We start from the raw sequence: 56,179 nt of genomic DNA on the forward strand, positions 1-56,179 counted from the left end.
TTTCCATGTGGGCGCTTAGTTCTGCGCGACCTTGTGTTCCTGCTGCTTCAACAGCTTCTGCGCATGGGCTATTTCCAGTGCCTCCATGGCATTGATCGGTTTGATCGCCACGGCTTTCCTCAGGTGCTCCAGCGCCTTGGCTTCCTCGTCCTCGCCGTACACGTATTCCAGGGCGTTGGCATATTCGTAGTGGCCAATGGGCAGGTCGCTGGTGGCCTTGAAGGAGCGCGCGAAGTACTGCTCCATCTTGTCCGGGCTGACCCCATAGGTCATCTTGCCCACCAGCTTGCCGACCTTGCGGATCACGCCGGCTTCGTAGCCACCGTAGAGGGCAAGGGCGAAGGGCTGCTGCGGCTGTTTGGCGAGCAGGGCGTCCAGCTCCTCGGGGATCTGGCTGGTGTAGCCGCGCTTGAGCACCACTGGTACCGGTAGCTCCTCGCCCAGGCGGGCCTTGGCGTAAGCACGGCCGAACTGGGCGACCACGTCGGCCTTGACCAGTTCGCCGGCCTCGTCGGTGTAGCGGATCACTTCTTCGAGCAGGCGGTGTTTCTCGGCCTGGTCCGGTACCAGGAACATGGCGTAGACCACCTGGGCGAACATTGCCGGCACCTGGCCGCCGACACCCAGTTCCAGGCCCTGTTTCCTGGCTTCGGCAAAGTCTCCACGGAACATTAGCCGCCAGACATCCTGCAGCCTGGCGGCATAGGCTTCGGCTTCTTCAGGCTTGCCGGTGAAGCCAGTGTTGCCGGTCACGGTCAGTTCGAGGGCCTTGGGGTACCGGGTGGCCATGGTCACCACCCAGTCGGCGTCAGGATAGGGGTAGTTCGCTCCGAAACCACGCGTCAGGCGCGGCCACGCTTCGCGTAGCTTGTCGCCGGAGTAGTCGTAGGCGGCCTTGTCGTAAGGGAAGGGCTTCCAGTTGTCGTCCGCGGCAGCGGTGAGGCTGCAGGCGACCAGAAGGGCAAGCAGGTAGTGGCGCATGGCAGTGGACCTTTTCTTGTTGTTGTCCTTCCGCGCGGGGGATGGCGCGGGCTCGGGGCGTCCCGTTCGGGCATGCGCCGATCATAGGTCGCCATAGCCGCCGGCCAACCCATCCTTGGGATGGCGCCGCAACTAACGTGAAAACGTCGCGAGCGAAGGCCAGGCAAGGCGGAAACAGCCGAAGAGGCGCAGTTTACGAGCTGTAAATGAGCACTCTGAGGCTGTTTCCAACACAGCATGGCCGAGCGCAGCAGTTCTCACTCGCCTTTCTGCTGGTACTGGCGCCGGTACTGGTTCGGTGAGAGCTGGGTGTGCTGTCGAAACAGTCGGGCGAAGAAACTGGCGTCGTCGTAGCCCACTTCGTAACTGATGGTCTTGATGCTCTTGCGGGTGGCGGAGAGCAGCCCTTTGGCCGTTTCAATGCGTAACCGCTGCAGGTAGTGCAGGGGCTTGTCGCCGGTGGCGGCCTGGAAGCGCCGCATGAAGTTGCGGATGCTCATGCCGTGGTCGCGGGCCACGTCTTCGAAGCGGAATTTGTCGGCGAAGTGTTCTTCCAGCCATTGCTGGATCTGCAGGATGGTCATGTCCTGATGGAGCTTCTGCCCGCCGAAGCCTATGCGACCGGGCGTGTAGCTGCGTTGCACCTCATAGAGGATGTCGCGGGCCACCGCCTGGGCGATGCCTGCACCGCAGAAGCGCTCGATCAGGTAGATGTAGAGGTCGCAGGCCGAGGTTACGCCGCCCGCGCAATAGAGGTTGTCGGCGTCCGAAAGGTGTTTGTCCTGGTTCAGCAGCACGTTGGGGAAGCGCTCGGCGAATTCGCGGAAGAAGCGCCAGTAGGTGGTTGCTTCCTTGCCGTCCAGCAGGCCTGCCTGGGCAATCCAGAACACTCCGGTGGCCTCGCCGCAGATGACGCTGCCTGCGGCGTGGCGTACCCGTAGCCATTCGCAGACCTGTGGATAACGGGCGAGCAGGGCATCGAAGTCGCCCCAGAAGGCGGGGATGATGATGATTTCCGCAGCGTCCAGCGGACCGTCGACAGGGACGCGTACTTCGCTGAAGCTGCCGACTGGCCGTCCGTCCGGGCTGACCAGGTGTGTTTCGAATGCGGGGGTGAGGCCCTGGCCCTGCAGCTTGCCGAAGCGCAGGCTGGCCATATGGAAAAAGTCCTTGGCTTGCATCAAGGTGGAGGCGAAGACACCGTCGATGGCCAGGATGCTGACCTGTCGAAGGCTGGGGGAGTGCGGATTGCTCATGGAGTTGTTCTTATTAGGGGAAAGCGGTCATTCTGCGGCTGGATCGTCTTATTTTTTGTCCTAAGTGTCTAGTATGGCGAGGTGGTGGACTGGCCTAGAGTCGGTGGCCTCTGAACCCTGCCCGAACACAGTGCCACTCCAAGGTGATGCCATGATTCCGAGAACCCTGTTCAGCTCCGATCACGAACTCTTCCGCGACAGCGTACGCAAGTTCCTCGAGCAGGAAGCCGTGCCTTACCACCACCAATGGGAGAAGGACGGCCACATCGACCGCGCCCTGTGGAACAAGGCGGGTGAGGCCGGGATGCTGTGTTCGCACGTTCCGGAAGAATATGGCGGCATGGGGGCTGACTTCCTGTACAGCGCGGTGGTGATCGAAGAAATCGGCCGTCTGGGCCTGACTGGCATCGGTTTCTCCCTGCATTCCGACATCGTCGCGCCCTACATCCTTCATTACGGTTCCGAAGCGCAGAAGCAGAAGTACCTGCCCAAACTGGTCAGCGGTGAACTGGTGACCGCCATTGCCATGACCGAGCCCGGCGCCGGCTCTGACCTGCAGGGCGTGAAGACCACCGCTGTACTGGATGGCGACGACTACGTCATCAACGGTTCCAAGACCTTCATCACCAACGGTTTCCTGGCGGATCTGGTGATTGTGGTGGCGAAAACCGACCCGAAGGCCGGCGCCAAAGGCACTAGCCTGTTCCTGGTCGAAGCGAGCACACCGGGCTTCGCCAAGGGCAAGCGCCTGGAGAAAGTGGGCATGAAGGCCCAGGACACCTCCGAGCTGTTCTTCCAGGATGTGCGTGTGCCCAAGGCGAACCTGTTGGGGCAGGCGGGAATGGGCTTCGCCTATCTGATGCAGGAGCTGCCTCAGGAACGCCTGACGGTGGGTATCGGCGCCCTGGCTTCGGCCGAGGCGGCGCTGAGCTGGACGCTGGACTACACCCGTGAACGCAAGGCGTTCGGGAAGTCCGTGGCCGAGTTCCAGAACACGCGCTTCAAGCTGGCCGAGATGGCCACGGAGATCCAGATCGGTCGCGTATTCGTCGATCGGTGCCTGGAGCTGCACCTCAATGGCAAGCTCGATGTGCCGACCGCGGCGATGCTCAAGTACTGGGGCACGGATCTGCAGTGCAAGGTGCTGGACGAATGCGTCCAGCTGCACGGCGGTTACGGATTCATGTGGGAATACGCGGTTGCGCGGGCCTGGGCGGATGCCCGGGTGCAGCGAATCTACGCAGGGACCAACGAGATCATGAAGGAAATCATTGCCCGCTCGCTGGTTTGATATCGCGATGAATGCAGGAAGCCCGGCAAGTCAGGTCGTGTGAAAACGCCCTGATGTGAGGCCAAAGCAACGCCCCGACTGGTTCGGGGCGTTGCCGTTTCAGGGGTAAAGGAAAGCGCAACGCGGGCTCAGTCCATCAACTCGATCAACCGACCAGCACCGAGTACCTGAATGGCTCGTTTCAGGTTATAGGCTTGCACTGCCAAGGCCATTTCCGTGCTGGCACCGTGCAACTGGCGCAGCAGGAAGCGGCCATTGCCCAGGATCCACTGCTTCAGGTTGCCGAAGGGGTGTTCGACGATGGCTCGGCGCCTGACCATCATCTCCGGCCGCACCTGCATCCGCTGCTGCATGCGCGCCAAAGCCGCTTCATGAGCATGGCGGGTAAGGTACCGGCGCTTGGCTTTCGTGCACTGCGGCTGCAACGGGCAGGCGCTGCAATCGGTTCGGGCCGCGTAAATGCGCTGCGTACCGCTCACCTGCTTGAGCGGCAGCCACTGGCCCGCCGGGCACTGGTACCGGTCGCTTGCCGCGTCGCAGGTAAAGGCCTCGCGGTCAAACAGCGGCGTGTCGCCGCCCTGGTTGTTGACGCCCCGATTCGGCGGCACAAACGCAGTGATGCCCGCGTCGTCACGCGCCTGGAAGGCCGCGCCATTGTCCTTGTGAAAATCGGCGATGGCCTTGAAGTCCGGCGCCAACCGGCCCAACAGCCACATGACCTCGACATTGCGCTGGCACTCGGCCTCCAGCCGCCGCGAGGAGCGAATGCGCTGAAAGTAGCCGTACAGGTAGAGCTTGAGCAGGTCCGCCGGGTCGTAGGGCGGACGACCGGTCTTCTGCGGTTGCGCCTTGCTGAAGCCCAAGGCCTGCAAATCCAATCGGGCCACATAGGCCTCGATCACCCGCACCAGATGGTCCTCGGGAACCAGTTCGTCCAGCGTCGGTGGAAACAGGCTGCTCTGCTGGCGCCCCTCGCCCTGGATGTAGCCCATAAACGACAATGCCCGTATCGATCAATACGGGCATTGTCTTCATCTCGACAGCGGACTGCTAGGTTTTCACACAGTCTGAAGTGCCGGGCTTCCGCGCTTTCAAGGTGCCGGGTTCGGCTGGTCCTTGTGGATGGCGGCGATCGCGTCCAGCACGCCCTCCGAGAGTTTCAGCTCCGTGCTGCGCAGATTCGATTCGAGCTGCTCCATCGACGTGGCGCCGATGATGTTGCTGGTCACGAAGGGTTGCGCGGTGACGAACGCCAGCGCCATTTGTGCCGGATCCAGGCCGTGCTCGCGGGCCAGTTGCACATAGCGCGAGCAGGCCGAGCGGGATTGCGGATTGGTGTAGCGGGTGAAGCGGCTGAACAGGGTGATCCGCGCATGGGCCGGGTGTGCGCCATTCTCGTACTTGCCGGAAAGCATGCCAAAGGCCATCGGCGAGTAGGCCAGCAGACCGCATTGCTCGCGCATTGCCACTTCTGCCAGGCCCACCTCAAAGCTGCGGTTGAGCAGGTTGTAGGGGTTCTGGATGGAGACGGCGCGCGGCAGGCCGAGCTGATCGGCGAGCTGGAGGAATTTCATGGTGCCCCAGGGCGTTTCGTTGGACAGGCCGATGTGGCGGATCTTGCCCCCCTTGACCTGCTCGCCGAGCACTTCGAGGGTTTCCTGAAGCGGCGTGAAATCTTCTTCCTTGTGCTGATAACCGAGCTGGCCGAAGAAATTGGTGCTGCGCTCGGGCCAGTGCAGTTGGTAGAGGTCGATCCAGTCGGTCTGAAGGCGTTTGAGGCTGGCATCCAGCGCGGTGGTGATGTGCTGGCGATTGTGTTTGAGGTTGCCGCCGCGGATATGGCTGATGCCATTCCCCGGGCCGGCCACCTTACTCGCCAGGACCCAGTCGGCACGGTCGCGATGCTTGGCGAACCAGTTGCCTATGATGGTTTCGGTGGCGCTGTAGGTTTCCGCGCGGGGCGGTACCGGGTACATCTCCGCCGTGTCCATGAAATTGATGCCGTAGCCTTTGGCGCGTTCGATCTGGGCGAAGGCTTCCGACTCGGTGTTCTGCTCGCCCCAGGTCATGGTGCCCAGGCAAAGGCTGCTGACTTTGAGGTCGGTGCGGCCAAGTTGGCGGTATTCCATCGCTGCCTCCTGCGTTTTTGTAAAGGATGCATGAAATCAGGTTGAATTTTTTCCTGCAATCGGCATAATTCCGCGGCTTTCTTTGTGGGGATGCCTAGCCTGCAGAGAAGGAAGGCGGGGATGCCTAGCCTGCCGAACAACCCTTGCCGTAGCGGACGCGCTGACCCGAGCCCCCGATAGCGTCTGTTTCCGGCTGTCTCTGACCTTGTCAGGGCGAGCACTATTCAGTAAGATCCGCCGTCTAATTTTCAGGGCGGCCCCTGAGGCTATAGCGAATGAAGACTTTTACTGCAAAACCGGAAACTGTTAAGCGCGACTGGTACGTCGTCGACGCTGCAGGTCAGACCCTGGGTCGTCTGGCCACCGAAATTGCCAGCCGTCTGCGTGGCAAGCACAAGCCGGAATACACTCCGCACGTTGATACCGGTGACTACATCGTCGTCATCAATGCCGAGCAGGTTCGTGTGACCGGTGCCAAGACCACCGACAAGATGTACTACTCTCACTCCGGCTTCCCGGGTGGCATCAAGGAGATCAACTTCGAGAAGCTGATCGCCAAGGCCCCTGAGCGCGTGATCGAGACCGCGGTTAAAGGCATGCTGCCGAAAAACCCGCTGGGCCGCGACATGTATCGCAAGCTGAAGGTGTACAAGGGTGCTGTTCACCCGCACACCGCTCAGCAGCCCCAAGAACTGAAGATTTAACGGGATAAGTTGATTATGTCGGCTACTCAAAACTACGGCACCGGCCGTCGTAAGACTGCTACCGCTCGCGTCTTCCTGCGCCCGGGCACTGGCAAGATCTCCATCAACAACCGCAGCCTGGATACTTTCTTCGGCCGCGAAACCGCTCGCATGGTCGTGCGTCAGCCGCTGGAGCTGACCGAGACTGTCGAGAAGTTCGATATCTACGTCACCGTCGTTGGCGGTGGTGTAAGCGGTCAGGCGGGCGCGATCCGCCACGGCATCACCCGCGCTCTGATCGAATACGACGAGACTCTGCGCAGCTCGCTGCGTAAGGCCGGCTACGTGACTCGCGATGCTCGCGAAGTTGAACGTAAGAAGGTCGGTCTGCGTAAAGCGCGTAAGCGTCCGCAGTACTCCAAGCGTTAACTCAACGCTTGCAAAAAACGCCCAGTTTCTTCGGAGCTGGGCGTTTTTTTATGCGCAGAAAGATATGCCCTGCGACAGCTTGTCGCAGTCGCGAATCCCCCGCCAATCAAGGCTTGTGGCCTATTTGTATCCGGCTATTACCTTGTCAGGAAAGGGGGTTTTCTTTACCATTTGGCGAATTTTTTGCGCGGCTCGATTTTTTACTTAGTAGAGGCCTGAACAACAGGCCACAGAAGCTGATGGGAGACGACTGAATGAGCAATGACGGCGTGAATGCAGGCCGGCGTCGCTTCCTCGTAGCGGCCACGTCCGTGGTCGGTGCGGCGGGAGCGGTGGGGGCTGCGGTCCCGTTCGTGGGGTCATGGCTGCCCAGTGCCAAGGCCAAGGCCGCGGGTGCACCGGTCAAGGTGAATATAAGCAAGGTCGAGGCAGGCCAGCAGATCATCGCCGAATGGCGCGGTCAGCCGGTGTTCATCGTGCGTCGTACCGAGGAGATCCTCGCCGGCCTCGGCAAGATCAGCGATCGCATGGCAGACCCGGAGTCCAAGGTTTCGGTACAGCCGACCTACGTCGATCCGGTCAGTCGCTCGATCAAGCCGGAAATCCTGGTACTGGTCGGCATCTGCACCCACCTGGGCTGCTCGCCGTCCTTCCGTCCGGAAGTTGCCCCGGCTGACCTGGGCGCCGAGTGGACCGGTGGTTACTTCTGCCCCTGCCACGGCTCCCGTTACGACCTCGCCGGTCGTGTCTACAAGGCGCAACCCGCGCCTCTGAACCTGCCGGTGCCGCCGTATTCGTACGAGTCGGATGACGTCATCGTCGTCGGTGTGGACCAGGAGAAGGCCTGATGAGCAAATTCATGGAATGGGTCGATGCGCGCTTCCCTGCGACCAAGATGTGGGAAGACCATCTGAGCAAGTACTACGCCCCGAAGAACTTCAACTTCTTCTACTTCTTCGGTTCGCTGGCACTGCTGGTACTGGTCAATCAGATCCTCACCGGTATCTGGCTGACCATGAGCTTCACTCCGTCTGCCGAAGAAGCCTTCGCGTCCGTTGAGTACATCATGCGCGACGTGGAGTACGGCTGGATCATCCGCTACCTGCACTCCACGGGTGCTTCGGCGTTCTTCGTCGTGGTCTATCTGCACATGTTCCGCGGCCTGCTTTACGGCTCCTACCAGAAGCCGCGCGAGCTGGTGTGGATCTTCGGCATGCTGATCTACCTCGCCCTGATGGCCGAGGCCTTCATGGGCTACCTGCTGCCCTGGGGCCAGATGTCCTACTGGGGTGCCCAGGTGATCATCTCGCTGTTCGGCGCGATTCCGGTGGTCGGCGAAGACCTGACCCAGTGGATCCGCGGTGACTACCTGATCTCCGGTATCACCCTGAACCGCTTCTTCGCCCTGCACGTGATCGCCCTGCCGATCGTCCTGCTTGGCCTGGTCGTGCTACACATCCTGGCGCTGCACGAGGTGGGTTCAAACAACCCGGACGGCGTGGACATCAAGAAGAAGAAGGACGAGAACGGCATTCCGCTGGATGGCATTGCCTTCCACCCCTACTACTCCGTGAAAGACATCGTCGGCGTAGTCGTGTTCCTCTTCGTGTTCTGCTTCGTAGTGTTCTTCTTCCCGGAAATGGGTGGGTACTTCCTCGAGAAGCCGAACTTTGAACAGGCCAACCCGTTCAAGACCCCTGAACACATCGCACCGGTTTGGTACTTCACTCCGTTCTACGCGATTCTCCGCGCAGTACCGGACAAGCTCCTCGGCGTAATCGCCATGGGTGCTGCCATTGCCGTGCTGTTCGTGCTGCCGTGGCTGGACCGTAGCCCGGTGAAGTCCATGCGCTACAAGGGCTGGCTGAGCAAGATCTGGCTGCTGGTGTTCTGCATCTCCTTCATCATCCTGGGCGTGCTGGGCGTTCTGGCTCCGACTCCGGGTCGTACGCTGCTGTCCCAGGTCTGCACCACCCTGTACTTCGCGTACTTCATCCTGATGCCGTTCTACACAAGGATGGAAAAAACCAAACCGGTACCGGAAAGGGTGACAGGCTGATGAAAAAGCTATTTGCTGCATTTGTTATCGCTGCACTGCCGGCTCTTTCCTTCGCGGCTGGCGGTAGTGGAGTACATCTGGACAAGGTCGACATCGACCTGACCGACAAGGCTGCCATGCAGGATGGCGCGCGTACCTTCGCGAACTACTGCATGGGCTGCCACAGCGCCAAGTTCCAGCGCTACGAGCGCGTAGGCAAGGACCTGGGCATTCCTGAAGAGCTGATGCTGGAAAACCTGGTCCTCACTGGCGCCAAGATCGGCGATCACATGAAGATCGGCATGCAGCCCAGCGACGCCAAGGTGTGGTTCGGTGCTGCTCCGCCGGACCTGACCCTTGTCGCTCGTGTGCGTGGCACCGACTGGCTGTACAGCTACCTGCGTGCGTTCTATGAAGATCCTGCGCGTCCGTGGGGCGTGAACAACAAGGTCTTCCCGAACGTCGGTATGCCGAACGTCCTGGTCAGCCTGCAGGGCCGTCAGGTTATTGGCTGCAAGCAGGTTCAAGTGGTGGAGGGCGGCAAGAAGCAGTTCGACCCGCTGACCGGCGCTCCGCTGACCCACGAGGCTTGCGATCAGCTGACCGTGCTGCCGAAGACTGGCAAACTGACCGAAGCTGAGTTCGACGAGAAGGTCCAGAACCTGGTGACCTTCCTCGCCTACTCGGCTAACCCGGTCAAGTTGGAAAGCCAGCGCATCGGGACCTACGTCCTGCTGTATCTGGCCTTCTTCTTCGTGTTCGCCTACTTGCTCAAGCGCGAGTACTGGAAGGACGTGCACTGATAGACTGCAGCACCGCTGTATAAGCGCGCGCCCCTATTGGGCGCGCGCGTCTTTCTGCCCCTGAATAATCCCAAGCGAGGAGGGCGCAATGGCCGTCACCAATAGGCTGGCCTGTTACTCCGACCCTGCCGATCACTACTCCCATCGCGTGCGCATCGTGCTCGCCGAGAAGGGGATCGCTGCCGAGATCATCAATGTCGAGCCGGGCCGTTGCCCGCCCAAGCTGGCCGAGGTCAATCCTTACGGCAGTGTGCCGACACTGGTTGATCGTGACTTGGTGCTTTATGAGTCGACTGTGGTGATGGAGTACCTGGAAGAGCGCTATCCGCACCCACCGCTCTTGCCGGTTTATCCGGTGGCGCGCGCCAATAGTCGTCTGCTGATTCATCGGGTGCAGCGCGATTGGTGCAGCCTGGTGGATCGCATTCTCGATCCGCGCAGCAAGGATGCCGACAAGGCTCAGGCTCGCAAGGAGTTGCGTGAGAGTCTCACGGGGGTATCCCCTTTGTTTGCGGACAAACCCTACTTTCTGAGCGAAGATCTCAGCCTGGTGGACTGCTGCCTGCTGCCGATTCTCTGGCGCCTTCCGGTGCTAGGTATCGAGCTGCCTCGGCCGGCCAAGCCGCTACTGGACTATATGGAGCGAGCGTTTGCGCGCGATGCATTCCAGTCCAGTCTGTCCGCCGTCGAGCGCGATATGCGTTGAGGAGACCAAGATGAATTCCAGCCGTCCCTATCTGGTTCGCGCGCTCTACGAGTGGATCGTCGACAACAACTGCACCCCGCACCTGCTGGTAAATGCCGAACACGCCGATGTTCGGGTGCCGGCCGGGTACGCCAATGATGGCCAGATCGTGCTCAATGTTTCGCCCAGTGCCGTGCGCCACCTGCACATGGACAACGAGGCAGTGAGTTTCGAAGGGCGTTTCGGTGGGGTCGCCCACACTCTCTATATCCCTTCGGCTGCGGTCATGGCTATCTACGCCCGAGAGAACGGCCAGGGAATGGTCTTTGATCTTGAGCCGCCGTTGCCGGGTGATGATCCCGAGCCGGAGGATGACGGTCCTTCTGGTGGCGAACCGCCGAGTTCGGGAGGAGAGCCCTCGCGACCCGCTGGGCGGCCCAGCCTGAAAGTGGTGAAGTAATGAAAAAGGCGATCCTCGGATCGCCTTTTTTGTGCCTGTCGCCAGGGTCAGTTGGTGTATTCGAAGAGACGAACGATCTTCTGTACGCCCGATACGCCCTGCACGATGCTGGTGGCCAGTTGAGCTTCCTGGCGAGTTACCAGGCCCAGCAGATAGACGATGCCATTCTCAGTGATAACCTTGATCTGCGAGCTGGGAACCTTGCTGTCCGCCAGTAGCTGAGTCGTGATCTTGGTGGTGATCGTGCTGTCGTTCATGCGTGCCAGGGTGGTGGATGGCGGTAGTACCTGCAGTTCGTTGTGGACGCGGCGTACGCCCTGGGCTGTCTGGGCAGCCTGGCCGGCCAATTCCTTGAGGTCTGCGCGTGGCGTCTGGCCAGCGAGCAGCACTACGCCGTTGTAGCTGGCGACCACGACGTGCGAGTTGGTCTTCAGGTCGGGGCTGGCGGCTTCGACCTTGGCGCGTACCTTGGACGGCGTGGACTGGTCGTCGATGGTCTTGCCGACAGTGCGGCCGCCGCAGCCTGCCAGTGCAAGGCAGAGGGCGAGGCCGGCGAGGATCAGGGGGGAACGGGTCATTCTTCACTCCCAAACAATTGACGGTCGATCAGGTCGCAGAGGCAATGGATGCTCAGCAGGTGGACTTCCTGGATGCGCGCGGTGATCTTGGAGGGGACGCGAATCTCAACATCCTCCGGAAGCAGCAGCGACGCCATGCCGCCACCGTCTCGACCGGTCAGGGCGACGACTACCATCTCGCGGTCGTGGGCGGCCTGGATTGCCTGGATCACGTTGGCCGAGTTGCCGCTGGTGGAGATGGCCAGCAACACGTCGCCCGGCTGGCCAAGTGCGCGGATCTGCTTGGAAAAGACTTCGTTGTAGCTGTAGTCGTTAGCGATGGAGGTGATGGTCGAGCTGTCGGTGGTCAGTGCGATCGCCGGCAGGCTCGGGCGCTCGCGTTCGAAGCGGTTGAGCAGTTCTGAGGAGAAGTGCTGGGCGTCGCCGGCCGAGCCGCCGTTGCCGCAGGACAGGATCTTGCCCTCATTGAGCAGCGCGTGGACCATCACCATGCTGCCGTGCTCGATGTGCGGGGCCAGCAGTTCCATGGCCTGCAGCTTGGTGTCGATGCTGGCCTGGAAGAGTTGGCGGATACGGGGTTGCATGTCCATCGGGTAAGACCTTCAGTGGGGCGACCGATCAGGTGTCGAAGGCATTCTTCAGCCAGGTCAGTCGCGGGGGTGAATCGCCGTCCATTGCATCGACGGCAATCACATCAAATCGACAAGGGTATCTTGCCCAGCGGGATTCCTGCTGAAGGAACTGCTGGGCGGCGTATGCCAGTTTTTCTCGCTTGCGGGCGTCGACGCTCTCGAGTGCGCCGCCCCAGCCGGCATGACGTCGGTAGCGGACTTCGGCGAATACTACTGTATCGCCGTCGAGCATGACCAGATCGAGCTCGCCGCGTCGGCACAGCCAGTTCTGGGACAACAAACGCAGCCCGTTTGCTTCGAGGTGAGCGCGGGCAAGGGCTTCCGCCGCTTGTCCGCGTGCTCGTCTGTCACTCAAGAGTCGCTGTCTTTCAGGCGCTGGACCTGGCCGTTGCGGAACTCCGCCCAGGGCAGCTGACGCTCGACACGGCGCGCCGGGTTGAGGCTAAGGCGGCCGGAGAGACCATCTACCTGGGTTTCCGGCAGTGCCTTGAGTTGTGCCAGGCGCGGCGCAAGGCGGTAGGCGTCGGCGCCCATGGCGTAGAGGCGGCCCAGGCTGCCACCGGCCTGCGGCCACTGGCTGCCGACCTGTTGACGCAGCGGGTCGTCGCTGTTCAGCAGCCAGGGCGTTTCGCAGAAACGGATGCCGTTGAGGTCCTGGTACTGGGCCGGATCGTTACTCGCGGAGTACAGGTGGGAGGTGGCGTATACCGGCACGTCACCGGCGTACTGGAAGGCCAGGGTCGGCTTGATCTGCTGGGCCTGCTGCGGCGTGGCAGCGAGGAAGATGAAGTCGACATCCTGGCGGCGGGCGGGCTGAGCTGCCACGGCGACGCCCAGAGTGCTCTGCAGGCGCTTGGCGCGAGCTTCGCTCTGGCGGAGCTGGAAGAGGTCGGCGATTTGCTGCGCCAAGGCGACTGGCTGGTCCACGTGCTCGGCGGCAATCAGGCGGCCACCTTCGGCTTGCCAGCTCTGCTGGAATGCGCGCAGTACGCGATCCCCCCATTCTCCGCGGGGCACCAGGGCAACGGCGCTGCGCATGCCATCGGCCCAGGCGCGGCGTGCCGCTTCACGGGCCTCGTCCTCGGCGGCAAGGCCGAACTGGAAGAGCTGGGCTGGAGATTCCTGGCCGGAGTCGCTGTAGTTCAGGGCGAGGGTCGTAATGGGCAGTTGCTCGCGAGCGCTAAGCTGCTTGACCAGCGGTTTCTCGAGCGGGCCGACCACCAGTTGCACGCCATCCGCCTGGGCCTGGCGGTAGAAGTCGTCGATGGAGGTCAGCTTGGAACTGTCGTAGATATCGATGCTCGGTTGCGCCTGGCCGGACTGCTTGGCCTGGTAGTGGGCGGCGAGGAAGCCATCGCGCAGCGCTCGGGAGACGGACGCCAGTTGGCCTTCCTGCGGCAGCAGCAGGGCGATCCTGGTCAGCGGCTGGCCGGCAATTTCCTTCAGTTTGGTCAGGGGCTGCGGCAGTTGCTTGGCGGCCGGGTGGTCAGGGTTCTGTGCGCGCCAGTTATCGATGGCGGCCTGCTGTTGCTCCAGCGTGGAGGATGTCTTGGTCAATCGAGCCAGCTCCAGCCAGCCGGCCAGGTCCTTGTCGCCGCCACCTTGCAACTGATCCAGCGGCATGCCGGAAACCAGCGCCCAGATGGCTTCGTGATTGTTGTTGGCGGCTTCGCCGCTCAGCAGTGGGGCGATGAAGGCGCGCTCGCGGGCTGCGGCGAGCGTCTGGCCGTCTGCTTCCAGGGCGCGGGCGCGTACCAGTTGCGTGCGCACCTGCTGATCCACCGGCAGTTCGGCGAGGCGCTCCAGGCTTGGGTTGCTCAAGGATTTGAGGGCGCTCTTGGGCTGGTTGCGGGCCATGGCCAGTTCGGCGGCCAGGGTGCCGGCGAAGACCTGTTGAGCGGGTTTCAGCGTCTCAAACGGGATCTGCTCGAGGATGCGTGCCGAACGGCCGATATCCTGTTGCTTGTAGGCGAGGTCGGCTGCGGACAGGCGCAGCAGGGTGGCCTCTTCCGGCTTGGCTTCGCTGGCTTGTTGCAGCAGCTGCTCGATGCTGGCCTGGGGCGTGCGGGGCAGTTCGCCAAGGCTGGACGAAGGCGAGCTGGCGCAGGCAGCCAGCAGGCCGGCGAGGCAGAGGGCGGAGAACGGACGCAGGCAAGCGATCATTTATCGGTCCCGATACTCGTGAAAGAAAGGCGCGATTGTACCCAAGCCCCGGTTGGGGCGCGATGTCGGGTCGGTGAATCGGGATACAATGCGCGCTTTCAGTATTTTCCGAGGTGCCTTGTGACTCTTTCCACCGCCAGCGGCAGCGCTCCCGGCACGCTTTATGTGGTCGCAACACCTATCGGCAACCTGGATGACATCAGTGTCAGGGCGCTTCGGGTGCTGAAGCACGTTGCCCTGATCGCCGCGGAGGACACGCGGCACTCTGTGCGCCTGTTGCAGCATTTCGGCATCGAAACACCGCTTGCAGCCTGTCATGAACACAATGAGCGCGATCAGGGCGGGCGCTTCCTCTCGCGGCTGCAGGCGGGGGATGACGTGGCGCTGATTTCCGATGCCGGCACGCCGCTGATTTCCGATCCGGGATATCACCTCGTTCGTCAGGCGCGTGCCGCTGGTATTGCGGTCGTGCCGGTGCCGGGCGCCTGTGCATTGATTGCAGCGCTGTCGGCTGCGGGATTGCCGTCGGACCGTTTTATCTTCGAGGGCTTCCTGCCGGCCAAGGCTACTGCTCGTCGGGGACGCCTGGACGACATAAAGGAAGAGCCCCGCACACTCATCTTCTATGAGGCGCCACACCGATTGCTGGAGTCTCTCGAGGATATGCGCGGCGTTTTTGGCGGTGATCGGGCGGCAGTGCTGGCGCGCGAGTTGACCAAAACGTTCGAGACCCTCAAGGGGGCGCCTCTGGATGAGTTGTGTGGATGGGTGGCGGCTGACGCCAACCAGCAGCGAGGTGAGTGTGTGGTGCTGGTGGGAGGTTGGCAGGCGCCGGAAGGCGAGGGTGCCCTGAGTGCGGACGCCTTGCGAGTGCTCGATCTGCTTCTGGGCGAAATGCCACTCAAGCGTGCTGCTGCGCTGGCGGCAGAGATCACGGGAGTGCGCAAGAACCTGCTCTATCAGGCGGCGCTCGAGCGCCAGGGTGATTCCTGAGCTTGTTCTTGAGGGCGCCTGCCGTTAACCTTGTCGGCGGAGAGTCGATCGGACAGTCGCTGTCTCATATCGTTCGTCGGTATGGGAGGGAGGAAAGTCCGGGCTCCATAGGGCGGAGTGCCAGGTAACGCCTGGGAGGCGCAAGCCTACGGAAAGTGCCACAGAAAATAACCGCCTAAGCGCGCAAGCGCCGGTAAGGGTGAAAAGGTGCGGTAAGAGCGCACCGCGCGACTGGTAACAGTTCGTGGCTAGGCAAACCCCACTCGGAGCAAGACCAAATAGGAATCCATGGCGTGGCCCGCGTCGGATTCGGGTAGGTTGCTAAAGGCTGTCAGTGATGGCAGCCGTAGATGAATGACTGTCCTCGACAGAACCCGGCTTACAGATCGACTCTCTGCTTCTTCTCTTCCTTCCGCTTTAGCACTTCTGTGCTCTCTTCCCTTCGTCGAAATACCGAAAAGATCTTACTCTTAACAATTCACTTTAAGTTCGAAGTCCAGCTTCCTGTAAGTGTTGGATTTTGCTCCTTCTTTGCCCCCGGAAATCCGTCCAAAACCCTCCTAAACCCTCGCTAAATTGCCGTCCTGTAAGGAATTTTCCGCTTTTGCGCGCCTTGACGGTGGGGCTGGCGCATTTCTATAGTGTGCGGAAGTGGAGCGAAGTGGGTGGAAGTGGGATAAAGCGGCACGGAAAGCCAATCAAAGGGGAGCGCAGCCTTGTTTCGCGGAGCTAACGCCATCAGTCTCGACGCCAAGGGGCGACTCGCGATGCCAAGTCGGTATCGTGATGAGCTCGTTTCGCGTTGCGGTGGGCAGCTCATTGTGACAATCGACGCCGTCGACCCCTGTTTGACTGTCTACCCCCTGCCAGAATGGGAACTCATCGAAGCGAAGCTGCGTGAGCTGCCCTCCCTGCGCGAGGAAACTCGCCGCCTGCAACGTCTGCTGATCGGCAACGCCGTGGACCTCGAACTGGATAGCGCCGGTCGTTTTCTGGTTCCGCCGCGTCTGCGCGAACATGCCCGGCTGGATAAGCGGGCCATGCTGGTCGGCCAACTGAACAAATTTCAACTGTGGGATGAGGATGCCTGGAACGCGATTTCCGAGGCAGACCTCATGGCAATCAAACAACCTGGCGGTTTGCCGGATGAACTACGTGACCTGATCCTGTGAGCGCAACCAGCAGCTTCCGCCATATCACCGTACTGCTCGAAGAGGCTGTGGAGGGACTCGCCCTGCGCGCGGACGGCTGCTACCTGGACGGAACATTCGGGCGAGGCGGGCATAGCCGGCTCGTCCTGGAGCGGCTCGGGCCCGATGGCCGCTTGCTGGGGTTCGACAAAGACCCGCAAGCGATTGCGACGGGGCAAGCTCTGGCGGCCGATGACGGCCGCTTTGTCATTGTGCAACGCAGCTTTGCAGAGCTGGGCGAAGAAGTGCGCGCGCGCGGTCTGGAGGGCAAGGTGGACGGCGTGTTGCTCGACCTTGGCGTCTCGTCGCCTCAGCTGGACGACCCCGAGCGCGGCTTCAGTTTTCTCAATGACGGCCCGCTGGATATGCGCATGAACCCTGATCGTGGCCAGAGCGCCGCGCAGTGGATCGCCAGCGCCAGCGAGGAAGAAATCGCTAGGGTCTTCAAGGATTACGGCGAAGAGCGCTTCGCCAAGCGCATGGCGCGTGCCGTCGTGCAGCGCCGCACAGAAAAGCCCTTCGAGCGCACCGCCGATCTGGCTGCCGTGTTGACTGTTGCAAACCCGGCCTGGGAGAAGGGGAAGAATCCCGCGACCCGCGCTTTCCAGGGCATCCGCATCCACGTCAACAACGAGCTGGGGGACCTGGAGCAGGGGCTCGACGCTGCGCTTGATTCCCTGGCCGTTGGCGGCCGCCTGGTGGTGATCAGCTTCCACTCCCTGGAAGACCGCATCGTCAAGCAGTTCATGCGCAAGCACGCCAAGGGCGAGGCCGACAAGCTGCCGCGCGACCTTCCGGTGCGCCAGGCCGTCTTCGAGCCACGCCTGAAGTTGCTTGGCAAGCCACAGTACGCGTCGGACGCGGAGCTCAAGGCCAACCCGCGTTCGCGCAGTGCCGTCATGCGCGTGGCGGAGAAGGTGCGATGAGTCGCCTCTACGCCAAACCCCTTCCCGGCGGCAGCCTGCTGATGCTGTTGCTGTTCGCCGCTGTATTGTTGTCGGCCATCGCGGTGTCCTATAGCGCGCACTGGAACCGCAAGCTGCTCAATGAGCTCTACGCGGAACTCAGCGTACGCGACAAGGCTCAGGCCGAGTGGGGTCGCCTGGTGCTCGAGCAAAGCACCTGGACCGCTCACAACCGCATCGAGTCGCTGGCGAGCGAACAGCTCCGGATGCGTATCCCCGATCCGACTGAAATACGGATGGTGGCGCCATGATGAAGCTCGAAGGCGCTCTCTTCCCCTGGCGCTTCCGGGTTGTACTGGGTTTGCTTGCCATCATGGTCGGCGCCATTTCCTGGCGAATCGTCGACCTGCATGTGATCGACCGTGACTTCCTCAAGGCCCATGGCGATGCGCGCAGCGTGCGCCATATCCCGATCCCGGCTCACCGCGGCCTGATCACCGACCGCAATGGCGAGCCCCTGGCCGTCAGTACCCCGGTGACCACGCTCTGGGCCAACCCCAAGGATCTGATGGGCCTGCGCGACCAGTGGGCTCGAATCGCCCAGGTGCTGGGGCAGGATCCGAAGGTCTTCGCCCAGCGAATCGAGCAGAACGCCAATCGCGAGTTCATGTACCTGGTGCGCGGCCTGACCCCGGAACAGGGGCAGGCGATCCTCGCCAACAAGCTGCCGGGTGTGTATGGCATCGAGGAGTTCCGTCGTTTCTACCCGGCCGGCGAAGTGACCGCCCATATGGTGGGCTTCACCGATGTCGATGACCGTGGTCGTGAGGGCGTCGAGCTCTCCTTTGATGAGTGGCTGGCCGGTGTGCCCGGCAAGCGTCAGGTGCTCAAGGATCGCCGCGGCCGTCTGATCAAGGATGTACAAGTCGCCCGCAACGCCAAGCCGGGCAAGACACTCGCACTGTCCGTCGACCTGCGCCTGCAATACCTGGCCCACCGGGAGCTGCGCAATGCCCTGGTGGAAAACGGAGCCAAGGCTGGCAGCCTGGTGATCGTGGACGTGAAAACTGGCGAAGTGCTGGCCATGGCCAACCAGCCCACCTACAACCCGAACAACCGCCGCAGCCTGCAACCGGCAGCCATGCGCAACCGGGCGATGATCGACGTGTTCGAGCCCGGCTCTACGGTCAAACCGTTCTCCATGAGCGCTGCGCTGGAAAGTGGACGCTGGAAACCTACCGATACGGTGGATGTCTATCCCGGCACCCTGCAGATCGGCCGCTATACCATTCGTGACGTTTCGCGCGCCACCGGTGCTCTGGACCTCACCGGCATCCTGATCAAGTCGAGCAACGTCGGCATCAGTAAGATCGCCTTCGACATCGGCGCGGAGTCCATCTATCGAGTGATGCAGCAGGTGGGCCTGGGGCAGGACACCGGCCTCGGTTTCCCCGGCGAGCGCGTCGGCAATTTGCCCAACCACCGCAAGTGGCCCAAGGCCGAGACCGCGACCCTGGCCTACGGCTATGGACTTTCGGTGACGGCCATCCAGCTGGCCCACGCCTATTCGGTCATCGCCAACAACGGCAAGAGCGTTCCGCTGTCCCTGACCCGTACCGACAGTCAGGTCGATGGCGTGCAGGTGATCGACGAGCAGGTCGCCAAGACCCTCCAGGGCATGCTCCAGCAAGTCGTCGAGGCGCCGGGCGGTGTGTTCCGTGCCCAGGTGCCGGGTTACCACGTGTCCGGCAAGAGTGGTACGGCACGTAAGGCGAGTGTAGGAACCAAGGGGTACACCCAGAACGCCTATCGCTCGCTGTTTGCAGGCTTCGCCCCGTCCACCAACCCGAGAATCGCGATGGTGGTAGTGATCGACGAACCCAGCAAGGCGGGTTATTTCGGCGGCCTGGTTTCGGCCCCGGTCTTTGGCAAGGTCATGGCCGGTGCGCTGCGACTGATGAACGTCGTGCCGGACAACCTGCCCACCGAGGAACAACAGACCGCGAACGCGGCCAACGGCAAAGGAGGGCGGATCTGATGCCCATGCCACTGAACCAGCTACTGCCCCAGGCGCAAGGCGCCACCTTGATTCGTGAACTGACCCTGGACAGTCGCAAGGTGCGTCCGGGCGACTTGTTCCTGGCCGTGCCCGGTGCCCAGCACGACGGCCGTGCACACATCGCTGACGCCGTCTCTCGTGGCGCCGTCGCTGTGGCTTATGAGTCGACCAATGCCCAGGTGACTGAAGTCGTGGGTGCCGAACTGATCCCGATCAAGGGGTTGGCCGGCCAACTGTCGGCAATTGCGGGCCGTTTCTACGGTGAGCCGAGTCGCGCGCTGCGCCTGGTGGGGGTCACCGGTACCAATGGCAAGACCAGTGTCAGCCAGCTGCTGGCTCAGGCGCTTGACCAGTTGGGCGAGCGTTGCGGGATTGTCGGCACCCTGGGGACCGGCTTCTGTGGCGAGTTGGAAAGCGGTCGCCATACCACGCCTGATCCCCTGGCCGTGCAGGCCACCCTGGCGAATCTGAAGCAGGCTGGTGCCCGCGCCGTAGCCATGGAAGTGTCCTCCCACGGCCTTGAGCAGGGCCGTGTTGCCGCGCTGGATTTCGATGTTGCGGTGTTTACCAATCTGTCTCGCGACCACCTGGACTTCCACGGTTCCATGGAGGCCTACGCAGTGGCCAAGGCCAAGCTGTTCAGCTGGCCCAACCTGCGCGCGCGGGTGATCAATCTCGATGACGAGCTCGGTCGCCAACTGGCTGCTGAGCAGCGCGAGTCCCGCCTTTTCAGTTACAGCCTGGAAGACGCCGACGCATTCCTTTACTGCCGTGAAGCCCGGTTCGATGATCACGGAGTACGTGCCCAACTGGTCACTCCGCAAGGCGAAGGCCTGCTGCGTAGCCCGCTGCTGGGCCGATTCAACCTGAGCAACCTGTTGGCCGTGGTCGGTGCGCTGCTGGCCATGGACTATCCGCTGGATGAAGTGCTGCATGTCCTGCCGTCGCTGCAAGGCCCGGTCGGCCGCATGCAGCGCCTGGGCGGCGGCGAGAAGCCCCTGGTGGTGGTGGACTATGCCCACACGCCGGACGCGCTGGAGAAAGTCCTGCAGGCATTGCGTCCCCATGTCACCGGTCGCCTCCTCTGCCTGTTCGGCTGTGGTGGTGACCGGGATCGCGGCAAGCGTCCGCTGATGGCCGCGGTTGCCGAGCGCCTGGCGGATCGCGTCCTGGTAACCGATGACAACCCGCGCAGTGAAGACCCGGCGCAGATCTTCGCCGATATCCGTACGGGTTTCGACGTGGCGGACAACGCGGAGTTCGTCGCGGGCCGCGGCCTGGCCATCGCCCAACTGATCAGTTCCGCTGCTGCTGCTGATGTAGTGCTGCTGGCTGGCAAAGGCCATGAGGATTACCAGGAAATCGCTGGCGAGCGCCATCCCTTCTCGGATCTGGATGAAGCGGCCAAGGCGCTGGATGCCTGGGAGGTGCCCCATGCTTAAGCCGTTCCGCCTGTCCGAACTCCTCGGGCCGCTGCAGGCCGAGCTGGTGGGAGCCGACGTCAGCTTCACCGGCGTCTCCAGTGACAGCCGCAAGATTGAGGTCGGGCAACTGTTCGTTGCCCTCGTCGGCCCGCGTTTCGATGGTCATGACTACCTGGCCGATGTGGCTGCGAAGGGCGCAGTGGCCGCTCTGGTGCAGCGCAAAGTCGCCAATGCCCCGATTCCGCAGTTGCTGGTGGGCGACACCCGCGAAGGCCTCGGCCGTCTGGGGGCCTACAATCGTGACGGTTTCACCGGCCGGGTAGCGGCAGTCACCGGGTCCAGCGGCAAGACCACGGTCAAGGAAATGCTTGCCAGCATCCTGCGCACCCAGGGCAGTGTCCTGGCTACCCGTGGCAACCTGAACAACGACCTCGGTGTCCCGCTGACTCTGCTGGAGCTGGGGGCCGAACACGACAGCGCGGTGATCGAGCTGGGCGCCTCGCGCGTTGGCGAGATTCTTTACACCGTTGGCCTTACCCGGCCCCAGGTCGCCATCGTCAACAACGCCGGGACTGCCCACGTGGGCGAGTTCGGCGGTCCGGAAAAGATCGTCGAAGCCAAGGGTGAAATTCTCGAAGGCCTGACCGCTGATGGTGTGGCCGTGCTGAATCGGGACGATCGCGCCTACTCCACCTGGTACACCCGTGCCGCTGGCCGCAAGGTGCTGAGCTTTGCCGTGGCGGATACCGGCGCAGACCTGCGTGCCGAGAACTTGACCCGCGATGCCCGTGGTTGCATGGCTTTCCACCTCCTCGGTGTTGCCGGCGAAGCGGACATTCAGCTCAACCTGTTGGGGGCGCACAACGTCGCCAATGCCCTGGCCGCCGCCGCCGCCGCGCATGCCCTGGGCGTGCCGCTGGTCGGGATCAAGACCGGTCTGGAGAACCTGCAGCCTGTCAAAGGCCGCGCCGTAGCGCAGCTCGCCACCAGCGGCATGCGCGTGATCGACGACAGCTACAACGCCAACCCCGCGTCGATGCTCGCCGCCGTTGATATACTCGCCGGCTTTTCCGGTCGCACCATCCTGGTGCTCGGGGATATGGGCGAACTTGGCGAATGGGCCGAGCAAGGCCACCGCGATGTCGGTGAATACGCGCGCGGAAAAGTCAGTGCGCTGTATGCCGTCGGTCCGCTGATGGCCTATGCAGTCACTGCCTTCGGTGACCAGGGTCGCCACTTCGCTGATCAGGCCAGCCTGCTTCAGGCACTGACCAGCGAGCAGGACAAAAACACCACAATTCTGATCAAAGGCTCCCGCAGCGCGGCGATGGACAAAATCGTCGCGGCGTTCTGCGGGACGGGGGAGGCTCACTAATCATGCTGCTGCTGCTCGCTGAGTACCTGCAACAGTTCTATAAAGGGTTCGGCGTATTCCAGTACCTGACCCTGCGCGGGATTCTCGGCGTCCTGACAGCGCTGTCGCTGTCGCTCTGGCTGGGGCCCTGGATGATCCGCACCCTGCAGATCCGCCAGATTGGCCAGGCTGTGCGTAACGATGGCCCGCAATCGCACCTGTCGAAATCCGGTACGCCGACCATGGGTGGCGCGCTGATCCTGACCGCCATCGCTATCAGCACCCTGCTCTGGGCCGACCTGTCCAACCGCTATGTCTGGGTTGTGCTGGCCGTGACGCTCGCCTTCGGCGCAATCGGCTGGGTGGATGACTACCGCAAGGTGATCGAGAAGAACTCCCGCGGCCTGCCGAGCCGCTGGAAGTACTTCTGGCAGTCTGTATTCGGCGTCGCCGCTGCGATCTTCCTTTATATGACTGCCAGCACACCGGCCGAGACCACCCTGATCCTGCCGCTGGTGAAGAACATCGAGATCCCGCTGGGTATCGGCTTCGTGGTGCTGACCTACTTCGTGATCGTCGGCTCCAGCAATGCGGTGAACCTGACCGATGGTCTTGACGGCCTGGCCATCATGCCCACCGTCATGGTCGGCGGTGCTCTGGGGATCTTCTGCTACCTGTCGGGCAACATCAAATTCGCCGAGTACCTGCTGATTCCCTATGTGCCGGGCTCGGGCGAACTGATTGTGTTCTGCGCGGCGCTGGTCGGCGCGGGGCTTGGTTTCCTCTGGTTCAACACTTACCCGGCCCAGGTATTCATGGGCGACGTTGGCGCGCTGGCCCTGGGCGCGGCGCTGGGCACCATCGCCGTGATCGTGCGCCAGGAAGTGGTGCTGTTCATCATGGGCGGCGTGTTCGTCATGGAAACCCTTTCGGTGATGATCCAGGTCGCCTCCTTCAAGCTGACCGGTCGTCGTGTGTTCCGCATGGCCCCTATCCACCACCATTTTGAGCTGAAAGGCTGGCCCGAACCCCGGGTCATCGTACGGTTCTGGATCATCACTGTGATTTTGGTGCTGATCGGTCTGGCCACCCTGAAACTGAGGTAATCGAGCGTGACGTTGATCGCTTCCGACCAGTTCCGCATCGTTGTCGGCCTCGGCAAGAGCGGCATGTCCCTGGTGCGCTTCCTGGCGCTTCAGGGCGTTCCGTTTGCCGTGGCTGATACCCGCGCGAACCCGCCGGAGCTGGCGTCGCTTCAGAGCCAGTACCCGCAGGTTGAAGTACGCTGCGGTGAACTGGATCCGGACTTCCTCAGTCGCGCGAGCGAGCTTTACGTGAGCCCGGGCCTGGCCCTGGCGACTCCCGCCTTGCAGGAAGCAGCGCGGCGTGGTGTGAAGCTGTCCGGGGATATCGAACTCTTCACCCGCCATGCCAAGGCCCCGATCGTGGCCATTACCGGCTCCAACGCCAAGAGCACCGTCACCACCCTGGTTGGTGACATGGCCAGGGCGGCCGGCAAGCGAGTTGCCGTGGGTGGAAACATCGGTACGCCGGCGCTCGATCTGCTGGCCGACGATATCGAGCTCTACGTGCTTGAACTCTCCAGCTTCCAGCTGGAGACCACTGATCGGCTGAACGCTGAAGTAGCCACCGTGCTCAATGTCAGCGAAGACCACATGGACCGCTATGCCGACATGCAGGCCTATCACCTCGCCAAGCACCGCATTTTCCGCGGCGCGCGTCAGGTGGTGGTCAATCGTGGCGATGCCCTGTCGCGTCCTTTGGTGGCTGACCAGCTGCCGTGCTGGCCCTTCGGCCTGAACAAGCCGGATTTCAAGTCCTTCGGTCTGATCGAAGAGGGCGGCGAGAAGTACCTCGCGTACCAGTTCGACACGCTGATGCCGGTGCGCGACCTGAAGATCCGGGGCGCGCACAACCAGGCCAATGCCCTGGCGGCGCTTGCCCTGGGGCATGCGGTTGGGCTGCCACTCGAACCCATGCTGGACACCCTGCGGACCTTTGCCGGCCTGGACCATCGTTGCCAGTGGGTGCGCGAGTTGCGAGGCGTGTCCTACTACAACGATTCCAAGGCCACCAACGTTGGCGCGGCCCTGGCAGCCATCGAAGGCTTGGGTGCCGATATCGAAGGCAAGTTGGTGCTGATCGCCGGTGGCGACGGCAAGGGCGCTGATTTCTCCGGCCTCAAGGTTCCGGTAGTTCGCTTCTGCCGCGCCGTTGTGCTGCTCGGTCGCGATGCCGAGCTGATCGCCGGTGTCCTGGGCGATGACGTGCCGCTGGTGCGGGTCAATACCCTGGACGAAGCGGTTCAGCGTTGCGCCGAACTGGCTGAACCAGGAGATGCCGTGCTGCTGTCGCCAGCCTGCGCCAGCCTGGATATGTTCAAGAACTTCGAAGAACGCGGGCGTCTTTTCGCCCAGGCTGCGGAGGGGCTCGCCTGATGCTGGCCCGTCTGCTCGCCGCCCCGTCGCCGCTGCGCAGTCGCCGCGGCATCGACATCGACTTCCCACTGCTGGCCGGGTGCCTGTCGCTGCTCGGCCTTGGCCTGGTGATGATCACGTCGGCCTCGTCGGAAGTGGCTGCTGCGCAGGCCGGCAACCCGCTGTATCACATGATTCGCCATCTGATTTACCTCTCCATCGGGCTGGTGGCTGGTCTGCTGACCCTGCAAGTGCCGATGGCGTTCTGGCAACGCCACGGTGCGCGCTTGATGCTGGCGGCTTTCATTCTGCTGATCCTGGTGCTGCTGCCTGGCATCGGTCGTGAGGTCAACGGCGCCAAGCGCTGGATCGGTTTCGGCCTGTTCAACCTGCAGCCGTCCGAGTTGGCAAAGCTGTTCACCGTGATGTTCATCGCTGGCTACCTGGTGCGTCGCCAGGATGAAGTGCGCGAGAAACTCACTGGCTTCATCAAGCCGATGCTGGTACTGGGCCCCATTGCCGTACTGCTGCTGGCCGAGCCGGACTTCGGTGCCACCGTGGTTCTGGTGGGTTCCTGCATTGCCATGCTGTTCCTCGGCGGTATCAACCTGGTGCGTTTCATTCCCCTGGCCGGGGCGGTTCTGGCCGCGGGCGTGCTGGTCATGACCAGCCAGAGCTACCGGATGCAGCGCCTGACCAACTTCATCGACCCCTGGGCTGACCAGTACGGCGCCGGCTATCAGTTGAGCCAGGCGCTGATCGCGTTCGGTCGCGGCGAGTGGTTCGGTGTAGGCCTGGGCAACAGCATCCAGAAGCAGTTCTACCTGCCGGAAGCCCATACCGACTTCGTCTTCGCCGTACTGGCCGAGGAACTGGGCATGGTTGGCGCTCTGGCCACTGTCGGGCTGTTCGTCTTCGTCAGCGTCCGGGCGCTCTATATCGGCCTGTGGGCCGAGAAGGCGCGCCAGTACTTCTCCGCCTATGTGGCTTACGGCTTGGCATTCCTCTGGATCGGTCAGGTTCTGATCAACATCGGTGTGAATGTCGGCCTGCTGCCGACCAAGGGGCTGACCCTTCCTTTCCTCAGCTACGGTGGCAGCTCCCTGGTGATCTGCTGCGTCAGCCTGGCACTGCTGCTGCGCATCGAATGGGAGCGGCGTACCCAGCTGGGCGACGAGGAAGTCGAGTTCGTCGAAAGCGATTTCTTCGACGAGGAGGTGCGCCCATGAGCGGCAACGTACTGATCATGGCCGGCGGCACCGGCGGCCACGTATTCCCCGCACTGGCGTGTGCCCGAGAGTTCCAGGCACGTGGTTTCAACGTGCATTGGCTGGGCACTCCGAAAGGCATCGAGAACGAATTGGTGCCCCAGGCCGGCCTGCCGCTGCACCTTATCCAGGTCAGTGGTCTGCGCGGCAAAGGGCTCAAATCCCTGCTCAAGGCGCCGTTCGAATTGCTCAAGTCGCTGTTCCAGGCGCGCCGCGTCGTGCGTGAGCTCAAGCCGGTCTGCGTGCTGGGCATGGGCGGTTATGTTACCGGCCCGGGTGGTCTGGCTGCGCGGCTGTCTGGCGTGCCCTTGATCATTCATGAGCAGAACGCCGTTGCCGGCACTGCCAATCGCAGCCTGGTGCCTTTTGCCAGCCGCGTATGCGAAGCCTTCCCCGATACCTTCGGCCAAAGCGACAAGCGGCGGACCACTGGCAACCCGGTGCGCGAGGAGCTGTTCCTGGAGACGCCGCGCGATGCGCTGGGCGGCCGCAAGCCGCGGCTGCTGGTGCTGGGCGGCAGCCTCGGGGCCGAACCGTTGAACAAATTGCTGCCTGAAGCCCTGGCGAAACTGCCGTCGGACCTGCGTCCGGAGGTGTTCCATCAGGCCGGCCGTAAACATGACGAGATCACCGCGGAGCGATATCGCGAAGCCGCGGTCGAAGCCCAGGTCGCGCCCTTCATCAAGGACATGGCACGTGCGTACGCCTGGGCCGATCTGGTCATCTGCCGTGCAGGCGCCCTGACCGTGAGTGAACTGGCCGCTGCCGGCCTGCCTTCGTTCCTGGTGCCGCTGCCCCATGCGATCGACGACCACCAGTCGCGCAATGCCGAATATCTGGCGAAGGAGGGCGCGGCTGTCCTTCTTCCGCAACATTCCACTGATGCGGCCAAGCTGGCCGATCAGCTGACCGAGGTCCTGATGCAGCCCGAGAAACTCAAGGCCATGGGCGCAATCGCCCGCCGTCTGGCCAAACCTGCCGCCACCCGCACTGTGGTCGAGATCTGCCTGGAGGTGGCCCATGGTTGAGAGCCAGAAAGCCATGCCCCAGCCCGAAATGCGCCGTATCCGTCGTATCCATTTCGTCGGTATCGGCGGCGTTGGCATGTGCGGTATCGCCGAGGTGCTGCTGAACCTGGGTTATCGGGTCTCCGGCTCGGACCTGAAGACGTCGGCCGTGACCGAGCGCCTGGAGAGGTTCGGTGCACAGATCTTCATCGGTCACCGCGCTGAAAACGCCGAGCATGCCGATGTGCTGGTGGTGTCCAGCGCTGTGAACCAATCCAACCCCGAGGTCGCGGTTGCCCTGGAACGCCGTATTCCGGTGGTGCCGCGCGCCGAGATGCTGGCCGAACTGATGCGCTACCGCCACGGCATTGCCGTCGCCGGTACCCACGGCAAGACGACCACTACCAGCCTGATTGCGTCCGTATTCGCCGCGGGCGGGCTGGACCCGACGTTCGTCATTGGCGGCCGCCTTAATGCTGCCGGCACCAATGCCCAGCTGGGTACCAGCCGTTACCTGGTCGCTGAAGCGGACGAGAGCGACGCCAGCTTCCTGCACCTGCAGCCGATGGTGGCCGTGGTCACCAATATCGACGCGGACCACATGAGCACCTACGAAGGGGACTTCAACAAGCTGAAGAAGACCTTCGTGGAGTTCCTCCACAACCTGCCGTTCTATGGCCTGGCCGTGCTCTGTGTGGACGATCCGGTCGTCCGCGAGATCCTGCCTCAGGTGGCGCGCCCCACCGTGACCTACGGCTTTGCCGAAGATGCGGACGTCCGTGCCATCAATGTTCGGCAGGAAGGCATGCGCACCTGGTTCACCGTTCTGCGCAAGGACCGCGAGCCGCTGGATGTTTCGGTGAACATGCCGGGCAACCACAACGTGCTGAATTCCCTGGCCACCATCGCCATTGCTTCAGACGAAGGCATCAGCGACGAAGCCATCGTCCAGGGCCTCTCCGGCTTCCAGGGTGTCGGTCGACGCTTCCAGGTTTACGGCGAGCTGGACGTGGAAGGCGGCAGCGTGATGCTGGTAGACGACTACGGTCACCATCCGCGTGAAGTGGCCGCGGTGGTCAAGGCCGTTCGTGGCGGCTGGCCGGAGCGTCGCCTGGTCATGGTCTACCAGCCCCACCGTTACAGCCGCACCCGCGATCTTTACGACGATTTCGTACAGGTGCTGGGTGAAGCCAATGTGCTGCTGCTGATGGAGGTCTATCCGGCGGGCGAAGAACCGATCCCCGGCGCCGACAGCCGCCAGCTCTGCCATAGCATTCGTCAGCGCGGCCAACTGGACCCGATCTACATCGAACGGGGTGTCGACCTGGCCCCCCTGGTCAAGCCGCTGCTGCGTCCCGGCGACATCCTGCTCTGCCAGGGTGCCGGGGACATCGGTGCGCTGGCGCCGCAATTGATCCAGAACCCGCTGTTTGGCGGTCAGCCTGCTGATGCCGCCAAGAGGAAGACGAAATGAGCGCGCAACTGAACTCCACCTACGACCCGGCAGCGTTCGGTCGCGTCGCCGTGCTCTACGGCGGCAAGAGCGCTGAGCGCGAGGTCTCGCTGAAGTCCGGCACCATGGTGCTCCAGGCTCTGCAGAACGCCGGCGTGGACGCGTTCGGCATCGATGTCGGCGACGACCTGTTGCAGCGCCTGCAAGCCCAGAAAATCGATCGCGCTTTCATCATCCTCCACGGTCGTGGTGGCGAAGACGGCAGCATGCAGGGCCTGCTGGAGTGCCTGGACATTCCGTACACCGGCAGCGGCATCCTGGCTTCGGCACTGGCCATGGACAAACTGCGGACCAAGCAGCTGTGGGTCAGCCTGGGCCTGCCGACGCCCCGCCATGCGGTACTCGCCAGCGAAGCGGACTGCCGTCAGGCCGCTGCAGAACTGGGCTTCCCGTTGATCGTCAAGCCAGCCCACGAGGGCTCTAGCATCGGCATGGCCAAGGTGGAGGGCGTCGAGGCGCTCATCGAAGCCTGGCGCGCCGCCGGTGTCTACGACCCGCAAGTGCTGGTGGAACAGTGGATCCACGGTCCGGAGTTCACCGTCGCTTGGCTGCGTGGTGAAGTGCTGCCGCCCATCCGTCTCGGCACCCCGCACACCTTCTACGACTATGACGCCAAGTACCTGGCCAGTGATACCCGCTACCAGATCCCCTGTGGACTGGATGCGGACAAGGAGGAGGAGCTGAAGCAGCTCACCGCGCGCGCCTGCGAAACCCTCGGCATCCAGGGCTGGGCCCGTGCCGACGTGATGCAGGACGCCGAAGGGTGCTTCTGGCTCCTCGAAGTCAACACCGCACCGGGCATGACCGATCACAGCCTGGTGCCGATGGCCGCACGCGCTGCGGGCCTGGATTTCCAGCAACTGGTGCTGGCGATCCTCGCCGACAGCGTCGAGGCAAGGGGCTGACCCATGCGTAGCGCCACTATCCGCCGTCAGGAACCCGTAATCGGTCGCGCCGCACCGCCGCGCAAGCCGATACCGCGTGGCGCCAGTCGGATGGTGGAAAAAGAACCGCTGGCCCAGCGTCTGCCAAAGCCCAGCTTCGGTTTCCTGAAGATGCTGGCCTGGCCGGTGATGCTGGCGGTGCTCGGCTTCGGTGCCTATGAGGCCGCGCAGCGCCTGTTGCCCTACGCTGACCGGCCCATCGCCAAGGTCAACGTACAGGGCGACCTGAGTTACATCAGCCAGCAGGCCGTGCAGCAGCGTATTGCGCCGTACATCGCGGCCAGCTTCTTCAGCATCGACCTGGCGGGAATGCGCCGCGAGCTGGAGCAGATGCCGTGGATCGCCCATGCCGAGGTGCGTCGTGTCTGGCCGGACCAGGTCATGGTCCGGCTGGAAGAACAACTGCCCATCGCCCGTTGGGGTAACGAGGCACTGTTGAACAACCAGGGTCAGGCCTTCACCCCGCGCGAGCTGGCCCATTACGAGCAGCTGCCGCAGCTCTGGGGCCCACAGCGGGCCCAGGAACAGGTGATGCAGCAATACCAGATGCTCAGCCAGATGCTGCGCCCGCTCGGCTTCTCCATCGCCCGGCTGGAGCTGCGTGAACGTGGCAGCTGGTTCCTGTCTACCGGGCAAGGCGTCGAGCTGTTGCTGGGACGGGATCATCTGGTGGAGAAGATGCGACGTTTCATCTCGATCTACGAGAAGACGTTGAAAGAGCAGATAGCGAACATTGAGCGCGTCGACCTGCGCTACCCCAACGGCCTTGCAGTGGCCTGGCGGGCGCCGGTCGAAGCCCCGGCGGCGACTACGGTCGCCGTGCAGTGAATTGAGAGAGAAGGTTAGAACCATGGCAAGCGTACAGAGCGGCAAGATGATCGTGGGCCTGGACATCGGCACCTCCAAGGTGGTGGCGCTGGTGGGCGAGATCGCGGCCGACGGCAAACTGGAGATCGTCGGCATTGGCACCCACCCCTCGCGCGGCCTGAAGAAGGGCGTGGTGGTGAATATCGAGTCGACCGTGCAATCGATCCAGCGTGCGGTGGAAGAGGCCCAACTGATGGCCGGCTGCCGCATCCACTCGGCATTCGTTGGCATCGCCGGTAATCACATCCGCAGCCTGAACTCCCACGGCATCGTGGCGATTCGTGACCGCGAAGTGAGCGGTGCCGATATCGAGCGCGTACTGGACGCCGCGCAGGCCGTGGCCATTCCCGCCGACCAGCGTGTGCTGCATACCCTGGCGCAGGACTACGTGATCGACAACCAGGAAGGGGTACGTGAGCCCCTGGGCATGTCCGGCGTACGTCTGGAGGCCAAGGTGCACGTTGTGACCTGTGCGGTGAACGCGGCACAGAACATCGAGAAGTGCGTGCGCCGCTGTGGCCTTGAGGTGGACGACATCATCCTCGAGCAATTGGCCTCGGCCTACTCGGTGATCACCGACGACGAGAAGGAACTGGGTGTCTGCCTGGTGGACATCGGCGGCGGCACCACCGACATCGCCATCTTCACCGAAGGCGCCATCCGTCACACGGCGGTGATCCCGATCGCTGGCGACCAGGTGACCAACGACATCGCCATGGCACTGCGTACCCCGACTCAGTACGCCGAAGAGATCAAGATCCGCTACGCCTGCGCACTGGCCAAGCTGGCCGGCGCCGGTGAAACCATCAAGGTGCCCAGCGTGGGCGACCGTCCGCCGCGCGAGCTGTCGCGCCAGGCCCTGGCCGAGGTGGTCGAGCCCCGTTACGACGAGCTGTTCACCCTTATCCAGGCCGAGCTGCGTCGCAGTGGCTACGAGGACCTGATTCCGGCCGGCATCGTCCTGACCGGCGGCACCGCCAAGATGGAAGGTGCAGTGGAGCTGGCCGAAGAGATTTTCCACATGCCGGTGCGCCTCGGCGTGCCGCATAGCGTCAAGGGGCTCGCGGACGTCGTGCGCAACCCCATCTACTCCACGGGCGTGGGCTTGCTGATGTACGGGCTGCAGAAGCAGTCCGACGGCATGCCGGCGTCCTCTGGCAGCTTCGGTTTTTCCGAGGAAGCCAAGGCACCGGTACTGGAGCGGCTCAAGCGCTGGGTGCAGGGCAATTTTTAAACGCGGTACGCAGTAGGCGAAAAACTAAAAAGGAAGGAGAGGGGATATGTTCGAACTCGTAGATAATGTTCCGCAAACAGCGGTAATCAAAGTGATCGGTGTCGGTGGTGGCGGTGGCAACGCCGTGAACCACATGGCCAAGAGCAACATTGAGGGCGTCGAGTTCATCTGCGCCAACACCGATGCCCAGGCGCTGAAGAACATCGGCGCGCGCACCGTACTGCAACTCGGCCCGGGTGTGACCAAGGGCCTGGGCGCTGGTGCCAATCCGGAAGTCGGTCGTCAGGCGGCCATCGAAGACCGTGAGCGCATCGCCGAAGTGCTGCAGGGCGCCGACATGGTCTTCATCACCACTGGCATGGGCGGTGGCACCGGTACCGGTGCGGCGCCGATCATCGCTGAAGTGGCCAAGGAAATGGGCATCCTCACCGTTGCGGTGGTGACCCGTCCGTTCCCCTTCGAAGGCCGCAAGCGCATGCAGATCGCCGACGAGGGCATTCGCTCGCTGGCTGAAAGCGTCGACTCGCTGATCACCATCCCCAACGAGAAGCTGCTGACCATCCTCGGCAAAGACGCCAGCCTGCTGTCCGCCTTCGCCAAGGCCGACGATGTGCTTGCCGGCGCTGTGCGTGGCATCTCCGACATCATCAAGCGTCCCGGCATGATCAACGTCGACTTCGCCGACGTTAAGACCGTGATGGGCGAGATGGGCATGGCCATGATGGGTACCGGTTGCGCCAGCGGCCCGAACCGTGCTCGCGAAGCCACCGAAGCGGCCATCCGCAACCCGCTGCTGGACGACGTGAATCTGCAGGGCGCCCGCGGCATCCTGGTGAACATCACCGCAGGTCCGGACCTCTCCCTCGGCGAGTACTCCGACGTGGGTAACATCATCGAGCAGTTCGCCTCCGAGCACGCCACCGTCAAGGTGGGCACCGTGATCGATCCGGACATGCGCGACGAGCTGCACGTGACTGTGGTCGCTACCGGCCTGGGCGCGCGCATCGAGAAGCCGGTCAAGGTCGTCGACAACACCGTTCAGGCAGCTGCCGTGGCCACCGCCACTGTCGCCGCTCGTCCGGAGCAGCCGTCGGTCAACTACCGTGACCTGGATCGTCCGACCGTGATGCGCAATCAGGCTCACGCCGGCGCGGCCACCGCGGCCAAGCTCAACACTCAGGATGACCTGGATTACCTGGACATCCCGGCATTCCTGCGTCGCCAGGCCGATTGATGATTTGTATCAGGAGCATTAGGGTGATTGGTGTTCAGCAAAGGGCGGTTCTGCTATTATCGCCGCCCATTGTTGAAAACAGTTCGCAACTTGCGCACAAGCGGCCAATGCCATGATCAGACAACGCACTCTCAAGAACATTATCCGTGCCACTGGCGTAGGGCTGCATTCCGGGGAAAAGGTCTACCTGACCCTCAAGCCCGCGCCGGTGGACACCGGCATAGTGTTTCGCCGCACTGACCTCGACCCCGTGGTGGATATCCCCGCGCGTGCCGAGAATGTCGGTGAGACCACCATGTCGACCACACTGATCAACGGTGAGGTCAAGGTGGACACCGTGGAGCACCTGCTTTCGGCCATGGCTGGCCTGGGCATCGACAACGCCTACGTCGAACTCTCCGCGTCGGAAGTGCCGATCATGGACGGCAGTGCCGGCCCCTTCGTCTTCCTGATTCAATCCGCCGGCCTGCAGGAACAGGACGCGCCGAAGAAGTTCATCCGCATCCTGCACGAAGTGACTGTGGAGGAGGGCGACAAGCGCGCCACCTTCGTTCCCTTCGACGGCTTCAAGGTGAGCTTCGAGATCGATTTCGATCACCCGGTGTTCCGCAACCGTACCCAGAGTGCGAGCGTGGATTTCTCCAGCACCTCGTTCGTCAAGGAGGTCAGCCGTGCGCGGACCTTCGGCTTCATGCGCGACATCGAGTTCCTGCGTTCGCAGAACCTGGCACTCGGCGGCAGCGTGGAGAACGCCATCGTGGTCGACGAGAACCAGGTGCTCAACGAAGACGGCCTGCGTTACGAGGACGAGTTCGTCAAGCACAAGATTCTCGATGCGATCGGTGACCTCTACCTGCTCGGCAACAGCCTGATCGGCGAATTCCGTGGCTTCAAGTCGGGCCACGCGCTGAACAACCGCTTGCTGCGCCAGCTCATCGAGCAGAAGGACGCCTGGGAAGTGGTGACCTTCGAGGATGCCAGGACTGCGCCTATCTCCTATATGCGACCGGTAGCAGCCGTTTAAGCAATACCCTCTTTCCTGACTTCAAAGGCCACCCTCGGGTGGCCTTTTTTAGTGCGCCCAGCATGGGCGCAATCTTGCGGGTGAGAGTCCCGTCGTGAGTTGACCACAGCGAACGAAGTGAAGCGCAACTGCGGAAGGGCGACCGACCGTGGGGAGGAAGCGTGGAGCGAAACTGCGAGCCGATGGACAAGAACCGGATACAAGGCGCTGCCGAGCAGGGCGAGCGGGCAAGAAGCCGCGAAGCTCTCGTGGTCAAGGGTCGGCGGCGTAGATCCGGCGGTTGTGCGTTGAAGGGTTGCGTTCTTACCTGGGGAGATCTCGCCTCATGCCTGAAAGGGCGACGGCGCCAGCCGGAGCGAGAAGTCAGCAGAGGCCGTAGTAGTCGTTTTTTTCGACGAAGGGCCGAACGAGAGAGAGCGCCATAGGCCATCTTGATGCGACATGACCGGAAGTCAGATGCCCGCCAAACGCGGGGCGGACGCAGACGAGAAACGGGGAAGCCGTGAATCGCTCCGTCAGCGACGAGGCATTGCGCCCGCAAGGTGATCCCGAAAGCGCAGGGCAAGGGCTGCTGCAACGCGCCTTTGCGAGAGGCAACCTGCAACGCGCGTGGAAGCGCGTCAAGGCCAACAAAGGGGCGGCGGGAGTCGACGGTCTGGACATTGAGCAGACGGCCGAACACCTGCTGACCGAGTGGGCCGGGGTTCGCCAGCAATTGTTGTCAGGAGTGTACCGGCCCAGCCCGGTCCGCCGCGTGGTGATTCCCAAGCCGGACGGTGGCGAGCGCGAGCTGGGTATTCCGACGGTCACCGACCGCCTGATCCAGCAAGCGCTGCTGCAAGACTTACAGCCGCTCCTCGATCCCACCTTCAGTGAGCACAGCTACGGTTTCCGTCCGGGTCGTAACGCCCACGGCGCGATTCTCGCGGCGCAGCGGTATGTCGCTTCAGGGCGGCGAATCGTGGTGGATGGACGACTGCACTTGAGTGTCAATGAGAGCAAGAGTGCGGTGGTCAGCGTGTTTGGCCGCAAGTTCCTCGGTTATGCCCTCTGGTTGGCCTCGAATGACGAGGTTCGGCGCGGGGTGTCGACGAAGGCGCGGTAAACGCTCAAGCAACGGGTCCGGCAACTGACTCGCCGATCCGGTGGCCGCAGCCTTGCCGACGTGGTGGGGAAACTGCGCAGCTACCTCTTGGGATGGAAAGGGTATTTCGGGCTGGCCCAAACCCCCCGCATCTGGCGAGAGCTGGACGAGTGGGTACGCCGCCGTCTGCGAGCCCTGCACCTCAAGCACTGGCGTCGTGGCAAGACGACCTACCGGGAGCTGCTCCGGCTTGGAGCCACCCCCCGGGTGGCGCAGTCGGTAGCAGCGCTGAGCCGCCGCTGGTGGCATAACAGCCTTTCCGCCGTACACCGCGTACTGACGATTGCCTACTTTGACCGTCTCGGCGTGCCACGCCTCTCCTAACCTCAATCTCTCGAACCGCCCGGTGCGGACCCGCATGCCGGGTGGTGTGGCAGGGGAACGGCCTGTGAAGGCCGTCCCCTATGCCGATTTCAGTGTTTTTGCCGGCCCCAGGTTTCTCAGTCTTGCGGTTTTCCGTGTCGAGCCAAGCGCTCCAGGGCCTGCCGCAGCCGCGGATCGGTCACTGTTTCCGCCGTGGCTTGCAGGCTTTCCGCTGCGGTGGGGGACAAGCGCCCCTCACTGGTCGGAGCACTGTTCGGGGTGAAGCTTGGCTGTACCTTGAAGACGATCCGCTCCAGCCCGGCGAATGCTTCGAAGCCTTTCAACTGGCGAAGCAGGCGGGCCTGCTGGTAACGCAGCCGGGTTGCCCAATGCCCATCGGTGACGATCAACAGCAACCGGCCTTCGCGCCAGGACGCCACATGGCAGTGCTCACGGGCGGCCGGTTGCAGCTGGCTGGCGAGCAACTGCTGCAGCTGATCGATGCGCTGGGCCTCGTTGAACAACGCCCGCAGGGGTTTCTCCTCGCGCAGCAAGGAGGCGGGAGAGCGGGCGGGAAGAGGTCGAAACGCCATGATGGGTGCTTGAATGATGGCTTGGCAGCCCATATTAACAGAAGGGGCTCACCACCCCGGCGTGCGTGTATTGCACGAGGGGCGCGGCGGTCTATTCGAATTCCTCGCGAGGAAGGGCATTGACCAGTGCCATGGACTACGTCCTACGGCGACCGGGAAGTGCTCCCGCTTTCCTCGACAACGATTCCGGGTAGAATGCCCCCTTCGCAAGCAGCCATGGCGGCTGCGCGGGCGACTCCAGGCCGCCCTCCATCCCAATGTGTGGAAGATCCTCTCTATATGTTTGCGCCATTGTTGAAGAAACTCTTTGGAAGCAAGAACGAACGCGAAGTGAAGCGCATGGCCAAGGCTGTCCAGGCTATCAACGCGTTCGAAGAGCAGATGGTGGCCCTGTCCGATGAACAGCTGCGTGCCAAGACCGAAGAGTTCAAGGCGCGCCTGGCCAAAGGGGAAACCCTCGATCAGTTGCTGCCGGAAGCCTTCGCTGTGGCGCGTGAGGCCGGCAAGCGGGTCATGGGCATGCGCCACTTCGACGTGCAGCTGATCGGCGGCATGAGCCTCCACGAGGGCAAGATTGCCGAGATGCGTACCGGCGAGGGCAAGACCCTGGTAGGCACCTTGGCGGTCTACCTCAATGCGCTGTCCGGCAAGGGCGTCCACGTGATCACGGTGAACGACTACCTGGCTCGCCGTGACGCCAACTGGATGCGTCCTCTATACGAATTCCTCGGTCTGTCCGTCGGTATCGTCACCCCCTTCCAGCCGCCGGAAGAGAAGCGTGCCGCCTACGCCTCCGACATCACCTACGGCACCAACAACGAGTTCGGTTTCGACTACCTGCGTGACAACATGGCGTTCAGCCTGGACGACAAGTTCCAGCGCGAGCTGAACTTTGCCGTGATCGACGAAGTCGACTCCATCCTGATCGACGAAGCGCGTACTCCGCTGATCATTTCCGGCCAGGCGGAAGATAGCTCCAAGCTCTACATCCAGATCAACAAGCTGATCCCGCGCCTCAAGCAACACATCGAAGAGGTCGAGGGCCAGGTCACTCAGGAAGGCCACTACTCGGTCGATGAGAAGACCCGCCAGGTCGAACTCAACGAACTGGGTCACCAGTTCATCGAGGAGATGCTCGCCCAGGCCGGCCTGCTGGCCGAGGGCGAGAGCCTCTACTCCGCGCACAATCTCAGCCTGCTGACTCACGTCTACGCTGCGCTGCGCGCCCACACCCTGTTCCATCGCAACATCGAATACATCGTGCAGAACGAGCAGGTGCTCCTGATCGACGAGCACACCGGCCGTACCATGCCGGGTCGTCGCCTGTCCGAGGGCCTGCACCAGGCCATCGAGGCGAAGGAAAACCTGCCGATCCAGGCCGAGAGCCAGACCCTGGCCTCGACCACCTTCCAGAATTACTTCCGTCTCTACAAGAAGCTGTCCGGCATGACCGGTACCGCTGACACCGAAGCGTTCGAGTTCCGTCAGATCTACGGCCTGGACGTAGTGGTCATCCCGACCCACCGTCCCGTCGCCCGTAAGGACTTCAACGACCTGGTCTACCTGACCCAGGAAGAGAAGTTCGGCTCCATCATCACCGACATCAAGGAGTGCCAGGCCAGCGGCCGTCCGGTGCTGGTGGGTACCGCTTCGATCGAGAGCTCCGAATACGTTTCCCAACTGCTAGTGAAGGCCGGCATCGAGCACAAGGTGCTCAACGCCAAGTACCACGAGAAGGAAGCCGAGATCATCGCCCAGGCCGGTCGCCCGGGCGCCGTGACCATTGCCACCAACATGGCCGGTCGCGGTACCGACATCCTCCTCGGCGGCAACTGGGAAGCCGAAGTGGCCGCGCTGGAAGCCCCGAGCGACGAACAGGTCGCGCAGATCAAGGCCGAGTGGCAGAAGCGCCACCAGCAGGTGATCGAGGCCGGCGGCCTGCACGTGGTTGCTTCCGAGCGCCACGAATCCCGTCGTATCGACAACCAGCTGCGTGGCCGTGCCGGTCGTCAGGGTGACCCGGGGTCCAGCCGCTTCTACTTGTCGTTGGAAGACAACCTGATGCGCATCTTCGCCTCCGACCGGGTGAAGAACTTCATGAAGGCCCTCGGCATGCAATCCGGTGAGGCCATCGAGCATCGCATGGTCACCAACGCCATCGAAAAGGCGCAGCGCAAAGTCGAAGGCCGCAACTTCGACATCCGCAAGCAGCTTCTCGAGTACGACGATGTGGCCAACGAGCAGCGCAAGGTGATCTACCACATGCGCAACAGCCTGCTGGCCGCCGAGGACATTGGCGACACTATCGTCGAGTTCCGCGAAGAAGTGCTTAACAGCACAATCGACGCCCATATCCCGCCGCAGTCCATGCCCGAGCAGTGGGACATCTCCGGCCTGGAGGCCGCGCTCTACAGCGATTTCGGCCTGAAGCTGCCGATCCAGCAGTGGCTCGACGAAGACGACAAGCTCTACGAAGAGACCCTGCGCGAGAAGATCCTCACGGACCTGCTGGCCGCCTACAACGAGAAGGAAGACCTCGCCGGCGCAGAAGCGCTGCGTGCCTTCGAGAAGCAGATGCTGCTGCGCGTGCTGGACGACCTGTGGAAGGACCACCTGTCCACCATGGATCACCTGCGCCACGGTATTCACCTGCGCGGCTATGCCCAGAAGAACCCGAAGCAGGAATACAAGCGCGAGTCCTTCACCCTGTTCCAGGACCTGCTCGACTCCATCAAGCGAGACACTATCCGCGTCCTGTCCCACGTCCAGGTGCGTCGCGAAGACCCGGCCGAGGAAGAGGCTCGTCTGCGTCGCGAGGCCGAGGAAATGGCCAGCCGCATGCAGTTCCAGCACGCCGCCGCGCCGAGCATCGATGAGCCCGAAATGGACGAAGAGCAAGGTGACGTAGCCGTGGCCGCCGCTGCCGCTGCCGCTGCCGCCCCGGTGCGCGCTGAGCCCAAGGTAGGCCGCAACGAGCCTTGCCCGTGCGGTTCCGGCAAGAAATACAAGCACTGCCACGGCCAGATCAGCTAACGCCTGCCGTAGTCATTGCCCGCGCCGCGACCGGCTCTGCCGCTCGCGGCGTTTTTCCAGCTAACCCCTGGCCGGCTGCGTCCCCCGCAGTCGGCTGTCCGATCACAAAGGAGCGCTTCCCATGGCTGTTGGTCTTGGCCCTCTGCCCACCCTGCACCCGGTTCCCGGTTTCGAACTCGGCATCGCTTCCGCCGGCATCAAGCGCCCAGGGCGCAAGGATGTAGTGGTAATGCGCTGTGCCGAGGGTTCCACCATCGCTGGGGTGACCACCACCAACGCATTCTGTGCGGCACCGGTGCTGATCACGCGCGAGCGCCTGGAAGGCGACGTGCGCTACCTGCTGACCAACACCGGCAACGCCAACGCCGGTACCGGTCCGGATGGCCTGGTTCGCGCCCGCCGGGCGTGCGCCAGGCTGGCTGAGCTGGCTGGCGTGGGTGAAGACGCGGTGCTGCCGTTCTCCACCGGCGTGATTGGCGAGCCGCTGCCGGTCGAGAAGATCGAGGCCGCGCTGCCGGCCGCTCTGGCCGATCTCAAGGTGGACAACTGGGTGCTGGCCGCAGAAGGCATCATGACCACCGACACCCAGCCCAAGGGTGCCAGCCGCCAGTTCGAGCACAACGGCGTGACCGTCACCGTCACCGGCATTAGCAAGGGCGCCGGGATGATCCGCCCGAACATGGCCACCATGCTCGGCTACATCGCCACCGACGCCAAGGTTGCGCGTGACGTGCTGCACGCCCTGGTGCGCGACGCGGCGAACAAATCCTTCAACCGCATCACCATCGATGGCGACACGTCCACCAACGACTGCTGCATGCTGATCGCCACTGGCCAGACCGGCCTGCCGGAAATCACCGCTGCCAGCGGCGAGTTGTTCGCCAAGCTCAAGCAAGCGGTGTTCGATGTCTTCATGGAAATCGCCCAGGCCATCGTGCGTGATGGCGAAGGCGCCACCAAGTTCGTGACCGTGCAGGTCAACGGCGGCGGCAACCACCAGGAGTGCCTGGACGTGGCTTACGCCGTGGCCCACTCGCCGCTAATCAAGACCGCGTTGTTCGCTTCCGACCCCAACTGGGGCCGTATCCTCGCCGCCGTGGGCTACGCAGGCGTACCGAACCTGGACGTGAGCAAGATCGACGTGTTCCTGGGCGAGGTCTGCATCGCCAGCCAGGGCGGCCGTGCCGCTACCTACACCGAAGCACAGGGCGCAGCGGTCATGGCTCGGGAAGAGATCACCATTCGCATCCAGCTGGGTCGTGGCGATTGCAGCGAAACGATCTGGACCACCGATCTGTCCCACGAGTACGTGAAGATCAACGCCGAGTATCGCACCTGAAGACACGCTCACGATCGGCGGCATATCTGCCCGTCGGATCGTGAGCGGGTGCTGAGCCCTAGCTTGGCATTCCTGACTTTCATGCCCCGATGAAAATCGGGAATTTGCCAGGCGCGCATGCGGCTTCCATGATCCAGCGACACGTACAGGAACTGGAACAAAGGAGCACGACATGTCCCTCTCGCTGGTAATTGGCAACAAGAACTACTCGTCCTGGTCGCTGCGCGCCTGGCTGGCCATCGAGCTGACCGGTGCCCCCTACGACGAAGTGCGTATTCCCCTCTATCAGGCAGACAGCCACAAGCGCCTGCTGGCTTACTCGCCTACGGCCAAGGTTCCGGTTCTGCAGTCTGAGGACGGCACCATCTGGGATTCCCTGGCGATCGCCGAATACCTCGCCGAGCGCTTCCCCGAGGCGCATCTCTGGCCTTTCGGCCAGGCGGCACGCGCCATGGCCCGTGCGTCTTGTGCCGAGATGCACAGCGGCTTCGTACCGCTGCGCAGCCACATGCCGATGGATATGCGCCGCAACCAGCCGTTGGCCGAAGTGCCGGCTGAAGTGGCCGACGACATCCGTCGAGTCTGCGCCCTCTGGGCTGAGTGCCGTTCGCGCTTCGGCCAGGACGGCCCCTTCCTGTTCGGCCATGCGAGCATCGCCGACGCCTTTTTTGCGCCGGTTGCCAGCCGACTGCGCAGTTATGCCGTGGAGCTGCCGGCGGACGCCGCGGCCTATGTCGAGACCATCTACAACTGGGCGGCCTTCCAGCGTTGGTACCAGGCAGCCTTGCAGGAAACGGAGATCATCGAATGAAACGAGTGCATGTGGCGGCCGCCGTGATTCGCGGCGCCGACGGACGGGTGCTGATTGCCAGGCGCCCGGACGACAAGCACCAGGGCGGCCTCTGGGAGTTCCCGGGCGGCAAGGTGGAGGAGGGCGAGGCCGTGCAGGTCGCGTTGTCCCGAGAGCTGGAGGAAGAGCTGGGCATTCGTGTCAGCGCTGCCCGGCCGCTGATCCAGGTCCACCATGACTATCCGGACAAGCACGTGCTGCTGGACGTTTGGGAAGTCAGCGCTTTCACCGGCGATCCCCACGGCGCCGAAGGCCAGCCTTTGGCGTGGGCGTCGCCGCGCGAGCTGGCGGACTATGAGTTTCCCGCGGCCAACAAGCCGATCGTGGCGGCCGCGCGTTTGCCGGATCGCTACCTCATTACGCCTGACGATATCGAGCCTCCAGCGCTGCTGGCGGGCCTCACGACCGCTTTGGCCAATGGGGTGCGCCTGGTACAACTGCGTGCGCCACGGATGTTCGACGCCCAGTATCGCGACCTGGCCGTGGACGTGCAGGGGCTCTGCGCCGGGCGCGCCCAGTTGATGCTCAAGGGCCCCCTGGAGTGGCTGGGCGATTTTCCCGCGGCGGGCTGGCACCTGACCGCCGAGCAACTGCGCAAGTACGCCCCTAACGGCCGTCCGTTCCCCCGCGAGCGCTGGCTCGCGGCGTCCTGCCATAGCGTCGAGGAACTGCAACTGGCCGCCGCCATGGAGGTGGATTTCGTCACCCTCTCGCCGGTGCAAACCACCCAGACCCACCCCGAAGCCCAGCCTCTTGGCTGGGAACGTGCGGAACAGTGGCTGCAAAGCTTCAGCCAGCCTGCTTTCCTGCTCGGCGGTGTCGGTCCCAATGACCTGGTACGTGCCCGACAGGTCGGCGCGCAGGGTGTGGCGGGGATTCGGGCCTTCTGGCCGGAGGCTTGAGCTGTTCGCGAGCAGAGCTCGCTCCTAGGAAGCGTCACAGCCAGATGGCATCCCACAGCGGATAGTCGCCTACGCGCCGGACCAGTCCGGCGCGTAGTGGATTGGTCACCACATACCGCGCCAGTGCCCGGAGATCCTCTTCGGTGCGCACGGTGCGGTCGTGGTAGCCCTTCTGCCAGACCTGGCCACTACTGCCCAGAAAGGCATTCACGCTTTTTGCGCTTCGTGACTTAAAGCGCTGCATCAATTGCTCAAGTGAGCCCGTTTGCAGTTGCACCATCCAATGCAAGTGGTCCGGCATCAGCACCCAGCAAAGTGTCCTGGCCAATCCGGTTTCCTGCACTTCTCGCAACTGCTCGACCACCTGGCGCCCAACATCCAGTTCGCCGAACAAACGGCGGCGCTGGTGGGTGACGGTTGTCAGCAGGTAAATACGGTCAGCCTCTGAAAACCGGCCGCGACGCAGGGCGTTGCCCTGAAAGCGCTGCATCTCGAAATCCTTCTCAAGTTTCTGCTCCCGTCCGTAGGAGCGAGCTCTGCTCGCGAAGCGCTGGTGTCACTGCTTGCTTGCCGCCTGCCACAGCACTTCGTCCACACCCTGCCGTCGGGCGATCAGGCGCGCGGCGACGAAGAGCAGGTCGGAGAGGCGGTTGAGGTAGGCCAGCAACGCTTCGCGCAGCGGTTCTTCGCTATTCAGCGTCTGAGTGCGGCGTTCGGCGCTGCGGGCGAAGCTGCGGCACACGTGGGTCTGGGCCACCAGGCGCGAGCCGCCGGGCAGGATGAAGTTTTTCAGTGGGCCCAACTCGTCGTTCCAGCGGTCGATGGCGGCTTCCAGTCGCTCGATTTCCTGGTTACCCACCACCTGGTACTCCGGCATCGCCAGCTCGCCACCCAGATCGAACAAGCGATGCTGGCAGGGAGCCAATACCTCGATCACCTCTGCCAATCCTGGCCAGCGCTCGACGCCGTCGGTCAGCTCAGCCAGCAGCAGGCCCAGTTGGCTGTTCAGCGTGTCCACTTCGCCGATCGCTTCGATACGGGGATGGTCCTTGGGCACCCGACGACCACTGGACAGGCCGGTTTCGCCCTTGTCGCCGGTGCGGGTGTAGATCTTGGAAAGGCGGTTGCCCATGTCAGGCTCCTGCGTCCGCGGGGCTGGAAGTCAGTGGCAGGCGCAGCGTGAAGCGGGTGCCCTGGCCGGGCTTGGATTGCACTTCCATCTGGCCCTTGTGGTTGTTGGTGATGATGAAATAGGACACCGAGAGGCCGAGCCCGGTGCCCTGGCCCACTTCCTTGGTGGTGAAGAAGGGTTCGAAGATGCGTTTGCGAACGTTCTCGGGAATGCCCACGCCATTGTCTTCTACCTGGATTTCCGCCCAGGGCGGACTCAGGCGGGTGCGCAGGCTGATGCGGCCTTCCTCGTCGTCCTCGCGCAAATGGATGGCTTGCGCGGCGTTCTTCAGCAGATTGAGCAGGACCTGCTCCAACTCATTGGCGGTGCCCGGCACAGGCCCAAGGTCCGCATCGAACTCGCGGCTGATCTGCAGGCCTTTGAAATCGAAGCCCTCGGTCAGGTCGAAGTCGTTACTAGCGATCTCCAGTGCCTGGTCGATCAGCACCGGCAACTGGCAGGGCGCCAGTTGCCGGTTGCTGCGACGGCTGAAGGCCAGCATGTGGGTGACGATCTTCGCCGCGCGGGCGCCGGCCTGGTGGATATCATCCAGCAGCTTGGGCACTTCGCGGGCATCCAGGTACAGGTTGACCGCTTCCAGGCTGATGCCGTTGATGGCGGCCTGTTCCTGGTTGCGGTCCAGCTCCGGGGAGATGCGTCGGCGAATGTTCTGCACGTTGTGCAGGATGGCCCCCAGGGGGTTATTGATTTCATGGGCCATGCCGGCGGCCAGGCCGCCCACCGAGAGCATTTTCTCCGATTGCACCATCAGCTCTTCCATGGATAGGCGCTGGGTGATGTCGTCGATCCGGATCACCACGCCACGACCGGTACCGCCCATCAGCGGGTAGAAGGTCAGGGCGTAGTGCTGGACGTTCTCGCCGACCCGCCAGCTCACCCGCTCCACCTTCTCCACTTTGTGTTTTTCGGCGGTCAGGCGGATTTGCGGGAGGAAGGGTTTGAGTGAAGGGAAGGCGAGGAACACCGGCTGGTTCAGGGCATCGTCCATGGGTGTTCCGGAGAGGGCGCTGGCTTCCTGGTTCCATTGGGTGACGTAGAGCTGCTCGTCCAGGGCGATTAGCGCCGAGGGCATGGAGTCGATGATGCTGTTGAGGTAGTTCTGGAACCCCGTGAGCTTTTTCTCGATCTTGCTGCGCACCTGCACTTCCAGCTCCAGCTTGCGGTTGGAGTGGCGGGTTTCCTCGGCCAGTTCATGGGCCTGGTCGAAGGCGGCCTGGGCGTCGTCGCGGGCGCGCTTGAGTTGCTGCTCGCGGGCCTCGATGCGGCTGAGCATGGTGTTGAAGGCATCGGCCAGGCTGCCGATTTCGTCGCGGTTGCCTCGTGGCGCGCGCAACGCGTAGTTCTCTTCACGGGTGACTTGGCGTGAGAGTTCCTCGAGACGGCGAATCGGCCGGGTGACCATGCGTTTTATCTGCCGCGCGATCAGCAGCCAGAGCAGCACGCTGCACGCGAGGATCGCCAGGCTGGCGGTCAGGGTGCCGGTGTAGAACACGCCGGGTAGTTCGCTGGAGGCAACCAGCAGCAGGTGACCGGGACTCTTGCCGGGGATGGGCAGCTCGGTGAGGTGAGTGGTGCGGAACTCCTGCCGGCGCCAGCGTGGCAGCTCCGACGCCGTCAGGGGCAGGTCGAGCTGCTCGCCCCGCTGCAGGTGCGCCAGAAGGCGGCCGTCGCTGTCGTACAGGGCCGCGGCGCGAAGTGGGGTATAGCCGTCCAGGCGTGCCAGCATCTGTTTGGCGCTCTCTTCCGAGGCTAGCGCCTCGGGGCCGAGGGCGGAGGTGGCGAAGAGGCGGCCCACGGTCACCAGCCCCTGCGGTGCGACGCTTTCCTGGGATATCCAGTAGGCGGCGCTGATAAAGGCCAGATTGGCGATGAGCAGGACGGTGGCGAGAAGCACCAGCAGGGCGGCGAGCAATTTACGGCCGACCGACAGGTTCTCGAGGCGCTGACGCAGGCTGGTCAAGGAGGTGGATATCCGAGGCTGGACTGAAGGGCAGGTTAGCGCGGGGTCAGGTGACGGGCAATCCGCGCTGGTGCAGGTGGGCCTTCAGGCGTTCATGGAGGCTTTCCAGGTGCGGCAGTCTGAGCCGGTGGCGGGTGGCGGTCGCGCAAGCGTGGCCGAGCAGGTAGCTGATCTCGGTACGGCGCCCGTTGGCGACGTCCTGGTACATGGAGGAATAGTTCGCCGCGGTGGCCTGGATCACGCGTAGCACTTCGTCGTGCAATCCCTCGGCGGCGTCCGGCTGGCCGCAGCGTTGCAGCAGCTCGCTCAGTTCCGCGCACAGCACGCCGACTTCAGCGGGGTGCTCGGCCAGGCCGCCATTGCGGCAGTCGTGCAGTACAGTGAGGGGATTGATGGCGCAGTTCAGCGCCAGCTTTCGCCACAGGCGCGACAGAATGTCCGGCGTCCAGCCATGGGGAATGCCCGCTTGCTCCAGATCGGCCAGCCAGCCCGGCGCGGCCGGTTGCAGCGGGTCGCCGAGCCAGGTGAAGCCGTGACCGGCAAAGACCACGCGGAAGTCTGCCTCGCGAAAAGCGCCCTCGGTGCTGGAGGCGAGCACGCAGCGAGCGTGGGGCAGGCGCAGGGCGACGGCATTCTGGCTGCCCAGGCCGTTCTGCAGGAGGATCAGTTCGGCGCCGGGGGCCAAGCGCTGCAGCAGGGGCTGAACTGCGGCTTCGGCGTCGTAGGCCTTGCAGGCTACCAGCAGTCGGCTGATGGGGCCGGGGTGGCTGGGCAATTCGGCAGGGATCGGGTACTGGTGGGCCTTGCCTTGTTCCACCAGGGTCAGGCCTCCCGCGTCTTCATAGGCCTTGAGGCGAACCCGGTCGCGCAGCAGCAGGTGTACCGGTAGTCCGTTGCGCGCCAGGCGCGCGGCCCAGAGGCTGCCGAGACTTCCGGCGCCGACGATGTGCCAGGTCATGGCTGCGGCAGGCGCAGGGCCGTGACCCGGCCGCTGGCATAGGCTTCAGGCAGCATGGTGGCGGCCTTGTCCAGCAGCTCTTCGGCATCCAGCGGCAGGGCCTTGGTGTCCAGGCCCACGAGGGAGATGCCGGCCTTGAGGGTGATGAAACCTTCGCTGGTCTTGAAGGCTTTCAGATTCAGCCCTTCGTGCAGGCGGCGGAAACTGCTGGGCGAGCATTCGTGCAGGTCGTCCAGCAGGGTGATCAGGCCGAAGTGGCTGTCGTCCACGCGGGTCAGCACGTCCAGCGGGCGCACCAGTTGCTGCAGGCGCCGGGCGACCCCGTGCAACAGTTCGTTGTAGAAGGTTTCGCCGTACTGCTGGCGCAGTTGCGGCGCATCCAGTAGACCGATCAGCAGATAGCACAGCGCGCCGCCACGGGATTCCACCTGGCGCAGGCTGTCGGTCAGCTTCTGTCGCAGGTAGCGCGGGTTGCCGAGGCCGGTGAGGGAGTCGACCAGGTTGCGCTGTTCCAGGCTGGCGATATTCTGGGTGAGCAGGCGGTTTTCCTGCAGCAGGCGTTGCAGGGTGTTGCACAGGCGGTCGGCGGCGTAGACGCGCGGAACCAGCTGTTCGCTCATGGCTGCCTTGCTGATGAAGTCGTCCACCCCACGGTCGAACGCCTCGCCCAGGACGTTTTCACCTTCCTTGCCGGTGAGCAGGATGATGTAGCTGTAGTGATCGGTCATCTCGTCGAGCTGGCGCACCCGCGCGGTAAGCTCCAGGCCATCGATCTCGGGCATCAGCCAGTCGGCGAGGATGACATTGGCCGGCTTGTGCTCCAGCAACTGCAGGGCCTCGCTGGCGCTGCTGGCGAAGCGCAGATCCTGGTAACCGGCCTGGCTCAGGGTACGGCCGATCATGGCGCTGGAGAACTTGGCATCGTCCACCACCAGGATGCTGAGGTGAGGGTTGGGCATTTGGCAGGCTCGCAAGGGGAGTGGGACAACGGAGTATGGCGTTATGATATCAAGCCTCTTGCAGGTTGCCTTGTCGCCCTACCGTTCTGCCGGTTGCGGACTGCTGGGGAAGGCCCCGTAAGACGGCTTGTCGCTCGGTTATAATGGGTGCGCATTTTTAACCGTCAAGCCAGGCGCTTTCATATCCGTGATGCAGATCGCGCCGTCTATCTGGAGGAATCCCATGCCCTCGTTCGACGTGGTGTCCGAACTGGACAAACACGAAGTCACTAATGCCGTCGATAACGCCATGAAGGAGCTCGATCGCCGCTACGACCTGCGCGGCAAGGGCAGTTTCGAGTTCAAGGAGCTGACGGTCACCCTGACGGCCGAAGCGGACTTCCAGCTGGAGCAGATGCTGGAAATCCTCAGGATGGCTCTGGTCAAGCGCAAGATCGACGTCCAATGCCTGGAGATCAAGGATTCCTACGCATCCGGCAAGGTCGTGAAGCAAGAAGCCTTACTGCGTGAAGGTATCGACAAGGAACTGGCGAAAAAGATCGTCGCCCATATCAAGGAAAGCAAGCTCAAGGTCCAGGCCGCGATCCAGGGTGAGCAGGTTCGTGTCACCGGCAAGAAGCGCGACGACCTGCAGGAAGCCATCGCTGCCCTGCGTGCCAAGGAGTTTGGCATGCCCCTGCAGTTCAACAACTTCCGCGACTGAGTGGAACCTTCGCGGCCGATTCGCGTCGCAACCCTGGAGTCCGTTGAACCTTCGCCGCCATGGCTTGTGCATGGCGGCGGGGTTTTGCATTGCTGAAATACTCAGGAGAACGCCCATGGAGATGAACGTCGACCAATTGGTGAAAGTATCCGAGGCCTGGTTGCCCATACTGCTGGAATACAGCGGCAAGCTGACGCTGGCCTTGCTCACCCTGCTGATCGGCTGGTGGCTGATCAATCTGCTGACCGGCAGGGTCGGCACCCTGATGCAGCACCGCCGGGTCGATCGCACCCTGCAAGGGTTCATTGGCAGCCTGGCCAATATCATCCTGAAGGTCCTGCTGATGGTCAGCGTGGCCTCGATGATCGGCATCTCGACCACCTCCTTCGTTGCGGCCATTGGTGCGGCGGGCCTGGCCATCGGTCTGGCGTTGCAGGGTAGCCTGGCGAACTTCGCCGGCGGCGTGCTGATCCTGCTGTTTCGCCCGTTCAAGATCGGTGACTGGATCGAGGGGCAGGGCGTGGCCGGGACGGTGGACAGCATCCAGATCTTCCACACCACCCTGAAGACCGGCGACAACAAGGTGGTGATCGTGCCCAACGGCAGCCTGTCCAACGGCAATATCACCAACTACTCGCGGGAGAAGACCCGCCGGGTGGATATCAATATCGGTATCGATTACGACTGCGACATCAAGCGTGCCAGGCAGGTGCTGTTGGATATCGCTCACGATCCCCGTGTCCTCAGGAACCCCGAGCCGGTGGTATTCGTCACCGGGCTGGGCGAAAGCGCAATCAACATCTCCCTGCGAGTCTGGGTCGCGACGAACGACTATTGGGCGGTGAACTTCGACTTCATCGAGCGCGCCAAGGAAAAGATGGACGAAGCGGGGATCAGCATTCCGTTCCCCCAGCGGGTCGTGAAGCTGGTGCAGAGTGCGTAACGCACCCGAATAAACAAGGTTCATCGCGCTTTCCCGGGGAAGGCGGCCTTGATTTTCAGGAAGAAGTAGGCCGAGTCCCGGAAGCCATAGGCCATGCGTTTGATCACCTTGATGCGGTTGTTCACCCCCTCCAGAACACTGGTGTGCATGGGGAAGCGAGCACTGGCGAGGATGCCCCGAGCGTATTTGCGCAGGTTGCGCGCAAAGCGCTGTAGCGGTGCGAGGCCGCTTTCCTGGGCATGTCGCAGCCAGGCCCGCCAGCGCCGCCAGCCTTCCCGCACGCAGGGGGCGTACCAGACTTCCTTCAGAGCATCCTTGAGCACATAGACAGTAGCCAATGGCTGGTTGGCGTCGAGGAGCTCCTGCAACTGCACGGCCTGTCCGTCCTTGAGGTTTTCGCGATTGCGCAGCAACAGCCAGCGGCTTTGCTTGACCACCTTGCGCGCCGGTTTGTCTTCGCGCAGGAGGTTGGCTTGGTCGACCCGGATACGGTCGATCACGTCACGACCGTAGCGCGCCACCACATGAAACAGGTCGTATACCACTTCGGCCTGCGGGCAGTGCTGCCGCACTTCCAGGTCGAAAGCGGTGTTCATGTCCATGGCCACCGCCTCAATCTGCTGGCAGTGCTCGCCGAGTAATTCGAAGAACGGGCGGATCGCCTCACGGCTGTTGCCGTGCCCCACCCACAGCACCCGCGTGCGCTCGGCATCCATGATCACCGTGGCGTAGCGATGGCCTTTGTGCAGGGCGAACTCGTCCATCACCAGCCGACGCACCTCGCCTGGCTCAAACGCGCCAACCGAGGCTTCCAGGCGGCGCTTGTCGAGTGTCTTGAGGGTGTGCCAGTGCAGGCCGGTGAGGCGGCTGACGTGGCTGATCGGCAACAGTTGCAGCAAGCCCTCGAGCCAGACTCGCAAGCGCTGGGTCAGGCGGGAGGCTGGCTCCAACCAGTCAATCCGTTCGGTCACCCGCCCACAATCCAGGCAGTCGACGCGGCGCACCGGCAGTTGGAGCAGCACACGCTGATCCAGCAGGTCACGGTCACGCACCTGACGAATTCGCCGCTCGTGGATCAACGGACTGGGCTTGGCACACCGGCTGCAAATCGGTAAGTGCTCGGCCAGGGGCTCAAGACTGATTAGCAGGGTGTCGTGAGTGGCTTGGCGACAGGCGACGACCGCGTAGCCTGGCCAGAAAGCAGCAAGATCAATAGGATGCACGGCGGCAGCAGGGAGTGGGGGTTGGTTCGTTTGGCGACTGCCAATCTACCCACTTTCCTGACTGTCAACTCGCTCTTTCCCCAGAATCCGCGAAGAACCATAAACAAGGCCGGCTTATGCCGGCCTTGTTTCTATCTGCGGTAATCAGGACTGCTCGGGGGAGCCGGGGGCCGCAGGCGAGTTGGAGGAACCGTTCTCCTTGGGCTGCTGGCGGTCGCGACCCCATTGAATGGCGATCAGCACCAGGGTGGGAATACCCAGCAGGGCCGTGAGCATGAAGAAGTTGTGGTAGCCCACGCTTTCCACCATCACGCCCGAGTAGCCGCCGATCAGGCGCGGCAGCAGCAGCATGATGGAGCTGAGCAGGGCGTACTGGGTGGCCGAAAACTTCAGGTTGGTCAGGCTCGACAGGTAGGCGACGAAGGCCGAGGTGGCCAGTCCCGCGCTGAAGTTGTCGCAGGAGATGGTCAGAATCAGCATGTTCAGGTGCGGGCCCATATCACTCAGGGCCACGAACATCAGGTTGGTTGCCGCCGAACTGACGCCGCCGATGAAGAGAATGGGCAAGATGCCGAAACGCACGATGAGCAAGCCGCCAGCGGCCGCGCCGAGCAGCGTCATCACCAGGCCGAACAGCTTGCTGACGCTGGCGATCTGCTCCTTGGTGAAGCCCTGGTCGATGTAGAAGACGTTGGCCATCACGCCCATCACGGTGTCCGACATCCGGTACGTGGCGATCAGGCCGAGCAACAGCAAGGCCTGCCAGCGGTATCTGTGGACGAACTCGTTGATCGGCGTCAGCACCGGTGCCATCAGCAGGCGGCCGGCAGCAGAGAAGCAGGCCAGGGTGATCAGCAGGAACAGGGTACCGCGGGGCCAGGCGCCGGAGGAGAACGCCTTCGCGGCCGCGGCGACGGTCACCAGGATCACGATTAGCACGATGATCGACACCGCCTGGTGGACGAAGTCGAAGTTCGGCATCACCTTGCCCCGTGCGGCGACCAGCAACTGGCGGCGCTGCTGGCTGAGCAGTTCGCGCACCGGCATGATCTGGCGCATGCCCCAGGGCGACAGGCAGGTGACGAGGAAGATGGCGTAAAGCGCCGCGCGTGGCCACGCGCGGTCGAGCAGTCCGGTGACCATCGCTGGCAACGAAATCAACATCACCAGCAGGATCAGCACCGACGACAACTGATGCTTGAGCTTGAAGCGCGAGGTCGTGCTGGCGGCCGGCAGGTCCACTGGGGGTTCGCGCATCCACAGGCTGGTGATCAGCCCCGGCAGCATCAGCAGGGCGAACAGCAGGTAGGTGCCGGCCCAGGCGCCGTACTCATAGACCTTGACGGTAGAGCCGAACCACTCAGCGAAGTAGAGCGCTCCGGCAGTCGCCAGCAAGGCGGCGACGCGGTAGCCAGTCATGTAGCTGGCGGCGAGGGCCGCCTGGCGGTTGTCTTCGGCGATTTCCAGGCGGTAGGCGTCGATGGCGATGTCCTGGGTGGCCGAGGCGAAGGCCACGATCACTGCCAGGGCGATCAGCCAGGTGAGGTTCGTCTGCGGATCGCACAACGCCATGCCTACCAGCCCGAGGCCCACCAGTGCCTGGGACAGCACCAGCCAGGAACGCCGGCGGCCGAGGCGGCCCAGCAGCGGCAGGCGCCATTGGTCGAGCAGGGGCGACCAGATCCATTTGAAGGCGTAGGCCAGGCCGATCAGGCTGGCGAAGCCGATGGTCTCGCGGGATACCCCGGCCTCGCGAAGCCAGACGGAGAGGGTGGAAAACACCAGCATGTACGGCAGGCCGGCGGCGAAGCCCAGCAGCAACAGGGAAAGGGTGGCCGGCGAGGCATAGGCGGCGATGGCGGCGCGCCAGGAGCGATGGGACATTAGCGATGCGGTCCGAAAAGCGTGGTGCTGGGCATTGGGTTGCTCGTGGCGTGCAGGACAGGGGCGGGCAACAGGGCAGGGCGCACTCTAACCCTTGGGCGGCATGGGATGCCAGCCGTGCCGACGCATGTCCACCCTATCGTTCAGGATACTGACCCCTTCGGCGCGCAAACGTGCCCGCTGCTCGCTCCCCGAGGGGGTGCCCAGCGCCAGGCTGAAGCGCCCGCCAGCCCCCAGTACCCGGTGCCAGGGCAGCTGCGTGCCGTCTGGCAGTTGGCTCAGGGTGCGCCCGACCCAGCGCGCCGCCCGCCCCAGGCCTGCCAACTCGGCCAGTTGGCCATAGGTGACCACCTTGCCTTCCGGTACCTGGCCGAGGGTCAGGTACAGCGCCTCGCGACGGACGTCCACGCTTGCCGTTGGCAAGTCCCCCCCTGCATGCTCTGGCGCCTCATTTCTCTTCTTCTTGCCGACCATGCTGCTCCGTAGCCTTTGTGCTGTGTTCTCGTTTGTCCTGTGCGCGCCGATCTGGGCCGACACCGTCTGGTTGAACAATGGCGACCGCCTGAGCGGCGAGATCATCCTGCTCGATGGTGGCAAGCTTGCGCTCAAGACCCAGTATGCCGGCCGGGTGCTGATCGATTGGAAGGATATCGACACCCTCAGTTCCGAAAAACCGCTGGTGCTCAAGCGCGACGGTCTCGACAGCCAGCATAGCCGCAGCCTGAAAGCGGCAGGCAAGGGAATGGTGCGGCTGGAGAACGGCAAGCGCGAAACCGTGCCCCTGGCCAGCATCCGCCAGATGGTGCCGCCGCGCCCCTTGCTCAAGGACCGCGTCTGGGAGGGCAATCTCGACGCCAAGCTGGACATGGAACGCAATGAGGACACCAAAGATGAGTGGAAGCTAAAGGGCGACACCCGCGTCGAATACGGGCGCTGGCGCCATGTGCTGAGCGGCCAGTTGGAAAAGGAAACCAAGAATAGCGCCCGCACCGAGGATAACTGGGAGCTGGAGTACGACCTCGATCGCTTTTTCACCGAGCACTGGTTCGTACGCGGCAGTTACGACCAGGACAACGATGACTTCGCGTTTTTCGAACGCCAGCGCTCCTACGGCGTCGGTCCTGGTTACCGCTTCTGGGACAACGAACTGGGCCGCTTCGATCTGATCGCCCAGTTCACGCGTTTCCAGTTGGAAAGCGATGCCGGGAATCTGGACTTCAATGCCCACTCCTTCGAATGGGACTTCAAGCGGCTGATCTGGGGGACGCGTTTTGAGCTGTACTCCAAGGCTCAGTTGCAGGTGCCGCAGATGGAGGAGGTCGACTACGTGCTCGACAGCGAATTCGGCTTGCGTTACCGCCTCAACGATTGGGCGCGACTGTCGTTGCTCTATGAGCTGGACCAGTTGCGCGGCCTTGGCCAGACGAACTCGGACCGGCACTACCTCATCGGTGTCGGCATCGGTTGGTAGCTCCGGAGCAGGGCGCGTCCATCGATTTTCTGGAACTCGTCGGAAGCAGGCCGGTCAGTTCTTGCTCTGCTGTCGGTCATAAGGATAATGCCCGGCTTTTTTTGAGAACCAGAGCCGAAGAAGCCGCTTTATGTTGTCCAGAACCCTGCTTTGCGTGGCGCTTGCCGCCGCTTCCACCGCCACTTTCGCCGACACCGTCTGGCTGAAGAACGGCGATCGACTCACAGGCACCATCCGCGTCTTCGATGGCGGCAAGCTGGTGCTGGAAACCGACTACGGCGGCACCATCCCGCTGGACTGGAAGAAGGTCGCCACCCTGGAGAGCGACCGCGAACTGCTGATCAAGCAGGGCGACCTCGATGGTGAGCGTGCCAAGTCGCTGCAGCGGGCCGGGGACGGCAAGGTCATCCTCGCCAATGGCGAAGCGCCCAAGGAGGTGGAACTGGCCAGCATCGAGCAGATCATGAAGCCCAAGCCCCTGGTCGAGGACCTGACCTGGACCGGCAACGTCGGCCTTTCCCTGGACTACAAGCGCGCCGAGAAGGACACCGACGACTACGACGTCGACTTCAAGACCAAGGCCCGTCACGGCCGATGGCGCCACAACGCGTCGGGTGAGTACAACCGCGAGTTCACCGATGACGTGAAAACCACGGAGAACTGGGAAACCGAGTACGCCCTCGATCGTTTCATTACCGAAAAGTTCTTCTGGCAGGGACGCGGCGAGTACAAGCGCGACAAGATCGAAGACCTCGAGCGTCAGCGCACCCTGGGTACCGGTCCCGGTTACCAGTTCTGGGACGACGAACTAGGCGCCTTCTCCCTGGCCGGCCTGGTCAACCGCAGCGACTACCAGTTCTCCAATGGCGAGAAGGAGAACTTCTATTCGCTCAGCACCAAGTGGGACTACAACCGATATCTGGTGGGAAAAACGGTGGAGCTCTTCACCACCGGCGAAGTCGGTCGTCCGCTGGACAACACCGCCGACTACTCCCTGGATGCCGAAGTGGGCCTGCGCTACAAGCTGACGGATTGGGCTTCCCTCAACATGAAGGCCGAGAAGGACATGGTCAGCGGCTCTGAGGGCGAGATCGACGAGACCCGCTACACCGTCGGCTTCGGCGTGGGCTGGTAGTAAGCCCGCCCTGCCTGTGGGAGCGATTTCAATCGCGATTGAAATCGCTCCCACGATCAAAAGCCCCGCAGCGCTCCTTATACCCACGCGCCATTCCCATACATCCGGGGTGCCTTCCCCTTGCTGGTGTAAACTTAAAAGTCCAATATGGACAAAATGTTTATATCCGGCCTCGGGAGCGTCTCCATGTCCAGCACACCGCCCTTCATCCTCCAGCAAGCCGAAGCCCGTCGATTGCTTCAGCAGGTGGATGTCCACCAGGCCATGCGCCGCATGTTCCTCGACCTGGCTGCCGGCGAAGCCGTACAGCCGGCCCAGCAGTTGGTGGAATTCCCCAATGCCAGTGGCGACTTCATCAACTACCTGGGCGTGCTGGCCAAGGATGGGGTTTACGGGGTCAAGACCTCGCCCTACATCAAGACGCCCCAGGGCGCGGTGGTCACCGCCTGGACCCTGTTGATGTCCATGGAATCCGGCCAGCCGCTGTTGCTGTGCGACGCGGGTGAGCTGACCATCGCGCGCACTGCGGCCACCACCGCAGTGGCGGTCGACGTGCTGGCGCCCGAGCAGGCGAGTACCCTCGCACTGATCGGCAGCGGCCCGGTGGCCCGCGCCCACCTGCATTACGTGAAGGGCTTGCGCGAATGGCAGCGTATCGCCGTGTTCTCGCCGTCCCTGGGTGCCGATGCCGAGGCCCAGGCGCACCTGCACGATCAGCACCCACGCGTCGAGATCTGCGTCAGCATTGAGGCTGCGGTCGCCGACGCCGACGTGGTGCTGCTCTGCACCTCGTCTGCCGGCCCGGTGCTGGACCCGCTCAGCCTGGGCAAGCCGGCCCTGGTCACGTCCATCAGCACCAACGCCCCGCGTGCCCATGAAGTGCCGCCGCACGCGTTGGGCGAAATGGATGTCTACTGCGACTACCGCGCCACCACGCCGGGCTCGGCTGGCGAGATGCTGCTGGCCGCCGAGCAGCATGGCTGGAGTCCTGAATCCATCCGTGGCGATCTGCCGGAGCTGGTCAGCGGCCGCTTGCCGCGACCGGACTATCGCCGCCCGGTATTCTTCCGTTCCATCGGTCTCGGGCTGGAAGACATGGCTCTGGCCAACGCCCTCTATCACTTGCAGCGCCAAGGCCAGTGAGGCACTCCATGCACCAGGCTGACTTCATCATCATCGGCGCCGGCATCGCTGGCGCCTCCACCGGCTACTGGTTGTCCCGGCACGGCCGCGTGCTGGTACTGGAACGCGAGGAACACGCGGGCTACCACTCCACCGGCCGTTCCGCTGCCCTTTACACCGTGGCCTACGGCACGCCCCAGGTGCGCGCCCTGACCGCCGCCAGTCGCGCGTTCTTCGATTCACCACCGGAAGGCTTCAGCGAGCACCCGCTGCTGACTCCGCGCGGCGAGATGGTGGTGGATTTCAGCGGTGACGCCGAGGAACTGCAGCGCCAGTTCGACAGCGCCCTGGAAAACGTCCCCGAGATGCGGATGCTCACGCCTGATCAGGCCTGCGCGCTGGTGCCAGTGCTGCGCCGCGACAAGGTGCAGGGCGCCATGCTGGACCCCAGCGCTGCCGATATCGATACCGATGCTTTGCATCAGGGTTACCTGCGCGGTATCCGTCGCAATGGCGGTGAGGTGCGGCACAACTGCGAAGTGACCGGCGTTCGCCGTGAAGGCGAACAGTGGTGGGTGGACACTTCTCAGGGCAACTTCCAGGCACCGACCCTGGTCAATGCCTCCGGTGCCTGGTGCGACCAGCTTGCACAACTTGCTGGCGTCCAGCCCCTTGGTCTGCAACCCAAGCGCCGCGCTGCTTTCATCTTCTCCCCGCCCGAAGGCGTGGATGTGCACCAGTGGCCGGCCCTGGTGAGCCTGGACGAATCCTTCTACTTCAAGCCCGACGCCGGGATGCTGCTGGGGTCACCGGCCAACGCCGACCCGGTGGACCCGCATGACGTGCAGCCGGAAGAACTGGATATCGCTCTCGGCATCTACCA

General features: G+C 63.1%; 51 protein-coding genes, 1 other RNA gene and 2 pseudogenes (1 of these 54 cut by a window edge). 37 read left to right on the forward strand and 17 right to left on the reverse strand.

Annotated elements, in window-relative coordinates; all coding sequences use genetic code 11:
• Positions 1–15 precede the first annotated feature (15 nt).
• Entirely contained in the window at positions 16–981 is a 966-nt protein-coding gene (locus THL1_RS05505) for a hypothetical protein (RefSeq protein WP_069082315.1), read from the reverse strand.
• 257 nt (positions 982–1,238) lie between these two features.
• Positions 1,239–2,138 carry a GlxA family transcriptional regulator gene (locus THL1_RS05510; protein ID WP_162493745.1) on the reverse strand — a complete coding sequence of 300 codons (900 nt, stop codon included), beginning with the start codon at positions 2,136–2,138 and terminating at the stop codon, positions 1,239–1,241.
• 250 nt (positions 2,139–2,388) lie between these two features.
• Between THL1_RS05510 and THL1_RS05515 the strand changes: the two genes are divergently transcribed.
• The gene (locus tag THL1_RS05515) at positions 2,389–3,528 is read left to right on the forward strand and encodes an acyl-CoA dehydrogenase family protein (protein ID WP_069082317.1); all 1,140 of its coding nucleotides are present in this window, start codon (positions 2,389–2,391) and stop codon (positions 3,526–3,528) included.
• 128 nt (positions 3,529–3,656) lie between these two features.
• Here THL1_RS05515 and THL1_RS05520 read toward each other — a convergent pair whose 3' ends face one another.
• Positions 3,657–4,520, reverse strand: coding sequence for a transposase (locus THL1_RS05520; RefSeq protein ID WP_069082318.1), 864 nt, complete (start codon positions 4,518–4,520; stop codon positions 3,657–3,659).
• Positions 4,521–4,619: 99 nt separating this feature from the next.
• Positions 4,620–5,657: an NADP(H)-dependent aldo-keto reductase gene (locus tag THL1_RS05525; RefSeq protein ID WP_069082319.1), complete on the reverse strand. Its 1,038-nt coding sequence runs from the start codon at positions 5,655–5,657 to the stop codon at positions 4,620–4,622.
• Positions 5,658–5,932: 275 nt separating this feature from the next.
• Here THL1_RS05525 and rplM point away from each other — a divergent pair, with 275 nt between their 5' ends.
• The 7 genes from rplM to THL1_RS05560 all read left to right on the forward strand — a co-directional run bounded on the left by rplM (position 5,933) and on the right by THL1_RS05560 (position 10,755).
• Positions 5,933–6,361 carry a 50S ribosomal protein L13 gene (rplM, locus tag THL1_RS05530; RefSeq protein ID WP_016490991.1) on the forward strand — a complete coding sequence of 143 codons (429 nt, stop codon included), beginning with the start codon at positions 5,933–5,935 and terminating at the stop codon, positions 6,359–6,361.
• A 15-nt stretch (positions 6,362–6,376) separates the two neighbouring features.
• Entirely contained in the window at positions 6,377–6,769 is a 393-nt protein-coding gene (gene rpsI, locus THL1_RS05535; RefSeq protein ID WP_069082320.1) for a 30S ribosomal protein S9, read from the forward strand.
• A 254-nt stretch (positions 6,770–7,023) separates the two neighbouring features.
• Positions 7,024–7,617 carry a ubiquinol-cytochrome c reductase iron-sulfur subunit gene (petA, locus tag THL1_RS05540; RefSeq protein WP_069082321.1) on the forward strand — a complete coding sequence of 198 codons (594 nt, stop codon included), beginning with the start codon at positions 7,024–7,026 and terminating at the stop codon, positions 7,615–7,617.
• The gene (locus THL1_RS05545) at positions 7,617–8,828 is read left to right on the forward strand and encodes a cytochrome b (RefSeq protein ID WP_069082322.1); all 1,212 of its coding nucleotides are present in this window, start codon (positions 7,617–7,619) and stop codon (positions 8,826–8,828) included. Before petA ends, THL1_RS05545 begins: the two co-directional genes overlap by 1 nt.
• Positions 8,828–9,610, forward strand: a complete 783-nt coding sequence (locus THL1_RS05550) for a cytochrome c1 (RefSeq protein ID WP_069082323.1) — start codon at positions 8,828–8,830, stop codon at positions 9,608–9,610. The genes THL1_RS05545 and THL1_RS05550 overlap by 1 nt, the downstream gene beginning before the upstream one ends.
• An 88-nt stretch (positions 9,611–9,698) precedes the next feature.
• On the forward strand, positions 9,699–10,316 hold the full coding sequence (locus THL1_RS05555; RefSeq protein WP_069082324.1) for a glutathione S-transferase N-terminal domain-containing protein: 618 nt from the start codon (positions 9,699–9,701) through the stop codon (positions 10,314–10,316).
• 10 nt (positions 10,317–10,326) lie between these two features.
• Positions 10,327–10,755: a ClpXP protease specificity-enhancing factor gene (locus tag THL1_RS05560; RefSeq protein WP_069082325.1), complete on the forward strand. Its 429-nt coding sequence runs from the start codon at positions 10,327–10,329 to the stop codon at positions 10,753–10,755.
• Positions 10,756–10,802: 47 nt separating this feature from the next.
• On the opposite strand, the gene THL1_RS05565 is transcribed toward THL1_RS05560, so the two are convergent.
• Genes THL1_RS05565 through THL1_RS05580 form a run of 4 tightly spaced genes read right to left on the reverse strand, consistent with a single transcriptional unit; the run spans position 10,803 to position 14,128 of the window.
• Positions 10,803–11,333, reverse strand: a complete 531-nt coding sequence (locus THL1_RS05565) for a BON domain-containing protein (RefSeq protein WP_069082326.1) — start codon at positions 11,331–11,333, stop codon at positions 10,803–10,805.
• Positions 11,330–11,923 (reverse strand): phosphoheptose isomerase, encoded by a 594-nt coding sequence (locus THL1_RS05570; RefSeq protein WP_069082327.1) that lies wholly within the window; start codon positions 11,921–11,923, stop codon positions 11,330–11,332. The genes THL1_RS05565 and THL1_RS05570 overlap by 4 nt, the downstream gene beginning before the upstream one ends.
• A gap of 28 nt (positions 11,924–11,951) precedes the next feature.
• Positions 11,952–12,320: a YraN family protein gene (locus THL1_RS05575; RefSeq protein WP_069082328.1), complete on the reverse strand. Its 369-nt coding sequence runs from the start codon at positions 12,318–12,320 to the stop codon at positions 11,952–11,954.
• Positions 12,317–14,128, reverse strand: a complete 1,812-nt coding sequence (locus tag THL1_RS05580; RefSeq protein ID WP_069082329.1) for a penicillin-binding protein activator — start codon at positions 14,126–14,128, stop codon at positions 12,317–12,319. The genes THL1_RS05575 and THL1_RS05580 overlap by 4 nt, the downstream gene beginning before the upstream one ends.
• A gap of 120 nt (positions 14,129–14,248) precedes the next feature.
• Between THL1_RS05580 and rsmI the strand changes: the two genes are divergently transcribed.
• The 19 genes and pseudogenes from rsmI to THL1_RS05675 all read left to right on the forward strand — a co-directional run bounded on the left by rsmI (position 14,249) and on the right by THL1_RS05675 (position 35,050).
• Positions 14,249–15,121, forward strand: a complete 873-nt coding sequence (rsmI, locus tag THL1_RS05585) for a 16S rRNA (cytidine(1402)-2'-O)-methyltransferase (RefSeq protein ID WP_069082330.1) — start codon at positions 14,249–14,251, stop codon at positions 15,119–15,121.
• Between the two features lie 40 nt (positions 15,122–15,161).
• Positions 15,162–15,519: RNase P RNA component class A (gene rnpB, locus THL1_RS05590), an RNA gene on the forward strand.
• Positions 15,520–15,837: 318 nt separating this feature from the next.
• Positions 15,838–16,293, forward strand: coding sequence for a division/cell wall cluster transcriptional repressor MraZ (gene mraZ, locus THL1_RS05595; RefSeq protein ID WP_069082331.1), 456 nt, complete (start codon positions 15,838–15,840; stop codon positions 16,291–16,293).
• Positions 16,290–17,237 (forward strand): 16S rRNA (cytosine(1402)-N(4))-methyltransferase RsmH, encoded by a 948-nt coding sequence (gene rsmH / locus THL1_RS05600; RefSeq protein ID WP_069082332.1) that lies wholly within the window; start codon positions 16,290–16,292, stop codon positions 17,235–17,237. Before mraZ ends, rsmH begins: the two co-directional genes overlap by 4 nt.
• On the forward strand, positions 17,234–17,527 hold the full coding sequence (gene ftsL / locus THL1_RS05605) for a cell division protein FtsL (protein ID WP_069082333.1): 294 nt from the start codon (positions 17,234–17,236) through the stop codon (positions 17,525–17,527). Before rsmH ends, ftsL begins: the two co-directional genes overlap by 4 nt.
• Positions 17,524–19,254 carry a peptidoglycan D,D-transpeptidase FtsI family protein gene (locus tag THL1_RS05610; protein ID WP_069082334.1) on the forward strand — a complete coding sequence of 577 codons (1,731 nt, stop codon included), beginning with the start codon at positions 17,524–17,526 and terminating at the stop codon, positions 19,252–19,254. Before ftsL ends, THL1_RS05610 begins: the two co-directional genes overlap by 4 nt.
• Positions 19,254–20,717, forward strand: a complete 1,464-nt coding sequence (gene murE, locus THL1_RS05615; RefSeq protein ID WP_069082335.1) for a UDP-N-acetylmuramoyl-L-alanyl-D-glutamate--2,6-diaminopimelate ligase — start codon at positions 19,254–19,256, stop codon at positions 20,715–20,717. The genes THL1_RS05610 and murE overlap by 1 nt, the downstream gene beginning before the upstream one ends.
• Positions 20,710–22,074 carry a UDP-N-acetylmuramoyl-tripeptide--D-alanyl-D-alanine ligase gene (locus tag THL1_RS05620; RefSeq protein ID WP_069082336.1) on the forward strand — a complete coding sequence of 455 codons (1,365 nt, stop codon included), beginning with the start codon at positions 20,710–20,712 and terminating at the stop codon, positions 22,072–22,074. The genes murE and THL1_RS05620 overlap by 8 nt, the downstream gene beginning before the upstream one ends.
• A 2-nt stretch (positions 22,075–22,076) precedes the next feature.
• A complete protein-coding gene (gene mraY / locus THL1_RS05625) occupies positions 22,077–23,159 on the forward strand; it encodes a phospho-N-acetylmuramoyl-pentapeptide-transferase (RefSeq protein WP_069082337.1) in 1,083 nt (360 codons plus the stop codon).
• A 6-nt stretch (positions 23,160–23,165) separates the two neighbouring features.
• Positions 23,166–24,512: a UDP-N-acetylmuramoyl-L-alanine--D-glutamate ligase gene (murD, locus tag THL1_RS05630; protein ID WP_069082338.1), complete on the forward strand. Its 1,347-nt coding sequence runs from the start codon at positions 23,166–23,168 to the stop codon at positions 24,510–24,512.
• The gene (gene ftsW / locus THL1_RS05635; protein WP_069082339.1) at positions 24,512–25,720 is read left to right on the forward strand and encodes a putative lipid II flippase FtsW; all 1,209 of its coding nucleotides are present in this window, start codon (positions 24,512–24,514) and stop codon (positions 25,718–25,720) included. The genes murD and ftsW overlap by 1 nt, the downstream gene beginning before the upstream one ends.
• Entirely contained in the window at positions 25,717–26,787 is a 1,071-nt protein-coding gene (murG, locus tag THL1_RS05640; RefSeq protein WP_069082340.1) for an undecaprenyldiphospho-muramoylpentapeptide beta-N-acetylglucosaminyltransferase, read from the forward strand. The genes ftsW and murG overlap by 4 nt, the downstream gene beginning before the upstream one ends.
• On the forward strand, positions 26,780–28,240 hold the full coding sequence (murC, locus tag THL1_RS05645; RefSeq protein ID WP_069082341.1) for a UDP-N-acetylmuramate--L-alanine ligase: 1,461 nt from the start codon (positions 26,780–26,782) through the stop codon (positions 28,238–28,240). The genes murG and murC overlap by 8 nt, the downstream gene beginning before the upstream one ends.
• Positions 28,237–29,184 (forward strand): D-alanine--D-alanine ligase, encoded by a 948-nt coding sequence (locus THL1_RS05650; protein ID WP_069082342.1) that lies wholly within the window; start codon positions 28,237–28,239, stop codon positions 29,182–29,184. Before murC ends, THL1_RS05650 begins: the two co-directional genes overlap by 4 nt.
• Positions 29,185–29,187: 3 nt before the next feature.
• The gene (locus tag THL1_RS05655; protein WP_069082343.1) at positions 29,188–30,051 is read left to right on the forward strand and encodes a cell division protein FtsQ/DivIB; all 864 of its coding nucleotides are present in this window, start codon (positions 29,188–29,190) and stop codon (positions 30,049–30,051) included.
• A 22-nt stretch (positions 30,052–30,073) separates the two neighbouring features.
• On the forward strand, positions 30,074–31,324 hold the full coding sequence (gene ftsA / locus THL1_RS05660; RefSeq protein WP_069082344.1) for a cell division protein FtsA: 1,251 nt from the start codon (positions 30,074–30,076) through the stop codon (positions 31,322–31,324).
• Between the two features lie 46 nt (positions 31,325–31,370).
• Positions 31,371–32,558 (forward strand): cell division protein FtsZ, encoded by a 1,188-nt coding sequence (gene ftsZ / locus THL1_RS05665; RefSeq protein WP_069082345.1) that lies wholly within the window; start codon positions 31,371–31,373, stop codon positions 32,556–32,558.
• A 112-nt stretch (positions 32,559–32,670) separates the two neighbouring features.
• Positions 32,671–33,582, forward strand: coding sequence for a UDP-3-O-acyl-N-acetylglucosamine deacetylase (gene lpxC / locus THL1_RS05670; protein WP_069082346.1), 912 nt, complete (start codon positions 32,671–32,673; stop codon positions 33,580–33,582).
• A 502-nt stretch (positions 33,583–34,084) separates the two neighbouring features.
• Positions 34,085–35,050 (forward strand): annotated as a pseudogene (locus THL1_RS05675) (group II intron maturase-specific domain-containing protein).
• A 116-nt stretch (positions 35,051–35,166) separates the two neighbouring features.
• Here THL1_RS05675 and THL1_RS05680 read toward each other — a convergent pair.
• Positions 35,167–35,622 carry a DUF721 domain-containing protein gene (locus THL1_RS05680; RefSeq protein WP_069086421.1) on the reverse strand — a complete coding sequence of 152 codons (456 nt, stop codon included), beginning with the start codon at positions 35,620–35,622 and terminating at the stop codon, positions 35,167–35,169.
• Between the two features lie 279 nt (positions 35,623–35,901).
• On the opposite strand from THL1_RS05680, the gene secA reads away from it, so the two are divergent.
• From secA to THL1_RS05700, 4 genes are all read left to right on the forward strand, one after another.
• Entirely contained in the window at positions 35,902–38,655 is a 2,754-nt protein-coding gene (gene secA / locus THL1_RS05685; protein WP_069082347.1) for a preprotein translocase subunit SecA, read from the forward strand.
• A 121-nt stretch (positions 38,656–38,776) separates the two neighbouring features.
• Positions 38,777–39,994: a bifunctional glutamate N-acetyltransferase/amino-acid acetyltransferase ArgJ gene (argJ, locus tag THL1_RS05690; protein WP_069082348.1), complete on the forward strand. Its 1,218-nt coding sequence runs from the start codon at positions 38,777–38,779 to the stop codon at positions 39,992–39,994.
• A gap of 172 nt (positions 39,995–40,166) precedes the next feature.
• Entirely contained in the window at positions 40,167–40,805 is a 639-nt protein-coding gene (locus THL1_RS05695; protein ID WP_069082349.1) for a glutathione S-transferase family protein, read from the forward strand.
• Positions 40,802–41,746 carry a Nudix family hydrolase gene (locus THL1_RS05700; protein ID WP_069082350.1) on the forward strand — a complete coding sequence of 315 codons (945 nt, stop codon included), beginning with the start codon at positions 40,802–40,804 and terminating at the stop codon, positions 41,744–41,746. The genes THL1_RS05695 and THL1_RS05700 overlap by 4 nt, the downstream gene beginning before the upstream one ends.
• 34 nt (positions 41,747–41,780) lie before the next feature.
• Here the strand turns inward: THL1_RS05700 and THL1_RS05705 are convergent, their stop codons facing one another.
• The 5 genes and pseudogenes from THL1_RS05705 to THL1_RS05725 all read right to left on the reverse strand — a co-directional run.
• Positions 41,781–42,236: an REP-associated tyrosine transposase gene (locus tag THL1_RS05705; protein ID WP_069082351.1), complete on the reverse strand. Its 456-nt coding sequence runs from the start codon at positions 42,234–42,236 to the stop codon at positions 41,781–41,783.
• Positions 42,237–42,302: 66 nt separating this feature from the next.
• A complete protein-coding gene (locus THL1_RS05710) occupies positions 42,303–42,878 on the reverse strand; it encodes a cob(I)yrinic acid a,c-diamide adenosyltransferase (RefSeq protein ID WP_069082352.1) in 576 nt (191 codons plus the stop codon).
• 1 nt (position 42,879) lies between these two features.
• Positions 42,880–44,898, reverse strand: coding sequence for a sensor histidine kinase (locus tag THL1_RS05715; protein WP_069082353.1), 2,019 nt, complete (start codon positions 44,896–44,898; stop codon positions 42,880–42,882).
• A 46-nt stretch (positions 44,899–44,944) separates the two neighbouring features.
• Positions 44,945–45,856, reverse strand: a complete 912-nt coding sequence (locus THL1_RS05720; RefSeq protein WP_069082354.1) for a putative 2-dehydropantoate 2-reductase — start codon at positions 45,854–45,856, stop codon at positions 44,945–44,947.
• A pseudogene (locus THL1_RS05725) lies at positions 45,853–46,842 on the reverse strand (response regulator); the annotation flags it as partial. The gene THL1_RS05720 and the pseudogene THL1_RS05725, both read right to left, overlap by 4 nt.
• A 196-nt stretch (positions 46,843–47,038) precedes the next feature.
• Here THL1_RS05725 and THL1_RS05730 point away from each other — a divergent pair.
• Both THL1_RS05730 and THL1_RS05735 read left to right on the forward strand, forming a co-directional pair.
• Positions 47,039–47,518 (forward strand): YajQ family cyclic di-GMP-binding protein, encoded by a 480-nt coding sequence (locus THL1_RS05730; protein ID WP_069082356.1) that lies wholly within the window; start codon positions 47,039–47,041, stop codon positions 47,516–47,518.
• A gap of 115 nt (positions 47,519–47,633) precedes the next feature.
• The gene (locus THL1_RS05735) at positions 47,634–48,461 is read left to right on the forward strand and encodes a mechanosensitive ion channel family protein (RefSeq protein WP_069082357.1); all 828 of its coding nucleotides are present in this window, start codon (positions 47,634–47,636) and stop codon (positions 48,459–48,461) included.
• 20 nt (positions 48,462–48,481) lie between these two features.
• Here the strand turns inward: THL1_RS05735 and THL1_RS05740 are convergent, their stop codons facing one another.
• The 3 genes from THL1_RS05740 to THL1_RS05750 all read right to left on the reverse strand — a co-directional run bounded on the left by THL1_RS05740 (position 48,482) and on the right by THL1_RS05750 (position 52,042).
• Positions 48,482–49,684, reverse strand: a complete 1,203-nt coding sequence (locus THL1_RS05740) for an ISL3 family transposase (protein WP_145928262.1) — start codon at positions 49,682–49,684, stop codon at positions 48,482–48,484.
• A 144-nt stretch (positions 49,685–49,828) separates the two neighbouring features.
• Complete coding sequence (locus tag THL1_RS05745) at positions 49,829–51,568, reverse strand: AmpG family muropeptide MFS transporter (protein ID WP_069082359.1); 1,740 nt, start codon at positions 51,566–51,568, stop codon at positions 49,829–49,831.
• 87 nt (positions 51,569–51,655) lie between these two features.
• On the reverse strand, positions 51,656–52,042 hold the full coding sequence (locus THL1_RS05750) for an MGMT family protein (protein WP_237234773.1): 387 nt from the start codon (positions 52,040–52,042) through the stop codon (positions 51,656–51,658).
• Here THL1_RS05750 and THL1_RS05755 point away from each other — a divergent pair.
• The 4 genes from THL1_RS05755 to THL1_RS05770 form a co-directional block, all read left to right on the forward strand.
• Complete coding sequence (locus THL1_RS05755; protein WP_069082360.1) at positions 52,041–53,039, forward strand: DUF481 domain-containing protein; 999 nt, start codon at positions 52,041–52,043, stop codon at positions 53,037–53,039. The genes THL1_RS05750 and THL1_RS05755 overlap by 2 nt on opposite strands.
• 130 nt (positions 53,040–53,169) lie before the next feature.
• The gene (locus THL1_RS05760; RefSeq protein WP_069082361.1) at positions 53,170–54,174 is read left to right on the forward strand and encodes a DUF481 domain-containing protein; all 1,005 of its coding nucleotides are present in this window, start codon (positions 53,170–53,172) and stop codon (positions 54,172–54,174) included.
• A 186-nt stretch (positions 54,175–54,360) separates the two neighbouring features.
• A complete protein-coding gene (locus THL1_RS05765; RefSeq protein WP_069082362.1) occupies positions 54,361–55,317 on the forward strand; it encodes an ornithine cyclodeaminase family protein in 957 nt (318 codons plus the stop codon).
• A gap of 8 nt (positions 55,318–55,325) precedes the next feature.
• Positions 55,326–56,179, forward strand: partial view of an NAD(P)/FAD-dependent oxidoreductase gene (locus THL1_RS05770; protein WP_069082363.1) — the 5' portion only. 271 nt of this gene lie beyond the right edge of the window; 854 of the gene's 1,125 nt are visible here — the first part of the coding sequence; the start codon lies at positions 55,326–55,328; its stop codon lies off the right edge, out of view.

This window comes from Pseudomonas sp. TCU-HL1, assembly GCF_001708505.1.
Lineage (GTDB): Bacteria > Pseudomonadota > Gammaproteobacteria > Pseudomonadales > Pseudomonadaceae > Metapseudomonas.

Excerpts from the sequence above, each read along its gene's own strand:
- THL1_RS05505 (WP_069082315.1), bottom strand. The coding sequence starts at position 981 with ATGCGCCACTACCTGCTTGCCCTTCTGGTCGCCTGCAGCCTCACCGCT.
- THL1_RS05510 (WP_162493745.1), bottom strand. The coding sequence starts at position 2,138 with ATGGCCAGCCTGCGCTTCGGCAAGCTGCAGGGCCAGGGCCTCACCCCC.
- THL1_RS05515 (WP_069082317.1), top strand. The coding sequence starts at position 2,389 with ATGATTCCGAGAACCCTGTTCAGCTCCGATCACGAACTCTTCCGCGAC.
- THL1_RS05520 (WP_069082318.1), bottom strand. The coding sequence starts at position 4,520 with ATGGGCTACATCCAGGGCGAGGGGCGCCAGCAGAGCAGCCTGTTTCCA.
- THL1_RS05525 (WP_069082319.1), bottom strand. The coding sequence starts at position 5,657 with ATGGAATACCGCCAACTTGGCCGCACCGACCTCAAAGTCAGCAGCCTT.
- rplM (WP_016490991.1), top strand. The coding sequence starts at position 5,933 with ATGAAGACTTTTACTGCAAAACCGGAAACTGTTAAGCGCGACTGGTAC.
- rpsI (WP_069082320.1), top strand. The coding sequence starts at position 6,377 with ATGTCGGCTACTCAAAACTACGGCACCGGCCGTCGTAAGACTGCTACC.
- petA (WP_069082321.1), top strand. The coding sequence starts at position 7,024 with ATGAGCAATGACGGCGTGAATGCAGGCCGGCGTCGCTTCCTCGTAGCG.
- THL1_RS05545 (WP_069082322.1), top strand. The coding sequence starts at position 7,617 with ATGAGCAAATTCATGGAATGGGTCGATGCGCGCTTCCCTGCGACCAAG.
- THL1_RS05550 (WP_069082323.1), top strand. The coding sequence starts at position 8,828 with ATGAAAAAGCTATTTGCTGCATTTGTTATCGCTGCACTGCCGGCTCTT.
- THL1_RS05555 (WP_069082324.1), top strand. The coding sequence starts at position 9,699 with ATGGCCGTCACCAATAGGCTGGCCTGTTACTCCGACCCTGCCGATCAC.
- THL1_RS05560 (WP_069082325.1), top strand. The coding sequence starts at position 10,327 with ATGAATTCCAGCCGTCCCTATCTGGTTCGCGCGCTCTACGAGTGGATC.
- THL1_RS05565 (WP_069082326.1), bottom strand. The coding sequence starts at position 11,333 with ATGACCCGTTCCCCCCTGATCCTCGCCGGCCTCGCCCTCTGCCTTGCA.
- THL1_RS05570 (WP_069082327.1), bottom strand. The coding sequence starts at position 11,923 with ATGGACATGCAACCCCGTATCCGCCAACTCTTCCAGGCCAGCATCGAC.
- THL1_RS05580 (WP_069082329.1), bottom strand. The coding sequence starts at position 14,128 with ATGATCGCTTGCCTGCGTCCGTTCTCCGCCCTCTGCCTCGCCGGCCTG.
- ftsL (WP_069082333.1), top strand. The coding sequence starts at position 17,234 with ATGAGTCGCCTCTACGCCAAACCCCTTCCCGGCGGCAGCCTGCTGATG.
- THL1_RS05610 (WP_069082334.1), top strand. The coding sequence starts at position 17,524 with ATGATGAAGCTCGAAGGCGCTCTCTTCCCCTGGCGCTTCCGGGTTGTA.
- murE (WP_069082335.1), top strand. The coding sequence starts at position 19,254 with ATGCCCATGCCACTGAACCAGCTACTGCCCCAGGCGCAAGGCGCCACC.
- THL1_RS05620 (WP_069082336.1), top strand. The coding sequence starts at position 20,710 with ATGCTTAAGCCGTTCCGCCTGTCCGAACTCCTCGGGCCGCTGCAGGCC.
- mraY (WP_069082337.1), top strand. The coding sequence starts at position 22,077 with ATGCTGCTGCTGCTCGCTGAGTACCTGCAACAGTTCTATAAAGGGTTC.
- ftsW (WP_069082339.1), top strand. The coding sequence starts at position 24,512 with ATGCTGGCCCGTCTGCTCGCCGCCCCGTCGCCGCTGCGCAGTCGCCGC.
- murG (WP_069082340.1), top strand. The coding sequence starts at position 25,717 with ATGAGCGGCAACGTACTGATCATGGCCGGCGGCACCGGCGGCCACGTA.
- murC (WP_069082341.1), top strand. The coding sequence starts at position 26,780 with ATGGTTGAGAGCCAGAAAGCCATGCCCCAGCCCGAAATGCGCCGTATC.
- THL1_RS05650 (WP_069082342.1), top strand. The coding sequence starts at position 28,237 with ATGAGCGCGCAACTGAACTCCACCTACGACCCGGCAGCGTTCGGTCGC.
- THL1_RS05655 (WP_069082343.1), top strand. The coding sequence starts at position 29,188 with ATGCGTAGCGCCACTATCCGCCGTCAGGAACCCGTAATCGGTCGCGCC.
- ftsA (WP_069082344.1), top strand. The coding sequence starts at position 30,074 with ATGGCAAGCGTACAGAGCGGCAAGATGATCGTGGGCCTGGACATCGGC.
- ftsZ (WP_069082345.1), top strand. The coding sequence starts at position 31,371 with ATGTTCGAACTCGTAGATAATGTTCCGCAAACAGCGGTAATCAAAGTG.
- lpxC (WP_069082346.1), top strand. The coding sequence starts at position 32,671 with ATGATCAGACAACGCACTCTCAAGAACATTATCCGTGCCACTGGCGTA.
- THL1_RS05680 (WP_069086421.1), bottom strand. The coding sequence starts at position 35,622 with ATGGCGTTTCGACCTCTTCCCGCCCGCTCTCCCGCCTCCTTGCTGCGC.
- secA (WP_069082347.1), top strand. The coding sequence starts at position 35,902 with ATGTTTGCGCCATTGTTGAAGAAACTCTTTGGAAGCAAGAACGAACGC.
- argJ (WP_069082348.1), top strand. The coding sequence starts at position 38,777 with ATGGCTGTTGGTCTTGGCCCTCTGCCCACCCTGCACCCGGTTCCCGGT.
- THL1_RS05695 (WP_069082349.1), top strand. The coding sequence starts at position 40,167 with ATGTCCCTCTCGCTGGTAATTGGCAACAAGAACTACTCGTCCTGGTCG.
- THL1_RS05700 (WP_069082350.1), top strand. The coding sequence starts at position 40,802 with ATGAAACGAGTGCATGTGGCGGCCGCCGTGATTCGCGGCGCCGACGGA.
- THL1_RS05705 (WP_069082351.1), bottom strand. The coding sequence starts at position 42,236 with ATGCAGCGCTTTCAGGGCAACGCCCTGCGTCGCGGCCGGTTTTCAGAG.
- THL1_RS05710 (WP_069082352.1), bottom strand. The coding sequence starts at position 42,878 with ATGGGCAACCGCCTTTCCAAGATCTACACCCGCACCGGCGACAAGGGC.
- THL1_RS05720 (WP_069082354.1), bottom strand. The coding sequence starts at position 45,856 with ATGACCTGGCACATCGTCGGCGCCGGAAGTCTCGGCAGCCTCTGGGCC.
- THL1_RS05730 (WP_069082356.1), top strand. The coding sequence starts at position 47,039 with ATGCCCTCGTTCGACGTGGTGTCCGAACTGGACAAACACGAAGTCACT.
- THL1_RS05735 (WP_069082357.1), top strand. The coding sequence starts at position 47,634 with ATGGAGATGAACGTCGACCAATTGGTGAAAGTATCCGAGGCCTGGTTG.
- THL1_RS05745 (WP_069082359.1), bottom strand. The coding sequence starts at position 51,568 with ATGTCCCATCGCTCCTGGCGCGCCGCCATCGCCGCCTATGCCTCGCCG.
- THL1_RS05755 (WP_069082360.1), top strand. The coding sequence starts at position 52,041 with ATGCTGCTCCGTAGCCTTTGTGCTGTGTTCTCGTTTGTCCTGTGCGCG.
- THL1_RS05750 (WP_237234773.1), bottom strand. The coding sequence starts at position 52,042 with ATGGTCGGCAAGAAGAAGAGAAATGAGGCGCCAGAGCATGCAGGGGGG.
- THL1_RS05760 (WP_069082361.1), top strand. The coding sequence starts at position 53,170 with ATGTTGTCCAGAACCCTGCTTTGCGTGGCGCTTGCCGCCGCTTCCACC.
- THL1_RS05765 (WP_069082362.1), top strand. The coding sequence starts at position 54,361 with ATGTCCAGCACACCGCCCTTCATCCTCCAGCAAGCCGAAGCCCGTCGA.